Here is a 44,548-nt window from a genome sequence, read left to right as displayed (position 1 = left end):
GCGCAAATCAACTGTAGGAGCGCGCTTGCCCGCGAAGGCGGCGTGTCAGTCGACAGTCATGTCACAGACCCGCCGCTTTCGCGACCGTCGTAACCTCCGATTGCTCCTACAGGGGGACTTGCGTTCGACGCGGATTTGGATGCGGGTACGTAAAACCGGTTCGCCGCGGATTTGGAGTTGGGTACATAAAACCGTTCGCCGCGGATTTGGAGGCGGGTACGTAAAACCGGTTCGCCGCGGATTCGGAGGCGGGTACAAAAATTGTAGGAGTGAGCTTGCTCGCGAAGCGGTGTGTCAGTCACTTTTCTGTGAGCTGACAGGGCGCATTCGCCAGCAAGCCGGCTCAAATGTAAGCGCCAGCACCGTAAGGTCTTGGCAGGACCTGCCTCTGACCTGGCAGGCAAGGCACACCCCGGTTCCGTAGGAGCCGGCTTGCTGGCGAACCGGTTGTGTCAGCCGACCTATGCGTGGCTGACACACCGCGATCGCGGGCAAGGTGGGGCGCCACTCCGATCGCTCCTACCGTTTCAAGTGTCGGCTCACTCAATACGCTGCAACTAACCCGTCTTTCCTCGGATCGGTCCCGCCCACATAGCCATGGGCCGTGCGTTGGATGATCTGCGCGCCGCCGAAGGCAAACACGCCGCTGGGGTCTTCAACTTCCACGTCGTGGCCTTTGGCGCGCAGCGCTTCGATCACCTGCGGATCAAACGAGCGCTCCACCGCGACCTTCAGCCCGGACTCGATGCGCCAGCGCGGGGCGTCGGCGGCGGCCTGAGGGTTCTGCTTGTAGCGCAGAATGCGCAGCATCATCTGCAAATGCCCCTGAGCCTGCATCGGCCCGCCCATCAGGCCGAACGACATCAACGGCGTGCCGTCGGCGTTCATCACAAAGCCCGGAATGATGGTGTGAAACGGCCGCTTGCCCGGCGCAACGGTATTGACGTGATCAGGGTCCAGGGTAAAACCCGCGCCGCGATTCTGCAGGCTGATGCCCGTGCCCGGCACGACCACGCCCGAACCAAACCCCATGTAGTTCGACTGGATAAACGAGACCATCATCCCACTCTCGTCCGCCGCCGACAGGTACACCGTGCCGCCGGCCTTGGGCGCGCCGTGCAGAGGGTCTTCCGCCCGTTCGCCCACCAGCGCCGCGCGGTCGCGCAAGTACGCCGGGTCGAGCATGTGTTCAGCGGCCACGCGCATGTGGTCGTTGTCGGTGACGTGCTGATTGAGGTCGGCCAGCGCCAGCTTCATGGCTTCCAGCACTGGGTGCACGGTCTCGACGCTGTCTACCGGCTGCTCGCCCACGCCCAGCGCTTCGAGGATGCCCAAGCCAGCCAGCGTGGCGATGCCCTGACCATTCGGCGGCAGCTCGTGGACCACGGCGCCGGCGTACGGCACCGACAAGGTATCGATCCAGTCCACCCGATGGTTCGCCAGATCCTCAAGGCTCATGACGCTGCCATTGGCGTTGGCGTGCGTGATCATCGCCTGAGCCAGTTCCCCGCGATAAAACGCCTCGCCCTTGCTTTCAGCAATCAGCTCCAGGGTTTTCGCGTGATCCTTGAGCATGACCTTCTCGCCGGCCTTCGGCGCTTTGCCGCCTTGCAGGAAGCACTCGGCAAAGCCCGGCTGATCCTTCAACAGCCCGGCGCCGCGCCGCCACAGTTCGGCAATGATCGGCGTCACCTGATAACCGTCCCGGGCGTAGCCAATAGCGGGCGCGGCGAGGGTGGCGAAGGGCAGCTTGCCGTAGCGCTCGGACAACGCGACCCAGGCCGATACCGCGCCCGGCACGGTCACCGAGGCCCAGCCGCGCTGGGGCATTTCCTGCTGGCCGGCGAAGTGCTCCGGCGTCCAGGCTTTCGGCGAGCGGCCCGAGGCATTCAGGCCTTGCAGCGTCTTGCCGTCCCAGACGATGGCAAAGGCGTCGCTGCCAATGCCGCAGCCGGTGGGTTCGACCACGGTCAGCACCATGGCGGCAGCGATGGCGGCATCAACGGCGTTGCCGCCCTGACGCAGCATGTCCAGCCCGGCCTGAGCGGCCAGCGGTTGCGAGCAGGCGACCATGTTGTTGCCCATCACCGGCGAGCGGGCGGACGGGTAAGGTTGGCTGTAATCCAGATCATCGAACATGCAGTCGTTCTCTTCTTGGCAGTTGATCGGTTGTAGACGCGGGGACTCGGCGTGTAAGCGCGAGCGCCGTCAGCTTTTCGGATCGAGGGCATCACGCAGCCCGTCGCCCAGCAGGTTGAAACACAGCACGGTGATGTAGATCGCCACGCCCGGGGCGATGGACATCCACGGCGCCTGTTCCATGAAGTTCTTCGCGGTGTTGAGCATCGAGCCCCAGGACGGCGAGGGCGGTTGCTGGCCCAGGCCGAGGAACGACAGGCTCGCTTCCGCCAGAATCGCCGAAGCGATGGTCAGCGTCGCTTGCACCACCAGCGGCGAGAGCACGTTCGGCAGCACGTAGCGCAGGATGATCCAGCGGTCCGGCAGGCCAATGGCGCGGGCGCCTTCCAGGTAATCTTCGTGACGGATCGCCAGTACCTGACCGCGGGTCAGGCGCGAGAAAATCGGCATCGCCGACAGCCCGATGGCAATCATCGCGTTGCTCAGGCTCGGGCCGAGGAACGCGCCCAAGGCAATGGCCAGCACCAGAAACGGACACGACAGCAGCGCTTCCATGATGCGCGAAATCACTGCGTCGAGCTTGCCGCCGAAGTAACCGGCTAGCAGGCCCAGCGGCACGCCGATGACCATGGCAATCGCCACCGAAACGCCGCCCGCCAGCAACGAGCTGCGCGCGCCCCAGAGCAGGCGGGAAAACAGATCGCGGCCCAGCTCGTCGGTGCCCAGCCAGTAGATCAGCGAAGGCGCTTTGCGCACGGCGAGGAAGTTGGCTTTCAGCGGATCATGGGGCGCAATCCATGGCGCCAGCAGCGCGGCCAGAATGAAGATGATCAGCACCACCGCGCCGACCACCGCGCCCTTGTTGGCGAGGAATTTCTTCACGAACGGCGAGCGGGTGCGCGGCCGAAGGGGTTCTCTCAACGGCGCCTGGGACGGCGCGTTCAGCGGCGCTGAAGGATGGGTCGCAATCGAAGTCATCAGGCAGTCCTCAGACGCGGATTGATCAGGCGATAGAGCACGTCGGCCAGCAGATTCAGCAGCAGGAAGCCGATCGCGACGCACAGCACCACGCCCTGCACCACGGCGTAATCGCGGTTGAACACGGCATCGACAATCATCTTGCCGAAGCCGGGAATGCTGAAAACCTGCTCGGTCAGCACCGCACCGCCGAGCAGTTCGCCGAACAGCAACGTGGTCAGCGTGACGATGGGCATCAGCGCATTGCGCAGGGCGTGCTTCAAGATCACCGTGCGCGGGAACAGCCCCTTGGCCCGTGCCGTGCGCACGTAATCGGCGCGCAGCACTTCGAGCATCGCGCTGCGGGTGTGACGCATCAGCACCCCCGACAGCCCGGCGCCCAGCACGAAGGCCGGCAGGATCAGGGTTTTCAGGTTCTGCCCGACGTCTTCACCCAGCGGCACGAAGCCCGAAGCCGGGAGCCACTGCAGCTTCACGGCGAAGATCATGATCAACAGAATCCCCAGCCAGAAGTGCGGAATCGAGATCCCCGACAGGGCGAACACGTTGGCTGCGTAATCCACCGACGTGCCCTTGCGCACCGCCGAAATCACGCCGGTGGGAATGCCGATCACCAGCGCGATGATCAGCGCCAGCACCGCCAGTTCGATGGTCACCGGCAGCTTCGACGCCAGCAGCACGGTCACTGGTTGCTCGGTGCGCAGCGAGGTGCCGAAGTCACCCTGCAGGACATTGCCGACCCAGTGCACGTATTGCAGCGGCAGCGGGTCATTGAGCCGGTATTTCTCCCGCAGGTATTCCATTACCGCCGGGTCGCGCTCTTCACCCGCCATGGCCTGGACCGGATCACCGGGCAGCAGCTTTTGCAGGGTGAAGACGAACAGCGAAACCAGGATCAGCGTCGGAATGGCACTGAGCAGGCGTCGCAGGATGAAAGTCAGCATGACGAATCCTCGCGGCCGAAGCGGTTGCCCACGGGCGCCGCTGTCATTTAAAAGCGACGTTGTTCAGGCGAATCAAACCATCGGGATTGGGCACGAAACCGGTGAGGTTGCTGCGCATGGCGATGATTCGCGGATCGAAATACAGGTAGCTGGTCGGCACGTCTTCGGCGAGCAGGCGCAGGGCCTCGAAGTAGAGGGCCTGACGCTGGGCCTGATCGTTCACGGTGCGTGCCTTGTTCAGCAGCTCGTCGAGTTTCGGGTCACAGAAATGCCCGTCGTTCTGGCCACCCTTGCAGGTCACGAACTGGTGGATGTCGCCATCCGGATCAGGGCGGCCCGACCAAGCGCTCATGCCGATCTGGAAGTTGCCGGTCTGTTGCTCGCTGAGCAGCGTGGCGTATTCGGTGGCAATCAGATTGACCTTGAAGCCGGCTTCTTCCGCCATGGCCTGAATGATCTGACCGACCTGCTGGGCGATGGGGTTGTTGGCGACTTTCAGCTCGACGCTGAGGGGCGTCTTCACCCCGGCTTCCGCGAGCAGTTTTTTGCTGGCTTCGACGTCTCGGGTTGGCACCGGCAGGTCCTTGTCGTAATACGGACTGTTTTTCGGGAACGGCTGGGCGCTCGGTGCGTAAAGGCCTTCGAACACCACCTGATTGATCGCGTCACGGTCGATGGCCAGCTCGAAGGCCTTGCGCACGCGCTTGTCCTTGCCCATCGGGTTGTTGGCCTTGTCGCCGTTGTTGGTGTTGTACATCAGCTGCATGTAGCCCAGGCCCGGCGTGCTGAACACTTGGATGTGGCTGTCGGCCTTGGCGGTCTTCACGTCCGTCGGCGCAACGCGTTCGATGATGTCCAGATCGCCGGAGCGCAGGTTGGCCAGACGCACCGAGGTGTCCGGAATCGGCAGGAAAATCACCTTGTCGAAGTGGTACGCCTGCTTGTTCCAGTAGTTGTCGAAACGCTCCAGCACGATGCGGTCCTGCTGCACCCGCTGAACGAATTTGTACGGCCCGGAACAGACCGGCTTGGAGGCCACGTCGGTGGCCGAAGCCTTGGGTGCGAGCATCATTCCGGCGCGGTCTGACAGTTGCGAGATCAGCGTCGCGTCGGGCTGCTTGACCTTGATCGCCACGGTCTTCGCGTCGATTACCTCAACGCTTTCCACCGACGCCAGTTCGCTCTTGCGCAGGGAGTCGGGCAGGGTGCGGGCGCGGTCGAGGTTGAACTTCACGGCGGCGGCGTCGAACACCTCGCCGTCGTGGAAGGTCACGCCGTCGCGCAGGGTCATGGTCAGCGTCTTGCCGTCCTCGCTCCAGTTCCAGGCGGTGGCCAGTTGCGGCGCGTAGGTCAGGTCCGGGTTGACGTCCACCAGTTTGTCGCACAGTGCGGTGTAGACCAGGCGCCCCGAATAGGTACGCGAGCGATGCGGGTCGAGCATGTCGGGGTCATCCTGGATGCCGATGCGCAGGGTGGTTTCGGCGACAGCCGCATTCGCAGCGAGCAGCAACAACGTGGTTGTCATCAGGTGGGCGAACTTCATGGCTGACTCTCCAGAGAAAGGGCTTGATGGCTTTTGAACAGGTTCAGGCGTTGGCTGTAGGCGGCGCTGGGGGTGGGCACGATCAGCGAACCGGCGCCGGCGTTGGCGATTTCGCGCCAGTAATGGCAGGCCACCTGACGCCCCGGCTCGACGGTTTCGAAGAGCGGCTTCACTTCGCGGCACAGCGGCTTGGCGTGGGGGCAACGGGTGTGAAAGCGGCAACCCGACGGCGGCTTGCTCGGGCTCGGCATGTCACCTCCGAGCAGCGGGCGCGGGCGGCGCAGGTCCGGGTGGCTGACCGGCACGGCGGCCATCAGCGCTTGGGTATAAGGATGAAAGGGCGTTTCGAACAGCGCGTTGACTGGCGCCAGTTCGACGATCTCGCCGAGGTACATCACCGCCACGCGGTCGCTCATGTGGCGGATCACCGCGAGGCCGTGGGCAACGATCAGCAGGGTCAGGCCGAACTGGTGCTTGAGGTCTTCCAGCAGATTGACCACTTGGGCCTGCACTGAAACATCCAGCGCCGACACCGGCTCGTCGCCGAGGATCAGCCGTGGTTCCGAAGCCAGCGCCCGGGCGATACCGATGCGCTGACGCTGACCGCCGGAAAATTCGTGGGGGAAGCGGCTGCCGTGCTCCGGCGCCAGGCCCACCGTGCGCAACAGCTCGGCGACCTTGTCCTGACGTGCGCTGCGGCTGTCGTCGCGGTGCAGCCAGATAGGTTCGCCGATGATCGACTCCACGCTCATGCGCGGGTTCAGCGAGGCGAAAGGGTCCTGGAAAATGATCTGCAGATCCCGGCGTACCTGACGCAGCTTGTCGGCGGGCAGATTGCCCAGGTTGCGGCCTTCGTAAATGACATCGCCCGCCGTCGGCTTGAGCAGGTTCAGCAGCACCCGGCCCAGGGTCGATTTGCCCGAGCCGGATTCACCCACCAGCGCCAGGGTTTCGCCCCGGCGCACGGCCAGGGACACCTCATTGACCGCCTGCACGGGCGGCTTCTTGCGCTGGAACAATCCGGCTTCGCTGTGGAAGTGTTTGCTCACCGCAATGCTTTCCAGAATCGGCTTTTCCAGCGCCGATTCAGCCATCCCGGCATTCACGATGTGTTGGCCTGACAGGCTCATGCGCTGACTCCCAGATGCTGTTCAAGTGGCACGCGAATGCAGGCGGCGAAATGCCCGGCGGAGACTTCCAGCAACGGCGGACGGGCTTCCCGGCAGGCGGCGATGACGAACGGGCAACGGCTGGCAAAGCGGCAACCGCTGGGCATTTCAGCCGGCGTCGGCACGCGTCCATTAATCGTTGCCAAACGGCCCTCGCGAGGACCGACCGAGGGCATCGAACCCATCAGGCCGATGGTGTAGGGGTGCTGCGGATCATCGAACAATGTCTTCACCGAACCGCTTTCGACGACGCGGCCGGCGTACATCACGATGACCTCGTCGGCCACTTCGGCGACCACGCCGAGGTCGTGGGTGATGAGCATCATCGACGTGCCGGTTTCGGCCTGGAGGCTGGCGACCAGCGAAAGAATCTGCGCCTGAATGGTCACGTCCAGGGCGGTGGTGGGTTCGTCGGCGATGATCAGCGCAGGGTCGTTGGCCAGCGCCATGGCGATCATCGCGCGCTGACGCATGCCGCCAGACAACTCGTGGGGGTAGGCGTCGAGGCGCTGAAGGGCATCGGGCACGCGGACCTTTTCAAGCATCTCCAGCGCACGCTGGCGGGCGGCGCTGGCCGACAGACCCTGATGGCGAATCACGCTTTCGGCAATCTGATCGCCAATGGTGAACACCGGGTTCAGCGAGGTCATGGGCTCCTGAAAGATCATCGCCATGCGGTTGCCGCGTACGTCCAGCAGTCGCTCGTCGGACATCCCCAACAACGGCTCGCCCAGCAGATTCGAGGCGCTGGCCTGGACGGTGGCGGTGTCGGGCAGCAGGCCCATCAAGGCCATGGACGTCACGCTTTTGCCGCAGCCGGACTCGCCGACGATGGCCAGGGTCTTGCCCGGCTGAATGGCGAACGACACACCGTCGACGACATTGGCCGGCGCATCCTTGAAGCGCACGGTGAGGTCGCTGACGCTCAATACCGATGGGGTGTTCGCGGGTGAAGCACTCATACGCTGGCCTCGAGGTCTTGCTGGATGACGTGATCGAGCGCCTGTTGCAGCGCACGCAGATGACCGCGCATGGCGGTGGCGGCTTTGGCCGGGTCGCGACTTTCGATGGCGCCGACGATGTCGTGGTGATCGTGGCTGTAAGTGCTCAGGCGGTCGGTGTTGCGGGCGCGTTGACGCAGGTCGCGCCACGCCGGATCAAGACGGATGGCGTCGAGCATTTCGAAGATGTCCAGCATCAGTCGGTTGCCCGCCGCTTCGGCGATGCCGCGGTGCAGCGCGCTGTCCCACAGCTCGATGCCTTCGGCGTCGGGTTCGCTGGCGTGTTGCTGATGGGTGGTGCGTTCAGCGAGCCGGCGCAGGATCGCCATTTGTTCACCGCTGGCGCGCAGGGCGGCCAGTGACGCGAGTGCCGGTTCCAGATAGATGCGCGCTTCCATGACCTCGCTGAAATTGGTCCGGCTCGACAGCTTGGCAAAGCTCATGGCCGCGCTCGGCGGGGTAGGGCCGACGAAAGTGCCTTTGCCCTGACGGCGCCAGATGTGTCCCTCGGCTTCGAGCACTGCCAGCGCGCGGCGAATGGCCCGGCGACTGACGCCGAAATCCACCGCCAGGTCGCGCTCGGTGGGCAACGGTCGCTGCGGAAAGGCCGCCTGCTGCGCGACCATCTGGCGCAGCGCATCGAGGGCCATCTTTGACGAAGTGTCGTGGGTTGCGTCGGTGTCGATGCTGTCCATCTGCGTCTCTCGTCACGGGGGTGAACCGAAGGCCAGGGGCTGCATGAAGCAGGGCCTGGCTGCAGAGGAGGAGTGCAATAGCGATGCCAATGAAAATTGGTTCACCTGGGTGCGGCGATGACCGGGCAGGCGTGCAGGCGTGATCCCGCGCCTTCGGGCCAATCGGCAAAGGTTCGGAAGTCTGGTTCGCGAGGCGAGGCGGAATTGGTTCAGGCGCGAAGCGAACCAATTTCAGGAATGGGCCAGGCAGGGCGCCTGTTTATGGTTCGGGTGCGTTATTAGAGGGCGCTGGTTGGGGTGATTCTGGCCGAAGCCAGAATCAGGGCTGCATCAATCCCACTGAGGCGCAAGGCTGGCCGGGCTGGTCAGGCGATGACCGCGGTCCAGCTGGGCAATCTGCGCCATGTCATCCTCGGTCAGCGTGAGGTCGACGGCTTTCAGGTTGCTTTCCAGGTTCGCGCGCTTGGTCGACGACGGAATCACCGCGTAGCCCAACTGCATGGCCCACGCCAGGGTCACTTGGGCGGGGGTTGCGTTGTGGCGCTGGGCGATCTGTTCGATCACCGGGTCTTTCAGCACTCCGCCGTAGGCCAGGGTCATGTAGGACGTGATTTTGATCCCGTGCTGTTGAGCGAAAGCGGCCACGGTACGGTTTTGCAGGTAGGGGTGCAGTTCGATCTGGTTGGTGGCGATGTTCTCGGCACCGACCGCAGCGATGGCTTCACCCATCAGCGCCACGGTGAAGTTGGAAATGCCGATCTCGCGGGTCAGGCCTTGCTGCTTGGCTTCCAGCAGTGCGCCCATGAATTCGGCGACAGACACCTGGCCTTTAGGCGATGGCCAGTGGATCAGCGTCAGGTCGACGTGATCGGTTTTCAGCTTGGCCAGGCTTTCCTTCAGGCTCGGGATCAGCTTGTCGGCGGCGAAGTTGTCGGTCCAGATCTTGGTGGTGATGTACAGCTCGTCACGGGGCACGCCGCTCTGTTCGATGGCCTGACCGACCTCGGCTTCGTTGCCGTAGATCTGCGCGGTGTCGATCACGCGATAGCCCAGCTCCAGGCCATTGCTGACCGAATCGATAACGACCTGATCTTTCAGGCGGAAGGTGCCGAGGCCAAATGCGGGAACAGTCATGGGAAAACTCCAGAGTTCAAGGGGGAAGAAGATGGACGAATCAGATGCCCAGTATCCCGCGCCGGCTGGCAGGGAAAAACCACAGCGCGGGCACGGGACTTTTGACGGGGGATCATGAATGCCATGGAGTTTGGGGCAGCGTGTGAGTGTGATCGTTCAACGGGATGTGATTTGCGTAGAAGCTGTCCTTAGCCAGCGCGCTGCATTGTCATGCGGAAAACGGAGGAACTGTAGGAGTGAGCTTGCTCGCGAAAACGGTATTTCAGCCAAAGAAGATTTAGCGGATGCACTGGCCTCTTCGCGAGCAAGCTCACTCCTACAAGGTCCCTTGCCAGACTAAGATTTTGCCCGTGCCGCAGATCCGCTGTGGGTGCAGGGCAGATCCCGAAAACCTTCAAACATGCCCATCGCGCTTGACGAAATGCTTGTGCATGTCCGCCGTCAGCCCTTCGACGCGTTCGGTCAGCACTTTGGTCATTTCGGTGAGCCGGGTATTTTGCTCCAGCAGTTCCAGCATCTGCGCCGTGTACCGCGCTGCTATGGCCATGCGCTCTTCGTTGGCGGTCGCTAGTGCCTCTCTGTGTTCTGCGTCGGCATCGGCGCTGGCTTTGTCGCGGGCAGCCTGTCGCGTCTGGGCTAGGAGAATCAGCGGCGCGGCATACGCCGATTGCAGGCTGAACGCCAGATTGAGCAGGATGAACGGGTAGAGATCGAACGACACCAACCCGCTCACGTTGGCGCTCACCCACAGTACGACCAGCAACATCTGTGCGCCGAGAAAGGTAGGCGTACCGAAGAAGCGCGCAAACGCCTCGGCCTTGAGGGCGAAAGCGTCGTTGCCAAAGGTCGGCGCCAGGTGCGCGTGGCGTTTGTGGAAGCGCAGATGATCCGCCGGCGCAGCGGCAGCGGAGGTGCCCGGTTCGGCGGGCGACGGGGCAGGCGTGGCAGTGGGCATGAGGCTTTCCTGAAGACAGAAATACCTGCCCACTATAGGCCCACGCCCTCTGGCGTAGTACTGAACATCTGCTGAACCGTCGCGTGTCCCGGACGAGCCGCGTCAGTCCACGGGCTCGGGGTACAGCGGCTTGGAACGCTGCATGATGCTGGCGTAGTCGTAAACGTACTGGCGGCCGGCGTGACTGGTCATGCGCAGGCGGTCGATCAGTTGTCGCTCTTTCTTGTTCAGGTATCTCAACCCGTGGTGGTCACTGGACTTGAGGCGATCACGTTCATGGGCGTCAGGGAAAGTGATGACGTTCGTCATGAAATATCTCCTTGGTTAAATCCGTGTCCCCGGCTCCATGTTCCGGGGTTCACCCTTTGTGGTGCGACTGTGCACCTTACCCACAAAAAGTCGGACGCTACAACCCTGCAAATGATCAGTGGATCACAGGATTTGCGTGATCTCGAACGATTGACGGCTGCCGTTCACCACCACCTCGACCTCATCGCCATCGAGCTTGCCAAGCAGGCTCTGACCCAGTGGCGAGCGTGCGGTGATCACCGTAATCACCTGCTCGTCGACCGTGATTTTCAGCCCCGCCGCGTCAGGCCCGAGAAACAACCGCTGTTGCGCACCGTTATCCGCCTGGAGGGCGATGAGATCGCCGGTCTGAATGCCGCGCTGCTCATCGAAAGGCTTGAGCACGAGGTGGCGGCAGAGGTTCAGCGACTGGCGGATTTCTTCCACGCGCCGCGCCTGACCCGCCGCCAGATAGGACGCCTCCAGCCCGAGGGTGTCGTATTTGTTCTCGGCGATGTTCTCTTCGTGGGTCGCGGTTTCGTACGCCGTTTGCGCGGCTCGCACGGCCACATCGAGATCGACCTGCAGCTTCTCGACGATGCACTGCAGGACGGTTTGCTTGTTCACGGGCATGGAGTGGCTCGACAAAGGGGATTCAACCGCAGAACTGATAAACGCTCGCACGGCTTTTCTCGCTGGGGGCGGTCTGGTTCTGCTGCATCCAGAACTGACATTTCGGCCCGTTGAAGCTGCGTTGCCGCTCCGCCTGTTCGGCCTCCTGGCTCTGCCGCACTTCGCTGTCGCGCAGGATCTGCCGGTATTGATCGAACATCGGGTTATCACTGTCCGGCTTTGGTTTGACCGCAGGCGGGGCGGTCATCTGCGCGGCCGCATTGTTCAGTGCCTGGGTCTGCTCGGCGGGGAGCAATTTATAGATCAGCCACAGGCTCAGCAGGACAGCGAGAAACCCCAGCCAGATGCCGACGGCAATCGACAGGATCAGCTTGAGCGGGCGCAGCGTGACGGACAGTTCGCGGTGGTTGACGTACATGACAGACTCCAGGCTTGTATGCATGTGGCCAGCGGTGGCGGCGATTGTCGCACGACCGGGGCTGGTGATTCTGCGCCGCAATGAAGGACAATCGGTTTTTTTGAACATCCTCAGGGAGCCCGGATGAAAGCCTCTTGGGATATTTTCTGCAGCGTTGTCGATAATTTCGGCGACGTCGGCGTGACCTTTCGCCTGGCCCGACAACTGGTCGCGGAACACGATCTACAGGTTCGCCTCTGGATCGATGACCTGAACGCCTTCGCCCGACTGTGCCCGGGTGCCGATTCGCTGGCCGATCAACAAGTCCAGGACGGTGTCACCGTCTGTCGCTGGCCAGAGACATGGCCCAAGACGTGGCAGCCGGCCGAGCTGCCGGACGTCGTGGTGGAAGCCTTCGCCTGTCGCCTGCCGCCGGACTACATCGAGGCCATGCTCGGGCGGGAGAAGCGGCCGCTGTGGTTCAACCTCGAATACCTCAGCGCCGAGGACTGGGTGTCGGGTTGCCACGGCCTGCCGTCGATCCAGTCTACGGGGCTGCGCAAGTATTTCTTCTTCCCCGGATTCACCGCAAAGACCGGCGGGTTGTTGCGTGAAGCGGGCCTGATCGAAAAGCGCCAGGCCTTTCAGGCGAATCCTGCCGCACGCCAATCCGTCCTCCAGCGCCTGAACATCGTGCCCCACGCCGACGCGCGGCTGATGTCGCTGTTCGCCTACGAACACGCCGGGCTCGGCAGCTGGCTGGACTGCCTGGCCCAGGCTGATCGCCAGACCCATTTGCTGGTCCCGGAAGGCCGCATTCTGGGTGACGTTCAGCGTTGGTTGGGCGTGGATGAATTGAAAGCGGGCGCTGTGTGTGCCTGCGATGCCCTGACGATTCAGGTGCTCCCGTTCGTGCGTCAGGAAGACTACGACCAGTTGTTGTGGTGCTGTGATTTCAACGTCGTGCGCGGGGAGGATTCATTCGTCCGCGCGCAATGGGCGGGGCGGCCGCTGATCTGGCACATCTACGAGCAGGATGACGACGCCCACTGGGCCAAGCTCGATGCGTTTCTGGAGTTGTACCGGGTGGGGCTGTCGGAGGCGGCGCAGCAGGCGCTGGCCGAGGTCTGGCACAGCTGGAATGGCGGAAAAGACATGACCCAGGGCTGGAATGCGCTGGAGCAGCACACCGATGAACTGGCCGCCCATGCCGAGCGCTGGTGTCTGGAACAGGCCTTGCAGGAGGATCTGACGACTGCGCTGGTAAGCTTTTACCAAAGTTGGATATGATACGCGGCCTTGTATTAAGCCCTGTACGAAAAGTGGCTTTTCGTACAGGGCTTAGAAAGAACTTTCATCCAAATTCGGATACTCGTAATGAAAACTGGTAAAGAGCTTAAACCCGGTACCGTGATCAAGCTGGAAAACGATCCTTGGCTGGTTCAGAAAGCTGAATTCACCAAGTCGGGCCGTAACAGCGCGATCATGAAGACCAAGCTGAAGAACCTGTTGACCGGCTACAAGACTGAAATCGTCTACAGCGCCGACGACAAGCTGGACGACGTGATCCTGGACCGTAAAGAAGCCACGCTGTCTTTCATCAGCGGTGACACTTACACGTTCATGGACACCACTGACTACACCATGTACGAGCTGAACGCTGAAGACATCGAAGCCGTTCTGCCATTCGTTGAAGAAGGCATGACCGACGTCTGCGAAGCGATCTTCTTCGAAGAGCGCCTGGTGTCCGTAGAGCTGCCGACCACCATCGTGCGCACCGTCGACTACACCGAAGGTTCGGCTCGTGGCGATACATCGGGCAAGGTCATGAAGCCGGCCAAACTGGCCAACGGCACCGAGCTGCAGGTTGCTGACTTCATCGAAATCGGTGACAAGATCGAAATCGACACCCGCGAAGGCGGTTCCTACAAAGGCCGTGCCAAATAAGCACTGCTCTTGTAATGCCGGTGATGTAATGCCGGACACGAAAAAGCCCGACCATTGAGTCGGGCTTTTTTGTGGCTGCTGTCTCGTCAGCGTTTCCAGACAGTACTGACGCGACGCGGTTCTCTGTAGGAGCGCGCTTGCCCGCGAAGGGTCTCCCGGCCTCTGCATGAGAAACTGACAGGCCTCGATTTTGTGGGAGCCGGCTTGCTGGCGAATGCGTCAGACGGTCCAATACGGTTGCGACTGACCTATCGCTTTCGCCAGCAAGCCGGCGCCTACGGTTCGTCCCGCCTTATTTCAAATGAACCTTCAGCTCTTGGGAAGCCTGGAGCAGCGCCGAGCGCACTTCCGGTACCTGGCTGACAACGTTCAACAGCCCGTAATCGTGAATCATGCCGTTGTAACGAACCGCCGTGACCGGCACACCGGCCTGGTCCAGCTTGCGAGCGTAGGCTTCACCTTCGTCGCGCAGCACGTCTGCACCCGCCGTCTGCACCAGGGCAGGCGGCAGACCTTTCAACTGATCGGTCGTGGCCCGCAGCGGTGAGGCGTAGATCTCGGCGCGCTGTTTCGGATCGGTGGTGTAGTTGTCCCAAAACCACTTCATCATGTTGCGGGTGAGGAAGTGACCCTCGGCAAACTGCTCATAGGAACCTGTATCGAAGTTGGCGTCAGTCACCGGCCACAACAGCACCTGGTAACGGATGGCCGGCGTGCCTTTGTCTTTGGCCATCAGGCTGACGACCGCCGCCATGTTGCCGCCGACGCTGTTGCCCGCCACCGCCAGACGTTTGCCGTCGACGTTGATTTCCTTGCCATGCTCGGCGACCCATTTGGTTGCCGCATAGGCCTGGTTGATCGCCGTCGGGTAGTGCGCTTCAGGTGAAGGCGTGTAGTTGACGAACACCGCCACGGCCCCCGAACCTTCTACCAGATCCCGCACCAGACGTTCGTGGGTCGGGTAATCACCGAGCACCCAGCCGCCGCCGTGGAAGTACACGAACACGGGCAAGGAGCCTTTGACGCCCGCCGGACGAACGATCGTCAGGCTGATGTTCTGGCCGTCGACCGAAATGGTCTTCTGGCTGACATCGGCCTTGGGCAGGGTCAGCTTGACCCCGGCCTGGGCACCGGTCAGGACAGCGCGGGCATCTTTGGGCGAAAGCTGTTCGATCGGCTTGCCGCTTCCCGAATTCAGCGCGTCCAGAAACGCCTGCGTGTTGTGCTCGACGCCCGTGTCGGTCGCCGCGTAAGCGTTGCCGATCGACAGTGCGAGGAGCGAGCCAGCCACAATCTTGCCAAACGTGTTCATGTGCTTTTCCCGTTCAAACGAGGGTTGAGGACGAGGCCTTGTGACGAGCTTTTATACGGTCACGTGCAGACGAACATCGACGTTACCGCGTGTAGCGTTGGAGTAAGGGCAGACCTGGTGGGCTGCATCGACCAGCGCCTGGGCTTCGGCTTGTTCAAGACCCGGCAGGCTGATGTGCAGGTCGATGTCCAGACCGAAACCGCCAGGGATCTGGCCGATGCCGACGTGGGCCGTGATCGACGCATCAGCCGGGATGGTTTTCTTGCTCTGGCCGGCAACGAATTTCAGTGCGCCGATGAAGCAGGCCGAGTAGCCGGCAGCGAACAGTTGCTCAGGGTTAGTGGCGTCGCCGCCAGCGCCGCCCAGTTCTTTCGGGGTGGCCAGTTTTACGTCGAGGATTTTGTTGTCGGAAACAGCGCGGCCATCACGGCCACCGGTTGCGGTTGCGACTGCAGTGTAGAGAGCTTGCATGGTGATTCCTCACGTGTTGATGGGTTGAATAGGGATGACTGAATCAGTATCTGCTTGGCGCTAAAGTTTTGTGCGCTAAGCAAGTGAGAGGGAATTTACTGCGCTAATGTTTAGCGCGCAAGGTAAATTTTTGAGATTCTTCAGGCGGGTCGATCGCGGGGGGCTGATCAGAGGCTTTCGTGCAGATTTCCACGCAGGGCGAGCAGGTCTTTCTGCAGGGCTTTGAGCTGCTCAAGGTTGATGCCGCTGGCGGCCAGAATGCATTGCGGAACGCTCTGGGCCTTGGTGTGCAGCGCCTTGCCTTGCTCGGTCAGGGTCAGCAGCACGACGCGTTCATCTTCCTTGCTGCGGGTCCGGCGGATCAGGCCTTCAGCTTCCAGCCGTTTGAGCAGCGGCGTCAGCGAGCCCGGATCGGTTAGCAGGCGGGTGCTGACTTCCCCGACAGTAAGCCCGTCGCGTTCCCACAGCACCATCATCGCCAGGTATTGCGGGTAGGTCAGATTCAGTTCCTGAAGCAAGGGCTTGTACACCTTGGTCATCATCAGCGACGTCGAATACAGGGCGAAACAGAGCTGGTTATCCAGCAGCAACGCGTCGCAGCTGCCCGCGCCAGCCTTGTGGGTGGGCTCGTTGGCGTTCATGGGTGTCCCTCGCTCAGTCAGTAATGCCCGGTAATTTAGTGCCCTGATGTTTAATGCACCAGATAATTTCGGTAATCGCCGGACATGGGGTTTTCTATCGGCCGCGTCATCAGTGGATCGGTTCAACATCCCGGATGTCGTCAAAGCCGATTTCCTCGACGGCACTGACTGCGTAGCATGCGCGCTGAAATCGGATCAGAGGAACGCCCGTGATTGTCGATGTATTGATGTACCTGCTGCTGGGCGCCGCGATGGGCACGCTGGGTGGACTGTTCGGCATTGGCGGCGGGCTGGTCGCCATTCCGGCACTGGGCGTGCTGTTCGGGCTCGATCAGCAACTGGCCCAGGGCACGGCGTTGTTGATGGTGCTGCCCAACGTGCTGCTGGCGCTGTGGCGTTACAACCAGCGCAATCGGGTGTCGGTGCGCCATGCGCTGATGCTCATCGTGCCCAGTTTCACGATGTCTTGGCTAACCTCACTGTGGGCGGTGCGCATCGATCCGCAAATCATGCGCCTGGGCTTTGTCGGGTTTCTCGTCGTGCTGACGCTGTTCAACCTGATCCAGATGGTCTGGCGCAAAGACACTGCAGGCGCCGAGCTGCGCCGCCCCCAATGGTTGTGGCTGCTGGGCCTGGGCTCTGGCGTCACCGCCGGGCTCTTCGGCGTCGGCGGCGGGGTGATCGCAACGCCCATTCTGACCGGCCTGTTCGGCGCGACCCAGGTGGCGGCCCAAGGCCTGGCGCTGGCACTGGCGGCACCGAGCACCACGATCACGCTGGCGACTTATGCCCTGCACGGCCACGTTGACTGGCTGATGGGCATTCCCTTGGCGATTGGCGGGCTGGCCAGCATCAGTTGGGGCGTCGCCCTGGCGCACAGTTTGCCGGAGCGCCTGTTGCGCTCGCTGTTCTGCGGCTTTCTGGTGATCTGCGCGATCATGCTGTGCTTCAAGTTGTGAGCTGCTTGTAGCTCCCGTTATAGCCTGAACCCTTCGGCAATGTGATCGGCCAGGCATTCGGTGATCGGCGACGGGTTGTTGGGATTGCGCAAAAGCACGATGCTCGCCGACGGCAATTGCGGCAGCCCGTGCTGTTCTCCCAGCACTTCGAGGTCCGAGGTGATCAGGCTTTGCAGCTGCGCGGTCACCGCCAGCCCGGCGCTGACCACCGCCATGATCGCTGACAGGCTCGCACTGGTGTAAGCGACCCGGAACTCACGGCCAGACGCCTGCAGCGCGTTGATCGCCCACTGCCGGCAAAAGCAATCGGTGTTGAACATCGCCAGCGGCATCGGCGTTTGCTCTTGCGGGGAAAAGCCTGCGCCGACGGCCCAGACAAACCGCTCCTGGCGCAGGATCTGGCCGATTTCCTTGCCTGGCTCGCGGGTGACAATACTCAGATCAAGGTCCTGGCGTTGCAGCAACTGCGACGAAGACTCGCAATGCACTTCCACCTGCACCAGCGGATAGGCCTGGGCAAAGCGCTGCAAAATCCCTGGCAAAAAACGCATCACGTAATCGTCCGGGGTACCGATCTTCACCGTGCCGACCATGTGCGGCTCGCGTAGGGTGTTGAACACTTCGCTGTGCAGTTTCAGGATCCGTCGGGCGTAGCCCAGCAGCACCTGACCTTCCGCCGTAAAGCGGACGGTGCGACCGTCTTTGAGAAACAACGGGCGCCGCACCACATCCTCCTCCAGCCGTTTCATCTGCATGCTCACGGCCGACTGAGTGCGGTTCACCACTTCGCCGGCCTTGGTGTAACCGCCTTCATCGGCGATCGCGACAAAGGTGCGCAGCAGCTCGCTGTCGATACTCGGGTAGGTGGTCATGCATCAATCTCCCAGATGCAGTGCATAAGAAACATTCGTTGGATTGATCTTAGGCGTGGCGAGAGAATCTGCCCATCCCCACTGGAGGGCAAGACGATGAAAGGTCAAAAAGGGTACGTACTGGTCGCAAAACCTCTGTCGCGGCAATCCGCGCCGGAACGTTGGTGGAAAGGATTTGTGGCGCAGGTCGCTCGCTGGCGCAGGCTGCATCAGCAGCGTGTCGAACTGGCCACGATGAGCGAAGACGCGCTGAAGGACATGGGCCTGAGTCGGGCGGATGTCTACGAAGAAATAGAGCGTCCTTTCTGGGACGACCCGATGAAGCGCTGACAGGGCAGCGGGTGATCGGTTAGCGTTGGGCACCGCCATGGAGGTCGCAATGCCTGCCGAACCGCCGATCCACCCGCCACTGTCCCTCAAGCACGCGCGCCGGCTAGCGCTGGCCGCCCAAGGCTTCAACAGCCGCCAGCCGCCTGCGACGATCAAGGCGGCGCACGTCACACAGTTGATCGAACGGCTCGGCGTGCTGCAGATCGATTCGGTCAACGCGCTGGTGCGGTCCCACTACTTGCCGCTCTTTTCCAGGCTCGGCCCTTACCCGCGCACATTGCTGGAGCAGGCGGCGTGGAGCCAGGGTCGGCAACGCAAGCTGTTCGAGTATTGGGGCCACGAGGCGTCGTTACTGCCGGTTGAGCTGTACCCGTTGATGCGCTGGCGGATGCAGCGCGCATCCCGGGGCGAGGGCATTTATCAGCAACTGGCGAAGTTCGGCCGCGAACAGCAGGCCACCATCGCACGGGTGTTGCAGACCGTTCGTGAGCAGGGTGCGTTGGGTGCGGGCAGTATCAGCACCCGTCAGGATCGCGCCGGACCCTGGTGGGACTGGAGCGCCGAAAAGCATGCGCTGGAATGGTTGTTTGCAGCGGGTGAGGTCACGGTCCTCGGCCGTCGCGGTTTCGAGCGGCTGTACGATTTGCCCGAGCGCGTTCTGCCGTCGGCGATCGTCAATCACCCCGTGATCGGCGAAACCGATGCCCAGCGCAGCTTGCTGCTGCACGCCGTAAAGGCGCTGGGTGTCGGTACCGAAAAGGACGTGCGCGATTATTTTCGACAGGACCCGGCACCGGCGAAGCGCGGGTTGGCGGAACTGGTGGAGGAGGGCGCGGTTCAGCTCGTGCAGGTGCAGGGCTGGAAGCAGCCGGCGTACACACCTCCCGGGCTGACGGTGCCGCGCAAGGTTTCGGCCAGCGCATTGCTGTCACCCTTCGATTCCCTGATCTGGGAGCGGGCGCGGACGGAACGGCTGTTCGATTTCCACTACCGGCTGGAGATCTACACCCCGGCGCACAAGCGGGTTTACGGCTATTACGTGCTGCCGTTTCTGCACAACGAACGCATCGCCGCGCGCATCGACCTGCGTGCCGAAAGGGCGGCGGGGCGTTTGGCGGTTCATGGGGTGCACGAAGAGCAGCCCGGACTGGATGACGAATGCATGCACGCCCTCGCGTTGCACCTTCGGCAACTGGCGAACTGGCTGGAACTGCCGCACGTACTGATCAACTGCCAGCGCACCAGTGCGGCGCGCTTGCGGGAGGCGTTCGCCGCTAACGGTCTTGACCACCTGTAACGGGACGTAGGACCGGCTTTAGCCGGGAACGGGCGGGGAGCTCATGCGCGGGCGCCGTTTATTGCATCCATTATTCGCGGTTCATTGTAGGAGTGAGCTTGCTCGCGATGCGGTCATCCAGACGCTGCAAGGGTGTCTGTTAATGCCGCATCGCGAGCAAGCTCGCTCCTACAGTCAGTTCCATCACGACCTACCGACGCACCTGCTTCAACGTCTCGGCAATCAAAAACGCCAGCTCCAGCGACTGATCGGCATTCATCCGTGGATCACAGTGGGTGTGGTAACGGTCCGACAAGCCATCTTCGGTAATCGGACGCGCGCCGCCGATGCATTCGGTGACGTTCTGGCCGGTCATCTCGATGTGGATGCCGCCGGCGTAGGTGCCTTCGGCCTGATGCACCTGGAAGAACTGCTTCACTTCCGCCAGGATCTGGGCGAAGTCGCGGGTCTTGTAGCCGCTGCTGGCCTTGATCGTGTTGCCATGCATCGGGTCCGAACTCCACAGCACCTTCTTGCCCTCGCGCTCCACGGCACGGATCAGCCCCGGCAAATGGTCGCCGACCTTGTTGGCGCCCATGCGCGCAATCAGGTTCAGGCGTCCCGGATCGTTTTCCGGGTTGAGGATGTCGATCAGGCGGATCAGGTCGTCGGTGTTCATGCTCGGGCCGACTTTGACGCCGATCGGGTTCTTCACACCGCGCAGGAATTCCACATGGGCGCCGTCCAGCTGTCGCGTGCGGTCGCCGATCCACAGCATGTGCGCCGAGCAATCGTAGAAATCATTGGTCAGGCTGTCGCGGCGAACGAAGGCTTCCTCGAAATTCAGCAGCAACGCTTCGTGGGCGGTGAAGAAACTGGTTTCGCGCAACTGCGGCGAGGTGTCCATGCCGCAAGCGCGCATGAACGCCAGGGTCTCGTCGATGCGATCGGCGAGCTGGCTGTATTTGTCCGACAGCGCCGAGTTGGCGATGAAATCCAGGTTCCACTTATGTACTTGATGCAGGTCGGCGAAACCGCCCTGGGCGAATGCACGCAGCAGATTGAGGGTCGCAGTGGACTGGTGATACGCCTGCAGCAAGCGATCCGGGTCAGGCACGCGGCTTTTCTCGTCGAAGCCGATGCCGTTGACGATGTCGCCGCGATACGCCGGCAGGGTCACGCCGTCTATGGTCTCGTCGTTGGAAGAGCGCGGTTTGGCGAATTGCCCCGCCATGCGCCCCACCTTGACCACCGGGCAGCCGGCGGCAAAGGTCATGACGATTGCCATCTGCAGCAGCACTTTAAAGGTGTCGCGGATTTTCGCCGCCGAGAATTCGAAGAAGCTCTCCGCGCAATCGCCACCCTGCAGCAGGAACGCCCGGCCCTCGGTGACCTCGGCAAACTGTCGGCGCAGTTCGCGTGCTTCCCCGGCAAACACCAGCGGTGGATAGCTGGCGAGGGTCTGCTCGACACGGCGAACGTGGTCAGCGTCGGGGTAGTGAGGTTGCTGCTGGATAGGCAGGTTCCGCCAGCTGTCGGGGCTCCAGGGTTGGCTCATGTTGAACTCGAAGTCAGTGCGATCGGACAGGCATGTTAGCAGCTCGCCCCGAGAATTTGCGTGACCTGCGGGGCACGATTCGCCGACAATCCGCGCCTTTGCGGGCCGTATTCTGCGTCTTTTTGCACGCCAGGCCCGGCGCGCGGCTATCCAATCGCTACGTGCGGCAACGCTAATCGCCAGGCGCGACGATGCCAATCCCTGCGGGCGCTACCCCGAATCAATCTGACCATGGGCACGAGAACAGCAATGACCGAGGAACGCGTAGAGCACGTGTTGGCCGAAGTTCACGATGAATTCGGCAAGATCCGCGTACTTGAAGTGGCCGATTACCGCTTCCTGGAGTTCGGTGACGCCATCGAACAGAGTTGCACGTTCACGGCTGATCCGGCCTGGCTCGAATACGACTACACCCGCGCCATGTTTATTGGCGCGCTCTGCCATCCGGCCCCGGAAAGCGCGCTGTTCATGGGCCTGGGTGCGGGCACGCTGACCCAGGCGTGTCTGAAGTTTCTGCCTCTGGACGACGTCGAAGCCATCGAACTGCGCCCCGATGTGCCGCGTCTGGCCATGGAATACATGGGCCTGCAGGACGATCCACGGCTGTATGTGCGCATCGGCGATGCCCTCGACTTGCTGCCGACCGCTGAAGACGCCGACCTGATTTTCGTCGATCTCTACACCGACACCGGCCCTGCCGTGGGCCATCTGGCCTGGGGCTTTCTCGAAAAATGCCAACAGCGCCTCAACCCCGGCGGCTGGCTGATCATCAACCAGTGGGCGTCGGACGATGGCAAACCCTTGGGCGCGGCCCTGCTGCGCGGGCTTTATCACCGCCATTACTGGGAACTGCCGGTGAAGGAGGGCAATGTCATCCTCATCGTCCCCGCCGACCTGGATCAGACGCTGGACCTTGACGCTTTGACCCAGCGCGCCGAAAGCCTTGCGCCGCAACTGGGCTATTCGCTATTGCCGCTGATCAAGACGCTGCGGCCTGCGACGTGATCAGCATCCCCTGAACAGCGGCGGGCGTTTTTCCAGCAACGCCTGCAGGCCCTCCTTGGCGTCCTCGCTGTCGAGCACTCGGCGGACCAGCGCCGGCAACGCCTTGGCCGCCACGCTTTCACCCTCAAGCACCGCCTGACGCGCGGATTCAAGGGTGGTGCGAATCCCCAGTGGCGCGCGGTCGGCGATGTGCCGAGCCAGGCGCAGCGCCGAGGGCAGCAGGTCTTCCGGCGCCATCACTTCCTGCACCAGGCCCATGCGGCACGCTTCGTGAGCATCGAATTCATCGCCCGTCAGCAGCCAGCGCATGGCATTGCCCCAGCCCGCGATCTGGTGCAGCCGCAAGGTCGCGCCGCCAAACGCAAAAATGCCGCGCTGCACTTCCAGATGGGCGAAGCGGGCATTACTCGCGCACAAGTTGATGTCAGAGGCGAGCATGAGCTCGATGCCCAGCGTCAGGCACCAGCCTTGGGCCGCGACGATCACCGGCTTGCTGACCCTCGGCCCGATCGACAGCCCCCAGGGATCGAAACCGCCGGCCGGTAGGGTCCATCCCTCCCTCAGTGCCGGCCCGGCCTCGGCCAGATCGAGCCCTCCAGTGAAATGGTCGCCGTGGGCAAACACCACCGCGACCCGCGCCTGGTCGTTACGCTCGAACTCCCCGTAGGCCAGGCTCAGCTGGTTGAGCATATTCAAGTCGAAGGCGTTGCGTTTGGCAGCGCGGTCCAGGCCGATGAGCATGATTGCGCCGCGCTGTTCCCGGCTGACGTGGCCTTTGGTCGAAGAGGTCATGTCGCTGTTTCCTGCAGATGAGGAGAAAGGAAGGGTAGGGTGTCGCACTGTATGGGTGAATCGTTTAAGCTCTGCCCGCTACCGATACCGGGCACATGAAAAGTAGACACTGACGCAGCTTTGCGCAAAGCCTGTGACAGTTGGCCGCAAGGGGCTGATTCGCGAAAAAAATCCTCACTTATTTCAGCATTTCCGGTATAGTGCGCGCCGGCCTTTCATAGGGCCCTCGTCACGGTATGGGTTCGCGAAGCCATCTTCTCGAACCGGTTCGGTCACGAACCACCCATGACGATCCATTCATCAATACGTTTTCGCAAATCCCCGCCGACAAAGCAGCCAGGGTGACTCTAGGGTCTTACACGGCACGCGCAGCTTTGAAGCATGGGTCTTTGCGGATGCACTCAGAGGCAGACCCATGACCCAGGAAACCGGCGGCTTCGCCGCTCTTAACCTTCACCCGACCATTCTTGCAGCTGTCATCGCTACCGGCTACGAAGAGCCTTCGGCCATTCAGCAGCAATCGATCCCAATTATTCTCGCTGGTCACGACATGATCGGTCAGGCGCAGACAGGTACCGGTAAAACCGCCGCCTTCGCTCTGCCAATCCTGAGCCTCATCGACCCGACGAAACGCGAGCCGCAAGCGCTGATCCTCGCGCCGACTCGTGAGCTGGCCCTGCAAGTGGCCACCGCGTTCGAAACCTACGCCAAGCAAATGCCGGGCGTGACCGTTGTGGCTGTCTACGGCGGCGCGCCGATGGGCCCGCAGCTGAAAGCCATTCGTAACGGCGCTCAAATCGTCGTCGCTACCCCGGGCCGTCTGTGCGACCACCTGCGTCGTGACGAGAAAGTCCTGGCGACCGTGAATCACCTGGTTCTCGACGAAGCCGACGAAATGCTCAAGCTGGGCTTCATGGATGACCTCGAAGTCATTTTCAAGGCCATGCCTGAAACCCGTCAGACCGTGCTGTTCTCGGCGACCCTGCCGCAGTCGATCCGCGCGATTGCCGAGCGTCACCTGAAAGACCCGAAACACGTCAAGATCCAGAGCAAGACCCAGACCGTTACCGCGATCGAGCAGGCTCACCTGCTGGTTCACGCTGACCAGAAGACCTCTGCCGTTCTGAGCCTGCTGGAAGTCGAAGATTTCGACGCCCTGATCATGTTCGTACGTACCAAGCAGGCTACTCTGGATCTGGCCAGCGCTCTTGAAGCCAAAGGCTACAAGGCTGCTGCGCTGAACGGCGACATCGCCCAGAATCAGCGTGAGCGCGTTATCGACTCCCTCAAGGATGGCCGTCTGGACATCGTTGTTGCGACTGACGTTGCTGCCCGTGGTCTCGACGTTCCGCGTATCACTCACGTATTCAACGTTGATATGCCGTACGACCCGGAAGCCTACGTTCACCGTATCGGCCGTACTGGCCGTGCCGGTCGCGAAGGTCGCGCCCTGCTGCTGGTAACGCCGCGTGAGCGTCGCATGCTGCAAGTGATCGAGCGCATGACCGGTCAGAAAATCGCCGAAGTCCGCCTGCCGGACTCCCAGGCCGTTCTCGATGCCCGCATCAAGAAACTGACCAACAGCCTGTCGCCGCTGGTCGCTGATGCCGAAGCAAGCCATGGCGAATTGCTGGACCGCCTGACTGCTGACATCGGTTGCACCCCGCGTGCCCTGGCCGCTGCTCTGCTGCGCAAGGCTACCAACGGTCAGGCCCTGACCCTGGGCGCGATCGAGAAAGAACGTCCACTGGTGCCGAACAACGCACCACGTGGTGATCGTCCTGAGCGTCCAGCAGGCGACCGTCCTGATCGTGGCGACCGTGAACGTCGTGCCCCGGTGCCGTTGGCCGAAGGCCGTGCTCGTTGCCGTACCGCGCTGGGTGCCCGTGATGGCATCGCTGCGAAAAACCTGCTGGGCGCCATCCTCAACGAAGGCGGTCTGGCGCGCGAAGCCATCGGTCGCATCCAGGTGCGTGACAGCTTCAGCCTCGTCGAGCTGCCGGAAGACGGCCTCGAGCGTCTGCTGGCCAAGCTGAAAGACACCCGCGTTGCCGGCAAGCAGCTGAAGCTGCGTCGCTATCGCGAGGACTGATCTGCTCTTGAGCTGATCGCCTGAACAAAAAAATCCCCGACTGGTTCGGGGATTTTTTTGTGTGGGATTTGGGTATTTCTTGTGTTTAACGTTTCTGAGAGCGCGTAACCGAGCCTGCAGGCGTTTGATGCTGTAGGACTGGCCTCAGCCGTATTTGAAGGGGACTTATTTGAAGGGGACTTATTTGAAGGGGACTTGTATTTGAAGGGGACTGATTTATTTACAACGCTTCACCGTAAATTAATCTGTCCCCGTTTTGTCCTCTGGCGCCGATCCCATAGACGGAGGGGGGGCACCAGGCCGAGTGGGTTTTGGTTTGGTAGGACCGGCTTCAGCCGGGAAGGCGTCGGTGTGCCACACAACTGAGCGGGGACAGATTAATTTACGATGAAGCGCTGTAAATAAATCAGTCCCCTATAATTGTTTGGGGCGTATCTGGCACGCCGCCGACAGGCTTTTGATGTCAGTGGGACCGGCTTTAGCCGGGAAGGCGTCAGATGGCACACCACCTAATTGATGTCGACTGAGCTGGCCTATTTCCGGCTGAAGCCGGTCCCACATTAGTCCGCGTCGTCCGGGCTGGACCTGCCGTCTGAACTTGAACAGATAGACGCGTGGGGCGTATCTGGCACGCCGCCGACAGGCTTTTGATGTCAGTGGGACCGGCTTTAGCCGGGAAGGCGTCAGATGGCACACCACCTAATTGATGTCGACTGAGCTGGCCTATTCCCGGCTGAAGCCGGTCCCACATTAGTCCGCGTCGTCCGGGCTGGACCTGCCGTCTGAACTTGAACAGATAGACGCGTGGGGCGTATCTGGCACGCCGCCGACAGGCTTTTGATGTCAGTGGGACCGGCTTTAGCCGGGAAGGCGTCAGATGGCACACCACCTGATTGATGTCGACTGAGCTGGCCTATTCCCGGCTAAAGCCGGTCCTACGGACTGTGTGAACCCCCTCACCCAAACCGATAGATGTCCATCCCCAGCGCACCCATGGTGAAACCCTGGTGCTCGATGCTGAACTCCCCGCCCGCCGCCCGTGCGAAATACAGTGGCAGCAGGTGTTCATCCGTCGGGTGGTTGCGCGCGGCGTGGGGGGCCTGGTTTCGATAGTCGTGCAGCGCCTCCAGATCGCCCGCCGCGAGCTTTTCCACCATCCAGTCGCGGAATGCCAGCGCCCACGGGGTGATGCTTTCAGGTCCTGCCTGCCAGTCCAGCTCCCGCAAGTTATGGGTGATGCTCCCGGAACCGATCAGCAAAACGCTTTCCTCACGCAGTTGCTTCAGCGCCTGTCCGACCTTCGTCTGCAGGGCAGGGCCCCCGCGCGCGGGCAGCGAGACCTGCACGATGGGAATGTCGGCCTGCGGGTACATCAACGACAACGGCACCCAGACCCCATGGTCGAAGGGACGTTGAGTGGTCATGCGCGCAGGCAGGTCAGCCTCCGCCAGCAACTCCAGCACGCGGTGCGTCAGCTCCGGCATGCCGGGCGCCGGGTATTGCACGGCGAAAAGCTCGGGCGGGAAGCCGCCGAAATCATGCCAGGTCTCGGGGCGGGGATTGCCGTTGACCAGCAGTTCGTTGCTTTCCCAATGCGCCGAGACAATCACGATGGCCTTGGGGCGCGGCAGAGTGGCGGCCAAACGGGTGAGCGCCGGCCCGCTCTCACCCGGTTGGAGCGCAAGCATGGGCGAGCCGTGGGAAATGAACAGGCTAGGCAGCATTTGCAGTGTCCTGAGCGTATAAGGTGAGTGGCATGATCGAGCAGTACATCCATCTAAATCTAATATAAGTTTTCGTCCGTTTTGATCGGGATATCAGGAGTGTCTATGGAGCCGCGGTTTTGGCATGAGCGCTGGGCGATCAATCAGATCGGTTTCAATCAGGCGTCTGTGAATTCGCATCTGTTGCGTCTGTGGCCAGAGCTCACTGCCATGCCAGGGGAGCGCGTCCTGGTGCCGTTATGCGGCAAAAGCATCGACATGATCTGGCTGCTCAACCAGGGTTTTCATGTGGTTGGCGCGGAATTATCAGAGATAGCGGTGGCCGGATTCTTCAGCGAGAACGGCTTGCAGGCCAAGATCGAGGAGCGTGGCGCGCTCAAGGTCTACCGTGCGGAGGGCTGCGAGATCTGGTGCGGCGACTTCTTTGCCCTCAGGCCCGAAGACGTGGGCGACTGCACCGCCTTTTACGACCGTGCCGCTCTGATCGCGCTGCCGCCGGACGTGCGCTGGCGTTACGTCAAGCAGCTCAATCATCTGCTGTCCAACGATGCCTGCGGCCTGCTGGTGACGCTGGATTACGATCAGTCACTGATTGCCGGCCCGCCGTTCTCGGTGGATGAGGATGAGGTGCTGCAGCTGCTGTCGCCGGATTGGCGGGTCAAGCGCGTCGCGGATCTGGACGTGCTGGAGCAGGGCGTGAAGTTCAAGCAGGCGGGGGCGACGTCGCTTATGGAATATGCCTATCGGCTGTATCGCCGATAGCGCAGCTCGAAGAAAAGAGCAAAGAAAGGGCGACTTCACGTCGCCCTTTCTTGTTGCAGCCGTTACGCAATCAACCGCGACGACGAAGCGCCTCGATGCGCTCTTCCAGCGGCGGGTGGCTCATGAACAGCCCGGCCAGGCCGTGCTTCAAACCACCGTTGATGCCGAATGCCGTCATGCTCTCTGGCATCTGCACCGGAACGCCCTGTTCCGAACGCAGACGCTGCAGCGCGCTGATCATCGCGCCGGTGCCGGCCAGGCGGGCACCGGCGTCGTCGGCACGGTATTCACGCTTGCGCGAGAACCACATGACGATGGCGCTGGCGAGGAAGCCCAGCACGATTTCGGCGAAGATGGTCGCGATGTAGAACGCGATGCCACGGCCTTCTTCGTTCTTGAAGATCACCTTGTCGACGAAGTTGCCGATGATCCGCGCGAAGAACATGACGAAGGTGTTGACCACGCCCTGGACCAGCGCCAGGGTCACCATGTCGCCGTTGGCAACGTGACCGATCTCGTGAGCCAGCACTGCTTTCACTTCATCGGGCGAAAAACGCTCCAGCAGGCCCTGGCTGACCGCGACCAACGCGTCGTTCTTGTTCCAGCCGGTGGCAAAGGCGTTGGCCTCGTAGGCAGGGAAAATACCCACTTCCGGCATCTTGATGCCCGCATCGCGGGACAGTTGTTCTACGGTCTGCAGCAGCCATTGTTCATGACGGGTGCGGGGTTGGGTAATGATCTCGGTGCCCGTGCTCATCTTCGCCATCCATTTGGAGATGAACAGCGAGAACAGCGAACCGGCGAAACCGAACACAGCGCAGAAGATCAGCAGCTGATTGAGGTTCAGATCAACCCCGTTGGCCGCCATGAACCCGTTGAAGCCAAAAAGGCTCAGGGTGATGCTGGCAATCAGCACGACCGCAAGGTTAGTGGCCAAAAACAGCAAAATGCGCATCATGGTTAAGAGTTTCTCCTCGGGAAGAATATGTAACGTACTGCGGGGGTATATAAGGTGATGTCGGGGTGTATTCAACCGGGCGATCATTTCAAACTGTGTCGTCTGGCGCCGGCACGGCACTTACGTGGCAATCACGAGGGCGCACGACAAGGCGGCCAAGCCGGATAATCATTGCAGACGGCAATTTGTAGGAGCGCGCTTGCCCGCGAAAGCGGCGTGTCAGTCGCTGAGTACGTTGACTGATACACCGCCATCGCGGGCAAGCGCGCTCCTACAAAGGTGTAGTCACTGGCGGTAGGTCTTCAGGAAATTGCCGATCCGGCCAATGGCTTGTTCCAGATCATCCACACGCGGCAGCGTCACCACGCGGAAGTGGTCCGGCCACGGCCAGTTGAACGCGGTGCCCTGAACGATCAATAGCTTTTCCGACAGCAGCAGGTCCAGCGCGAACTTCTCGTCGTTGTGGATGGGGCAGACTTTCGGATCGATGCGCGGGAAGGCATACAACGCGCCCATCGGCTTCACGCAGCTGACGCCCGGAATATCGTTGAGCAATTCCCAGGTCCGGTTGCGCTGCTCCAGCAGACGGCCCGGCGGCAGGATCAGGTCATTGATGCTCTGATAGCCGCCCAGCGCAGTCTGGATCGCGTGCTGGCTCGGCACGTTGGCACACAGGCGCATGTTCGCCAGGATGTCGATGCCTTCGATATAGCTGACTGCGTTGTGCTTGGGCCCGGAAATCGCGATCCAGCCTGAACGGAAACCGGCCACGCGGTAAGACTTCGACAGCCCGTTGAAGGTCAGGCACAGCAGGTCCGGTGCCAGCGAGGCGGTGCAGATGTGCACGGCGTCGTCGTAGAGAATCTTGTCGTAGATCTCGTCGGAGAACACCACGAGATTGTGCTGACGGGCAATCTCCAGCATCCCCAGCAACACTTCACGGGAATACACGGCGCCGGTCGGGTTGTTCGGGTTGATGATCACCATCGCCTTGGTGTTCGGCGTGATCTTGGCCTTCATGTCTTCAAGATCAGGCCACCAGTTGGCCTGCTCGTCGCACAGATAATGCACCGGGTTGCCGCCGGACAACGCAACGGCGGCGGTCCACAACGGGTAGTCCGGCGCCGGCACCAGCACTTCATCGCCGTTGTTGAGCAGGGCCTGCATCGACATCACGATCAGTTCCGAGACACCATTGCCCAGATAGATGTCTTCGATGCCAACGCCTTCGACCTGCTTCTGCTGGTAGTACTGCATCACCGCCTTGCGCGCGCTGAACAGGCCTTTCGAATCGCTGTAGCCCTGGGCCATCGGCAGGTTGCGGATGACGTCCTGCAGGATTTCGTCCGGCGCTTCGAAACCAAACGGCGCCGGGTTGCCGATGTTCAGCTTGAGGATGCGGTGGCCTTCCTCTTCCAGGCGTTTGGCGTGCTTGAGCACCGGCCCGCGAATGTCGTAGCAGACGTTGGCGAGCTTGTTCGATTTGCTGAACTGCATGGTGATTGGTCCCGAAAAGAGACGGCCCGCTGTGTGAAGAAGCGCAGACCGCTGAGCATGACGCCATCAAAATGGGTTTGTACGCGAGAAACGCGGGTGACAGACTGGCGTCCAACGAAGGCGCAATCATACGTGCCACCCGATCCGTGGAAAAGACACAGATCGGGCTTTTTCATTTACGGAGGTCTACCCGTGGCTAAGCTGGATAAAACCCTTGAAGAATGGAAAGCGATGCTCGATCCAGAGCAGTACAACGTCTGCCGGCTGAAGGGCACGGAGCGTCCCTTCAGCGGCAAATACAACGAAACCAAGACCGACGGCGTTTACCACTGCATCTGCTGCAACGAGCCCTTGTTCGATTCGACCACCAAGTTCGATTCGGGTTGCGGTTGGCCGAGCTTCTACGCGCCGCTGGAAGGCAGCGCAGTGGTCGAAGTGCGCGACGTCAGTCACGGCATGATCCGCACCGAAGTGGTCTGCAGCCAATGCGATGCTCACCTTGGTCACGTGTTCCCGGACGGCCCGCCGCCCACCGGCCTGCGCTACTGCATCAACTCGGTGTGCCTGGATCTGGTGCCACGCAACGCCTGATGCAGGCCTATCACCGGTAACAATGGAATAGCGCGCCAGACATTGGCGCGCTAGCGTTGCGGTTTACTAAATCGAGGCATCGCCATGAGCGACGAACTGCTGAACATTCCGGTGCAAACGATCAAGGGCGAGCAAAAGACCCTGGCTGATTTCGGCGGCAAGGCGGTACTGGTGGTGAACACCGCCAGCAAGTGCGGTTTCACGCCGCAATACAAGGGCCTTGAGGAATTGTGGCAGGGCTATAAGGATCGCGGCCTGGTAGTGCTGGGCTTTCCGTGCAACCAGTTCGGCAAGCAGGAGCCCGGCAACGAAGGCGCGATTTCCGATTTTTGCGAGCTGAACTATGGGGTGAGCTTTCCGCTGTTCAAGAAGATCGACGTCAACGGCAGCCAGGCTCATCCGCTGTTCGTGCAGCTCAAGAAGCGCGCACCGGGGTTGCTCGGTTCCGAAGGCATCAAGTGGAACTTCACCAAGTTCCTGGTGGGCCGCGACGGCAAGCTGGTCAAGCGTTATGCGCCATTGACCAAGCCGGAAGACATCAAGGCCGACATCGAAGCGTTGTTGAAAGAACAAGCGGCCGGTTGATCGAAGCATCCCTTTAAGCAGCCTTTAATGCGGCTGCCCTACGGGGATCCACTGATCCAGCAACGCCATCAACTCCTCGCGCCGAAACGGCTTGGCCAGGTAGTCGCTCATGCCCGCAGCCCTGCAGTGTTCACGCTCTTCCGGCATCGCGTTGGCCGTGAGCGCGATGATCGGCAGATCCGACCAGCGAGCGTTCTCGCGGATTCGCCGGGTAGCGTCATAGCCGTTCATCACTGGCATGTTGCAGTCCATCAGCACCAGATCGAAGTGATCCTGCTCAAGCTGCTGCAGCGCCTCGGCGCCATTGCTGCTGACGACCACATCGCAACCGAGCTTGCTGAGCATGCCTTTCGCCACCAGCTGATTAACCGGGTTGTCTTCCACGAGCAGAATACGCGCCCGATGGGTGGGTGAAGGGCCGCCCTGTTCCTGGCTGACACCTGCCTGACCGTCGGCGTCCAGAATGCGCGCCAGGCTCTGATACAACACATTGCGCGGGAGTGGCCGCGCCTGTTGCTGCAGCGGCGCCAGGGCCGCAACCTGCTCGCCGGGCATGAAGTTCCCGTACGCCGTCACCAGTAACACGGGCACCGTGCACGCCTCGCGGATGGCCACCAGGCACTGCGGGCAATCGGTGATCAAAAGGTCCGCGTCGGCATCGGGCGGCGCACCTTCTGCCAGCAGCTGACAGGTAACGCCCCATTCCGGGAGCAGTCGATTGAGCATTTCCAGCAACCCGCTGTTCCCGTCGCTGCCCACCAGCACTTTGCCTTTGAGCAACGGCCATTTCAACGCTGGCGTGTGGGCTGGCAGCGGCAGGTCCACGCGGAAGCGGCTGCCGACCCCTAAGGCGGACTCGATACTCAACTGTCCGTTCATGGCATCGGTCAGGTTATGGGTCAGGGTCAGGCCCAGACCGGTCCCTCCGTACTGCCGGGTGATCGCGGCTTCGGCCTGGGTGAACGGCTGAAAGATCTTGGCCTGGGCGTCCTGCGCGATGCCGATGCCGGTGTCGCACACTTCGATGCGCACGTGGTCGCCATGCTGACCCAGGCGCACATCCACGCGCCCGGCGCGGGTGAACTTGAGCGCGTTCGAGAGCAGGTTACTGACGATCTGCCGCACCCGCGTCGGGTCACCCAGCACGGACGCCGGAAAGCACGGATCGATCAGGCAGGTCAGCTCGACATTCGGCGCCGCGTTTTGCGACAGCAGGCTGGCGGTGTCTTCGATCAAGGCCGCCAGATCGAACGGGATGCGCTCAAGCTCCACCTGGCCGGCGTCGAATTTCGACAGGTCGAGAATGTCATTCAGCAGTTCCACCAGCACCTTGCCCGAGTCGTGGGCGATGGACAGCTGCTGGCGCTGTTCTGCACTGAGCGGGCCATCGAGGGACAACGCGAGCATGCCCAGCAAGCCGTTGAGCGGTGTCCGGATTTCATGGCTCATGTGGGCCAGAAACGCCGAGCGCGCATGGGCCATGTCCAGCGCCGTGCTGCGCGCGACCTGCAGTTCTTCGTTGGACTGGCTGAGCCGGGCGTTGCTGGACTCAAGCTGATTGGTGCGTGCGGAAACGATGTCTTCAAGCTCGTTGAGGTGGTCGGTGAGCCGGTTTTCCGCCTCCCGGCGTCGTGCAAACTCACTGGCAACGCTCTTGAACTGCCGATTGGTGACCGCCACCAACACGCCGATTTCGTCATCTTCGTGACCGGGCGGGCAGGGCACCGGGGGTTGAACGGGGCTGCGCGGATCACGTTCCGACAGCGCACGGATCATGCCTGTCAGGGGTTTGGTGAGCGTGAAGTAGAACAGCGCCAGCAGCAGACCGGCCAGCACCAGGCTGCGCACGAAGCCGTTGACGAGGGTGATCCCGGCGCGCTGCAGAAAATGGTTGCCGAAGGCAAATGTATCGACATCCAGCTGCAAGGTGCCAATGGACTCGTCAGGGATGTGGTCCAGGTGCAGCACGTCTTCGAACTGCCGACTTCCGCCGAACAGAAAATCACTGACCATTCGGTAGGTGCTCTTCGTCAACGGGCGTGATACGGCCGCGAGCTGGACGTGGTTGTTATCGGTCAGCCGCGCGCCGACCACGGCGGGGGAGTGCAGCAGGCCGAGGGTCAGTTCTTGCGCGAGTTCTGCGTCCAGGTTGTAGGCAATGCGCGAAGCGGGGTTGTGACTGATTTGCAGCAAGGAGCGAATTTCACGATCGATGGACGCGTCTTCGCTGGCATAATCGAGCGCAATTTGAAAAAAACTGAGCAGCGTGCCCAATACAAAGCCGATCAGCACAGTCAAACGGGCCTGTTTGAATGACAGCCGGTGGGTGATCGCTATATCCATAGAGGCACTGTCACTTCTTGTGTCCGTCGCGTGGCAAGCATAGCTGATCGCGGCCGGGCGTTAACCCGTTAAATCAAGGAGAAACCGTGGATTCTCGATTGAACGCATTTCTGGAGCGCGCCGAGTCGGTACTGGCGCGTCTCGAACCTCTGTTGCCTGCCGTGCGGCAGCCCGTGGACTGGGAAACGACGCTGGCTGCGCGTTGGGTGCACGAAGGCCGCGGCGGTTACCTGATGCCGCTGGAGGTCACCCTGGACATGCGCCTGTCGGACCTCATCGGTGTCGACAGCCAGCGTGAGCAACTGGGCCGCAATACCCGGCAGTTCATCGACGGCCTGCCCGCCAACCATGCGCTGCTCTGGGGTTCCCGTGGCACGGGCAAGTCGTCGCTGGTCCGCGCATTGCTGGCCGAGCACGCCAAAGCCGGCCTGCGCCTGATCGAGATCGAACGGGATCACCTGGGCGATCTGCCGCGCGTGGTCGAGCAACTGCAGAAGTTGCCCCAGCGCTTTGTGTTGTTCTGCGATGACCTGTCGTTCGAATCCGGCGAAGGGGACTACCGCGTGCTCAAGAGCGTGCTCGACGGCTCGCTGGAACAGGCGCCGGACAACGTTCTGCTGTACGCCACGTCCAATCGCCGCCATCTGGTGCCCGAGAAGGAGAGCGACAACGCTCACTGGCAGCGCGGTGACGACGGTGAAATCCACCCGAGCGAAGCCGTCGAGGACAAGATCGCGTTGTCGGATCGCTTCGGCCTCTGGCTGTCGTTCTATCCCTTCACCCAAGAGCATTTTCTGGATGTGGTCGAGCACTGGATCGGCGAGTTGGCGACCAGAGCCGGGCTGCAATGGCAGCGCGATGAAGCGCTTGAAATTCACGCCGTGCGCTGGGCAACCGGCCGTGGCAACCGCAACGGTCGTTGCGCCTATCAGTTCGCCCGTTACTGGGTTGGTTTGAAGATGCTGGAGCAAGACGCATGATCGATTTGAATTCCGCAGGGGAGGGCCTTGATGGCTACCGCCTGCTGGCTGCACAACTGGAATCCCTACTGGCGGACGAGCGCGACTTTATCGCCAACGCTGCGCAGTTTTCGGCATTCCTTTATACCCAGCTCGACGACCTGAACTGGGCAGGCTTCTACCTCAATCGCAATGAAGAGCTGGTGCTGGGTCCGTTCCAGGGCCAGATCGCCTGCGTGCGCATTCCGTTCGGCAAGGGCGTGTGCGGCACGGCGGCACAGAGCCGCGAAACCCAGCGTGTGGTCGATGTCCATGAGTTCCCCGGACACATCGCATGCGACAGTGCCTCCAACAGCGAGGTAGTGGTGCCCCTGATAAAGGACGGAAAGCTGATTGGCGTTCTGGATCTGGACAGCCCTAGTGTCGGGCGCTTTAGCGAGGAGGATCAGGAGGGGATTGAGCGGCTGGCGGCGATCTTCTTGAAATCAACCGATTGCTGAAGTAAAGCCCTGACGCACCGTGCAGTGCAGTGCGTCAGGTGTGAGCCATCAGTCGTAGATGGCTTTCTTTTTCCACTCGGCCTCGGCGTCCACGACTCTCAAACCTTCGGTCAGCTCGTTGTTGTCGTCTTCGGTCGGTGCGATGGTGTCCAGTACCATGGAGTTGGCTTTGGCCAGTTGCCGTTCCATGGCCTGCAGGTGGCCTTTCCACGGCGCGGGCTCAGGTTGGTTCTTCAGGTATTGGACGCCACGCTCGAAGGCCAGACGGGCCTGGCCAGGCTGTTCCTGACTCATGGCGTGCTGGCCCAGGTTATTGAAGAACTCGATGTGCAGCAGCACCAGCAAGTTGCGGATCTCGCGAATCCAGTGCTTGGCTTCAGCCGTTTGCAGGAAACCGTCGTGGGCCGCTCGTGTCACCTGGCCGTGCATGGCTTCCAATAAAAAGCGCACGTCCTTGGCCTTGGCCTCGGTCTGGATCGGGCTGGCCGGGTTGCTGATCGTGATCGCATCACCTTGAGCCACCAGCGCTTCGAGTTCGGTCTGGCGTTCCTGAAGGTTGGCGTTGTTCGATTTTTCGAGCGCCATCAGACGCTTCACCACGTTCAGCTCCAGCCGGACCAGCAGCAGCTTGAGGGCAGGCGTCATCAGCTGACCAGGAAAGGTTTCCGACAGCTCGCTGCAGCGACGCAGACGGTCTTTAAGCTCGACCAGGCTTCGCGCGCGCTCGACCTTTTTGCCTTCTGCCACATGGTTCAGGTAGCCGAAGGCTATGAGGAGCACGATGCCCGCTATGACGAACAGGGTGATAATGAATGGTGTCACCGCACTAGCCTCAATCAAGTAATTTGCGCGAGTGTAGTGGCTATCCACTATCGCGGGAAGGTGGTCCTGTCGCTCCGCCTGATATTCCGTACGGCGGCTGACATGTGTGTATCGGCCGTGAGTTGCCTAAATAGAGGGGGAAGTCATTGATTTGAATATATTTTCACTGAGGGGTTGACGACCCTTATATCCATCCATAGAATGCGCGCCACTTGCAGCGTAAAGCACACAGCAGAGCGTAGCAGGGAGTGAATGTTGTAGCGTGTCCCCTTCGTCTAGTGGCCTAGGACACCGCCCTTTCACGGCGGTAACAGGGGTTCGAGTCCCCTAGGGGACGCCATTGCGGGAATAGCTCAGTTGGTAGAGCACGACCTTGCCAAGGTCGGGGTCGCGAGTTCGAGTCTCGTTTCCCGCTCCATTTTTAAGCAGCTTTGCTTTCGGGCGAAGTTGAGTGAAACCAGAAAGCGTCTTCGGATGTGTTTCTGGAACTGGAACACAACACCATGGTGTTTCCAGGCTGTGTCCCCTTCGTCTAGTGGCCTAGGACACCGCCCTTTCACGGCGGTAACAGGGGTTCGAGTCCCCTAGGGGACGCCATTTGCGGGAATAGCTCAGTTGGTAGAGCACGACCTTGCCAAGGTCGGGGTCGCGAGTTCGAGTCTCGTTTCCCGCTCCAAATTCTCAAAAACGCCGCTCAACAGAGCGGCGTTTTTGTGTGTGCGGCATTTACCGCACATGCCCGCCTCAAATCGATCTTCTCCTGCGCATTCCGCAAATTTCCAGATTAATTCGCTCCTTCAGCGCGCAGCTTGGGGATCGTTCTGATTGGCAGGTTGCGCCGCCGACTGCTCGGCAGCGAGGCGTATGGCATTGAAATCCGGGTCGAAACCGTGGGACACGTCGACGTGCTTGTTGAGGATGCCTTCGCGCTGATAGATGTCCGCCGTGTTTTGCAGGCCCTTGATAACGCCGTCATCAATACTCACGCGCTCCATTGTCGTGTCCTGATTGACCGCCAGGTGCACGGTCAATGGCAGACCGGTGACCTTGGTCTGGGCAGCGGCGTATTCGGCAGGATGGGCGTTGGCCCAGCGGTAGGCGCGGTCGAGGCGCACCACGAAGTCGTCCAGTTGCACGCGCTTGTCAGCGATGGCCTTGCTGGTGGCGGCGAGGTAGGAATGATTGGTCAATAGGTCCGGCCCATTGGGCAGGATGCGCGCGCCGTTCTGCGTGGCGACGGTGGTGTAGGGCGCCCAGGTGGCCCAAGCATCGGCGTCGCCGTTGTCGAGGATCAGCCGGGACTCGCTGGGCAACAGGTAAACGAAATTCACGTCGCTGGTCTTCAGGCCCACTTCGTTCAACGCACGTATTGCCAGGTAATGGCCGATGGAGCCGCGCCCGGTGACGATGCGCTTGCCCTTGAGGTCGGCAACCGACTTGATCGACGAGTCGTTGCGCACAATCAGCGCAGTCGTGTAGCGGCCACTGACGTGAGTAATGCTGATGACTTTCAGCGTCGCACCAGCGCCAAGCGCAAATACATAAGGCGCGTCGCCCAATGCGCCGACGTCCACGGCCCCTGCGTTCAGAGCTTCGCCTAATGGCGACGCCGAGGGGAATTCGGAAAACCTGATCTCGTAGGGCACGTCCTTTAACTCGCCGGACACCTCCAGCAGCACCTTCAGCGCGGACTTCTGATTGGCGACGAGGAGTGGCTGAAGCGGCTCGGCAGCCTGTGTGGCTTGGCTGAATGACAACGCGAGCAGTGCGCCGACGATCACGTGTCGGACACGGAGCAGGGGAGTGAAGGGAATGAACATGGTGCGTGTCTCCAGGCATGGAAATGAATTCTCGGCCTCCGCCTGGAGAAGGGGTCGGCAAGGGGATTGACCTTATTCCTATAATAAACGGAATAGAAGTATCTTTTGGTTATAAGATGATTATGGATTTGTGTGATTATGTCGCGTTAAGATATTAAATTAATGCATACATATTTCCGCCACGATGCATTTTCTGTAGGAGCGCGCTTGCCCGCGAACTGCGACCTGTCTGTGTCATAGCTGGCAGCTGACACACCGCCATCGCGGGCAAGCGCGCTCCTACACGAATGGGCGCGGCTTAAATCACATAAAACCCATGGGTCCCGTCGCGGCCGAGTTGCTCGACCAACCCATACTCCCAATCCAGATACGCCTGCATCGCCTCGCGCGGCGCATCGGTGCCTTCATAGGGCCGGCGATAGCGGTCAATGCGCGGCGAGGCCAGATGGCTTTCGCCGTGCTCAAGCTCGAACCCCGCCGCCACCCAGCTGGCTGTGCCGTCCTTCAGCACAAACACCGGCTTGCCGGTCAGGGCTTCGACCTCCGACACGGCAAGGCGCGCGAGTTTGCTGCTGCCGCAGGTCAGCACGTAACGCTCGGCAACCGGGATGTTGTTCTGCAGTGCCTTGGCAAGGTCGGCACGCAGCATCCACCACGCGCCCGGAATATGCTGCTTGACGTAGTGGGCGCTGGCAGTGAAATCCAGCACCGCCACGCCGCCCTGCTGGCGCCACTCGCGCAGCGTTTCGGCGCTGATCTCTTCGACCTTCGGCGCGGGTGGAATGGGCGCGTTCCAGCCACCCTTTTCGCTGAAATCCTCAGGACGCAAGTCGTCCACCACAAACACCTCCCAGCCTAGCTGCGCCAGCCACGAAGCAGACATGTTGGCGCGCACGCCATCGTCGTCGAGCAAAACAATTCGTGCGCCGCGCACGCTGGCGTAATGATCAGTCTCCTGGACCAGCTGGCCGCCCGGCGTCGAACGGGCACCCGGCATATGGCCGGCTTCGAATTCCTCCGGCGTGCGCACATCAAACAGGTATGTCGTGCGCGTCGTTTCTGCCTGCCAGACCGTCAAGTCCGCACGGCTGCCGCGTTTCACTCGCGCCTTATCCGCCACGTTGCGCGCATCCGCCCGAGCGACTTCCCGGGTCGCTTCACTGACCTGCGGGAAGCGCCGGGATTGCCCGTGATCCAGCGTCTGCCCGGCCAACAGCCAGCCGATCGTGCCATTGCGCAGGGCGGAAATCGCGTTGGGCAGGCCGGCATTCACCAGCGACTGAGTGCCAATGATGCTGCGGGTACGGCCGGCGCAGTTGACGATGATCCGGGTGTCGGGATCGGGCGCCAACTCCCGCGCCCGCAGCACCAGTTCGGCCCCGGGCACGCTGACGCCAGTGGGAATGCTCATGGTCTGGTATTCATCGAACCGCCGCGCATCCAGCACCACCACGTCAGCCTTGGCGTCGAGCAATTGCTTGACCTCTTCGGCGGCCAACGACGGCGTGTGGCGATGGTGCTCCACCAGTTCGCCGAACGCCTTGCTCGGCACATTGACGTCGATGAACAGCTCGCCGCCAGCGTCGCGCCAGCCCTGCAATCGGCCTTCAAGCAGTTTGACGTCGCTGTAACCCAGGTCCTGAAAACGCTCCAAAGCGCGTTCGGCCAGGCCCTCGCCGTTGTCATAAACCGTCACGGCGGCGTCGCGACGGGGGATGCGCGCGAGCACTTCCAGCTCCAGCTTCGACAACGGAATGTTGGCGGCGAACAGTGGATGAGCTTCGGCGAACGGGGCTTCTTCGCGGACATCGACCAACGCGACTTCTTCATGGGCGAGCAGGGCGCGGCGGATGTCGGCGTAGGAACGGGTGGGATTGCTCATTGGGCTTGGTTCTCTTTGGACAGATCCCAGATGTTCGGGAGAAAGGCGTTGGAATAGCCGGAGATGAACAGCTTTTCACTGCCATCAGGCTGATAAACGGCGCGCTTCACGGCGCCGATGTTGGCGCCGTAGACGTGAATACTGATCGACACCTGGTCGTCGAACGCATTGCTGACCTGATGAATGTCGTTGCTGCACGGCGACAAGGCCTCGACATGACCGGGCTCCAGGCGGATCGCCGGGCCTTCCTGCTCCAGTCGGCCATCGGCGCTGCGGGCGAACCCCTGGGAATACTCGGCGCCGCGCAGCATGCCGATCAAGCCCCAGACGCGGTGGTCATGAATCGGCGTGCTCTGGCCAGGCCCCCACACAAAGCTGACGACCGAAAACCGCTGCCGTGAGTCGGCGTGCAACAGAAACTGTTGATAGCGCGTCGGATCGGGAACGGCGAACTCATCCGGCAGCCAGTCGTCATCACTGACCAGTTGCCCCAGTAGCTTGCCACCCCGGGAAAGCAGGTCCCCTTCCGCCGGGTTGCTGTCGATCAGCTCGGCCAGCGCGCCGATAAAGGCCCTGAAGCGTTCAGGGTGACGGATGTGGGTCATGTGGGCTCCGGGCAAGGAAGGATGCCCAATATAAGCATAATGCAGCCGGCTAATATGCTATTTATTGATGATTAGGTTATAACCAAACTGTAGCTGATAACCGCTTCACAGGGTGCCGTCCGTTGTTGCGCTATCCAGAGCCTACGATAGCCATTATGATTTTTGCCTATCTTGTTTCCTTTATTCCATGTGCGATCCGAATGAAAATTGATGACATCGATGCGTTCGTAGCAGTCATTCGCTGCCAGTCGATCAGCCATGCCGCTGAGTCCCTTGACCTGACACAGCCGGCCATCACGCGGCGGGTTCAGAATTTCGAGCAGGCGCTGGGCGTTGAATTGTTCGACCGTAATACCAAGCCGCTCAAGCCGACCCCCATGGGCACGCAGGTCTATCAGAAGTGTCTGGCGATCCTGCGGGAAATGGACTCACTGCGCGAACTCGTCGCCAGCGACACGCCACCCAGCGGATTGCTCAGGCTGGGCGTGCCGCAAACCATCGGTGATGTCGTGTTGCTGGATGCGCTGAAACACCTGCGCGGGCAATTTCCCGACCTGCGCGCGCAAGTGATCACCGGCTGGGGCAGCCAGCTGATCGGCAAAATCGAGAACGGCGAACTGGACGCGGCTGCGGCGCTGTTCCCGGCGGGCAAGATCTTCCCTGAAGGCATCGTCGGTGAGTCCATCGGCAAAATGGAGTTGGTGGTGGTGTGCGCCAAGAGCGCGCTGCCGAAAAAGCCGGTGAAACTGGCGGACTGTTACGGGCTGGGCTGGGTGCTCAACCCTGACGGCTGCGGTTTCCGCGCCGGGCTGCAACGCACCTTCGCTGATCAGGGGCTGAGCCTGAAGGTCAATCTGGAAACCTTCGGCACCGAACTGCAGTTGGGGCTGGTCGCCGATGGCTTGGGCCTGGGTCTGGTGCCGCGTCCGCTGCTGGAGCGCAGCGTCCACCGCGACTCACTGGAGGCTATGCCCATCAAGGATTTCAAACCAGTGATGGACCTGTGGCTGATCTACCCGCGCTTCCTCGGCAATTTGCAGGCGCCGGTGGCGTCCTTCGGCAGCGTGGTGGCGGAATCGCTGAAGCAGGATCGGGATGCGGCTTGAGGCTTGAGGGCTTTCACGTGGCGGTCAACGGGCTGGCCGATACACCGTCTCAGAGCCAAGGGAAGTTCACGCCATAGCCAAGGGTTATCCGCCCACGGCCGGATTCAGCGCCGCGCGGACAGCTGTTGCGGCGCCAGAAATGCATCGTGGAAATAGTTACGAAACGCCTGCATCGCCGGGCTGAATTTGCGCTCCCGGTGCCATGCCAATCCCACACTCATCGGCGTCACCTTGTCGGTGACTGTCAGTGTTTCGATGCGTTTTCCTTCCAGTGACCAGGGGCGGTGCACCAGATCCGAGAGGATTGCCACGCCGCTGCCATTGGCGACCATGCTGCGCACCGCTTCGACTGAACTGGTACGCACCCGCACATTTGGCTGCTGATGCGCATGTTCCCAGTAACGCATGGCGCTTTGTTCGGCTTCGTCGACGGTCAGCAGAATATAGGGTTCTTTTGCGACGTCGGCGAGGCTGACCGCCGAGCGCTCGCACAACGGATGGTGGCTGGGTAGCCATAACCGCCGCTCGGAGTTGAAGAGGGTCTCTGAAACGATGTCCGGGTGAGTGAGGTTGGCGGTGAGCACCACGGCCATATCAAAACGACCTTCCAACAAGCCTTGTTCAATCGCCTGCCGTTCTTGTTCATGGACTTCAATGGCCACGTCCGGATGCCAGTGTTCCAGGCGCTGCAAATGGTGCGGCAGGAAATAACCGATCACCGTGTAGCTCGCCCCCAGGCGCAACACGCCACTGGCGCGGATATTCGGCAATGGGCTGTTCAATGCGTCATCGACGCTGCGCAAAATCACGTAGGCCCGATTTAAAAAGTGCCGCCCCGCGTCGGTCAGATTCATGCCCTGCGCCGAGCGCTGGAACAACAGCGTGCCGAGGATGCCTTCCAGTTCCTTGATCGCCGTGGTCACCGCCGACTGGGAAATATTCAGATGAATCGCGGCTTGAGAGATTTGCCCGATTTCGGCGGTAGCGACGAAATAGCGGACTTGGCGCAGGGTCAGGGACATGAGCACTCCGGGCGGGGAGGTATCTGTTTTTCGGAAGATAGCCTATCTGATAATAGATCTTCCCAAGGGGTTGGGGGAAATCTAACGTGGCCTGCATGAAGTCACAAGGTCGGGAGCAAGCGTCATGCAGGCAGTAGATTTCAATTCGGACATGGGCGAAGGCTTTGGCCCCTGGACCATCGGCGATGGCGTCGACAATGAGTTGATGGGCTTTATCAGCTCGGCCAACATCGCCACCGGTTTTCATGCGGGTGACCCGGGCACCATGCGCCGCACCGTCGAGCAAGCCAAGGGCCGGGGCGTGGCCATCGGCGCGCACCCGGGGTTTCGCGACCTGGTTGGTTTCGGCCGTCGGCACATCAATGCGCCTGCCCAGGAACTGGTCGACGACATGCTCTATCAGTTGGGCGCCCTGCGGGAACTCGCCCGGGTGCAGGGCGTGGCCCTGCAACACATCAAACCCCACGGCGCGCTCTACATGCACCTGGCCCGAGACGAAGAGGCCGCCCGTTTGCTGGTGGAAAACCTCCAGCGCCTGGAGCCGGAGTTGCTCTTGTATTGCATGCCCGATTCGGTGATCTGCCGGGTTGCCACGGAACTCGACCAACCGGTTATCCGCGAGTTCTATGCCGACCGCGAATACGACCTTAGCGGCTCGATCGTCTTCACCCGCAACGTGCGGGCTTACGACCCGGCACAGGTCGCCGCCCGTGTGCTGCGTGCCTGCCAGGAAGGGGTGGTGCGCACCGTCGAGGGCGAAGACCTGGCCATTGAATTCGATTCCATCTGTTTGCACAGCGACACGCCGGGTGCCCTGGCGTTGGTCGAGGCCACGCGTCATGCACTTGATAGCGCGCGCATAAAGGTCCGGGCACCGCGCTGAGACCAAACGAAAACACCTGGCACACAGACGCCAGGGTTGGTCCTCCGATTCACTTTACGCCTGCCTTTCTACAACTATTCCAAGAGGAACAGACATGGCTGAATACACTGTAATCACCCCGTTGCCGGGGACCTTCTACCGCAAAGCAACGCCGGAATCGGCAAACTTCGTGGAGGTCGGCGCGCAAGTCAGCGCCAACACGGTAATCGGCCTGATCGAGGTCATGAAGCAGTTCTCCGAATTGACCGCCGGGACGGCCGGTCGCCTCAGTGCCTTTTTGGTGGAAGACGGTGATCCTGTGGAACCGGGTCAAGTCGTCGCAACCCTCGACGACGCGTGAGGGACGATCATGACCCAAGCCATTCATAAACTGCTGGTCGCCAACCGCGGCGAAATCGCCGTGCGCATCATCCGCGCCGCCAAAGAACTGGGCATTCCCACCGTTGCTGCGTGCAGCGAGGCGGACGTCGATTCCCAAGCCGCGCGGATGGCCGATGAGGTTCACATTCTTGGTCCGGCCCGGGCCGACAAAAGCTATCTGAACGTCGATGCCTTGCTCGGGGCCTTGAAAGCTACTGGCGCCAACGCGGTGCATCCCGGTTACGGCTTTCTGTCGGAGAAAGCCGATTTCGCCGAAGCGGTGGTCTCTGCCGGTGCCATTTTCGTCGGGCCAGGCGCGGAGACGATCCGCCGCATGGGCGATAAAGCCGAGGCACGGCGTACTGCACAAGCCGCTGGCGTGCCGGTGGTGCCGGGTTCGCCGGGTGAACTGTTCGACGTCGGGTCGGCGCTCAAGGCTGCTGAATCCGTTGGCTTCCCGTTGCTGATTAAAGCGTCGGCCGGTGGCGGCGGGCGTGGTATCCGGCTGGCGGAAAACGCCGAGCAGCTGCGCGAAGAATTTCCCCGTTCCCAGCGCGAAGCCCAAGCGGCGTTTGGCAATGGCGCGGTGTATCTGGAGCGGTTTATCAGCCGTGCCCGGCATATTGAAGTGCAGGTGTTGGGCGACGGTCAGCACGCGGTGCATTTGTTTGAGCGCGAGTGTTCGCTGCAACGGCGCCGGCAGAAAATCTTCGAAGAAGCGCCGTCGCCGGTCCTCAGCCAACAGCAACGGGAAATCCTCTGCGAAAGCGCGGTGCGCCTGACCGAGTCTTTGGGCTACAAGGGCGCCGGCACCCTGGAATATCTGTATGACGACGTCACTGGCGAGTTCTTCTTTATCGAGATGAATACGCGGATTCAGGTGGAGCACCCGGTCAGCGAACTGATCACCGGCATCGACCTGGTCCAGGCCATGTTGCGCATCGCTGGCGGCGAACCGCTGGGCTTGAAGCAAAGTGACATCCGACTCAACGGCGCCG

43 protein-coding genes and 4 tRNA genes (1 of these 47 running past the window's edge) are annotated in these 44,548 nt (G+C 61.4%); 20 read left to right on the top strand and 27 right to left on the bottom strand.

Features of this window, described 5'->3' with window-relative positions; genetic code table 11:
- Nucleotides 1–543: 543 nt before the first annotated feature.
- From BMY98_RS10380 to BMY98_RS10325, 12 genes are all read right to left on the bottom strand, one after another.
- The gene (locus BMY98_RS10380; protein ID WP_074888300.1) at nt 544–2,139 is read right to left on the bottom strand and encodes a gamma-glutamyltransferase family protein; all 1,596 of its coding nucleotides are present in this window, start codon (nt 2,137–2,139) and stop codon (nt 544–546) included.
- A 69-nt stretch (nt 2,140–2,208) separates the two neighbouring features.
- On the bottom strand, nt 2,209–3,117 hold the full coding sequence (locus tag BMY98_RS10375; RefSeq protein WP_243842309.1) for an ABC transporter permease: 909 nt from the start codon (nt 3,115–3,117) through the stop codon (nt 2,209–2,211).
- The gene (locus tag BMY98_RS10370) at nt 3,117–4,061 is read right to left on the bottom strand and encodes an ABC transporter permease (protein WP_037011865.1); all 945 of its coding nucleotides are present in this window, start codon (nt 4,059–4,061) and stop codon (nt 3,117–3,119) included. Before BMY98_RS10370 ends, BMY98_RS10375 begins: the two co-directional genes overlap by 1 nt.
- Nucleotides 4,062–4,104: 43 nt before the next feature.
- On the bottom strand, nt 4,105–5,604 hold the full coding sequence (locus tag BMY98_RS10365; protein WP_074888297.1) for an ABC transporter substrate-binding protein: 1,500 nt from the start codon (nt 5,602–5,604) through the stop codon (nt 4,105–4,107).
- Complete coding sequence (locus BMY98_RS10360) at nt 5,601–6,734, bottom strand: ABC transporter ATP-binding protein (RefSeq protein ID WP_074888294.1); 1,134 nt, start codon at nt 6,732–6,734, stop codon at nt 5,601–5,603. Before BMY98_RS10360 ends, BMY98_RS10365 begins: the two co-directional genes overlap by 4 nt.
- Nucleotides 6,731–7,735, bottom strand: coding sequence for an ABC transporter ATP-binding protein (locus BMY98_RS10355; protein ID WP_074888291.1), 1,005 nt, complete (start codon nt 7,733–7,735; stop codon nt 6,731–6,733). The genes BMY98_RS10360 and BMY98_RS10355 overlap by 4 nt, the downstream gene beginning before the upstream one ends.
- Nucleotides 7,732–8,469, bottom strand: a complete 738-nt coding sequence (locus BMY98_RS10350; protein WP_074888288.1) for a FadR/GntR family transcriptional regulator — start codon at nt 8,467–8,469, stop codon at nt 7,732–7,734. The genes BMY98_RS10355 and BMY98_RS10350 overlap by 4 nt, the downstream gene beginning before the upstream one ends.
- A 330-nt stretch (nt 8,470–8,799) precedes the next feature.
- The gene (gene dkgB / locus BMY98_RS10345; protein ID WP_074888285.1) at nt 8,800–9,603 is read right to left on the bottom strand and encodes a 2,5-didehydrogluconate reductase DkgB; all 804 of its coding nucleotides are present in this window, start codon (nt 9,601–9,603) and stop codon (nt 8,800–8,802) included.
- A 394-nt stretch (nt 9,604–9,997) separates the two neighbouring features.
- Complete coding sequence (locus BMY98_RS10340) at nt 9,998–10,558, bottom strand: DUF1003 domain-containing protein (protein WP_074888282.1); 561 nt, start codon at nt 10,556–10,558, stop codon at nt 9,998–10,000.
- Nucleotides 10,559–10,660: 102 nt separating this feature from the next.
- The gene (locus tag BMY98_RS10335) at nt 10,661–10,867 is read right to left on the bottom strand and encodes a hypothetical protein (protein WP_065993044.1); all 207 of its coding nucleotides are present in this window, start codon (nt 10,865–10,867) and stop codon (nt 10,661–10,663) included.
- A gap of 123 nt (nt 10,868–10,990) precedes the next feature.
- Nucleotides 10,991–11,473: a GreA/GreB family elongation factor gene (locus tag BMY98_RS10330; protein ID WP_074888331.1), complete on the bottom strand. Its 483-nt coding sequence runs from the start codon at nt 11,471–11,473 to the stop codon at nt 10,991–10,993.
- Nucleotides 11,474–11,501: 28 nt separating this feature from the next.
- A complete protein-coding gene (locus tag BMY98_RS10325) occupies nt 11,502–11,897 on the bottom strand; it encodes a hypothetical protein (protein WP_074888279.1) in 396 nt (131 codons plus the stop codon).
- 123 nt (nt 11,898–12,020) lie between these two features.
- Here BMY98_RS10325 and earP point away from each other — a divergent pair, with 123 nt between their 5' ends.
- Both earP and BMY98_RS10315 read left to right on the top strand, forming a co-directional pair.
- Nucleotides 12,021–13,166, top strand: coding sequence for an elongation factor P maturation arginine rhamnosyltransferase EarP (earP, locus tag BMY98_RS10320; RefSeq protein ID WP_074888276.1), 1,146 nt, complete (start codon nt 12,021–12,023; stop codon nt 13,164–13,166).
- A gap of 87 nt (nt 13,167–13,253) precedes the next feature.
- Nucleotides 13,254–13,823, top strand: coding sequence for an elongation factor P (locus BMY98_RS10315; protein ID WP_065993048.1), 570 nt, complete (start codon nt 13,254–13,256; stop codon nt 13,821–13,823).
- Between the two features lie 292 nt (nt 13,824–14,115).
- On the opposite strand, the gene BMY98_RS10310 is transcribed toward BMY98_RS10315, so the two are convergent.
- The 3 genes from BMY98_RS10310 to BMY98_RS10300 all read right to left on the bottom strand — a co-directional run bounded on the left by BMY98_RS10310 (nt 14,116) and on the right by BMY98_RS10300 (nt 16,247).
- Nucleotides 14,116–15,135, bottom strand: coding sequence for an alpha/beta hydrolase (locus BMY98_RS10310; protein WP_083398761.1), 1,020 nt, complete (start codon nt 15,133–15,135; stop codon nt 14,116–14,118).
- A 51-nt stretch (nt 15,136–15,186) separates the two neighbouring features.
- On the bottom strand, nt 15,187–15,606 hold the full coding sequence (locus BMY98_RS10305; RefSeq protein ID WP_074888271.1) for an organic hydroperoxide resistance protein: 420 nt from the start codon (nt 15,604–15,606) through the stop codon (nt 15,187–15,189).
- 167 nt (nt 15,607–15,773) lie between these two features.
- Nucleotides 15,774–16,247, bottom strand: coding sequence for a MarR family winged helix-turn-helix transcriptional regulator (locus tag BMY98_RS10300; protein WP_074888268.1), 474 nt, complete (start codon nt 16,245–16,247; stop codon nt 15,774–15,776).
- 212 nt (nt 16,248–16,459) lie between these two features.
- Here BMY98_RS10300 and BMY98_RS10295 point away from each other — a divergent pair, with 212 nt between their 5' ends.
- Nucleotides 16,460–17,206, top strand: coding sequence for a sulfite exporter TauE/SafE family protein (locus BMY98_RS10295; RefSeq protein ID WP_074888324.1), 747 nt, complete (start codon nt 16,460–16,462; stop codon nt 17,204–17,206).
- A gap of 17 nt (nt 17,207–17,223) precedes the next feature.
- On the opposite strand, the gene BMY98_RS10290 is transcribed toward BMY98_RS10295, so the two are convergent.
- On the bottom strand, nt 17,224–18,078 hold the full coding sequence (locus tag BMY98_RS10290) for a LysR substrate-binding domain-containing protein (protein ID WP_074888265.1): 855 nt from the start codon (nt 18,076–18,078) through the stop codon (nt 17,224–17,226).
- Between the two features lie 96 nt (nt 18,079–18,174).
- Between BMY98_RS10290 and BMY98_RS10285 the strand changes: the two genes are divergently transcribed.
- Nucleotides 18,175–18,408 carry a DUF1127 domain-containing protein gene (locus tag BMY98_RS10285; protein WP_245760044.1) on the top strand — a complete coding sequence of 78 codons (234 nt, stop codon included), beginning with the start codon at nt 18,175–18,177 and terminating at the stop codon, nt 18,406–18,408.
- A 49-nt stretch (nt 18,409–18,457) separates the two neighbouring features.
- On the top strand, nt 18,458–19,705 hold the full coding sequence (locus BMY98_RS10280; protein WP_074888259.1) for a winged helix-turn-helix domain-containing protein: 1,248 nt from the start codon (nt 18,458–18,460) through the stop codon (nt 19,703–19,705).
- 190 nt (nt 19,706–19,895) lie between these two features.
- Here the strand turns inward: BMY98_RS10280 and BMY98_RS10275 are convergent, their stop codons facing one another.
- Nucleotides 19,896–21,242, bottom strand: coding sequence for a class II 3-deoxy-7-phosphoheptulonate synthase (locus BMY98_RS10275; protein WP_074888256.1), 1,347 nt, complete (start codon nt 21,240–21,242; stop codon nt 19,896–19,898).
- 249 nt (nt 21,243–21,491) lie between these two features.
- On the opposite strand from BMY98_RS10275, the gene BMY98_RS10270 reads away from it, so the two are divergent.
- Complete coding sequence (locus BMY98_RS10270; protein ID WP_074888253.1) at nt 21,492–22,247, top strand: spermidine synthase; 756 nt, start codon at nt 21,492–21,494, stop codon at nt 22,245–22,247.
- Here BMY98_RS10270 and BMY98_RS10265 read toward each other — a convergent pair whose 3' ends face one another.
- Complete coding sequence (locus BMY98_RS10265) at nt 22,248–23,039, bottom strand: crotonase/enoyl-CoA hydratase family protein (protein WP_074888250.1); 792 nt, start codon at nt 23,037–23,039, stop codon at nt 22,248–22,250.
- A 415-nt stretch (nt 23,040–23,454) separates the two neighbouring features.
- Here BMY98_RS10265 and BMY98_RS10255 point away from each other — a divergent pair, with 415 nt between their 5' ends.
- A complete protein-coding gene (locus tag BMY98_RS10255; RefSeq protein ID WP_074888246.1) occupies nt 23,455–25,131 on the top strand; it encodes a DEAD/DEAH box helicase in 1,677 nt (558 codons plus the stop codon).
- Nucleotides 25,132–26,087: 956 nt separating this feature from the next.
- On the opposite strand, the gene BMY98_RS10250 is transcribed toward BMY98_RS10255, so the two are convergent.
- Nucleotides 26,088–26,855, bottom strand: a complete 768-nt coding sequence (locus BMY98_RS10250; RefSeq protein WP_074888241.1) for a DODA-type extradiol aromatic ring-opening family dioxygenase — start codon at nt 26,853–26,855, stop codon at nt 26,088–26,090.
- Between the two features lie 105 nt (nt 26,856–26,960).
- Between BMY98_RS10250 and BMY98_RS10245 the strand changes: the two genes are divergently transcribed.
- Entirely contained in the window at nt 26,961–27,617 is a 657-nt protein-coding gene (locus BMY98_RS10245; protein ID WP_074888238.1) for a thiopurine S-methyltransferase, read from the top strand.
- Nucleotides 27,618–27,687: 70 nt separating this feature from the next.
- On the opposite strand, the gene htpX is transcribed toward BMY98_RS10245, so the two are convergent.
- Complete coding sequence (gene htpX / locus BMY98_RS10240) at nt 27,688–28,575, bottom strand: protease HtpX (protein ID WP_037011815.1); 888 nt, start codon at nt 28,573–28,575, stop codon at nt 27,688–27,690.
- Nucleotides 28,576–28,860: 285 nt separating this feature from the next.
- Complete coding sequence (locus BMY98_RS10235; RefSeq protein WP_074888235.1) at nt 28,861–30,072, bottom strand: pyridoxal phosphate-dependent aminotransferase; 1,212 nt, start codon at nt 30,070–30,072, stop codon at nt 28,861–28,863.
- A gap of 192 nt (nt 30,073–30,264) precedes the next feature.
- On the opposite strand from BMY98_RS10235, the gene msrB reads away from it, so the two are divergent.
- Entirely contained in the window at nt 30,265–30,663 is a 399-nt protein-coding gene (gene msrB / locus BMY98_RS10230; RefSeq protein WP_074888232.1) for a peptide-methionine (R)-S-oxide reductase MsrB, read from the top strand.
- 84 nt (nt 30,664–30,747) lie between these two features.
- Complete coding sequence (locus tag BMY98_RS10225) at nt 30,748–31,248, top strand: glutathione peroxidase (protein ID WP_074888229.1); 501 nt, start codon at nt 30,748–30,750, stop codon at nt 31,246–31,248.
- Nucleotides 31,249–31,272: 24 nt separating this feature from the next.
- Here the strand turns inward: BMY98_RS10225 and BMY98_RS10220 are convergent, their stop codons facing one another.
- Nucleotides 31,273–33,591, bottom strand: a complete 2,319-nt coding sequence (locus tag BMY98_RS10220) for a hybrid sensor histidine kinase/response regulator (protein WP_074888226.1) — start codon at nt 33,589–33,591, stop codon at nt 31,273–31,275.
- An 86-nt stretch (nt 33,592–33,677) separates the two neighbouring features.
- Here BMY98_RS10220 and BMY98_RS10215 point away from each other — a divergent pair, with 86 nt between their 5' ends.
- A complete protein-coding gene (locus BMY98_RS10215) occupies nt 33,678–34,571 on the top strand; it encodes an ATP-binding protein (protein WP_074888223.1) in 894 nt (297 codons plus the stop codon).
- Complete coding sequence (locus tag BMY98_RS10210; RefSeq protein WP_074888220.1) at nt 34,568–35,050, top strand: GAF domain-containing protein; 483 nt, start codon at nt 34,568–34,570, stop codon at nt 35,048–35,050. Before BMY98_RS10215 ends, BMY98_RS10210 begins: the two co-directional genes overlap by 4 nt.
- Before the next feature lie 48 nt (nt 35,051–35,098).
- On the opposite strand, the gene BMY98_RS10205 is transcribed toward BMY98_RS10210, so the two are convergent.
- Complete coding sequence (locus BMY98_RS10205; RefSeq protein ID WP_074888218.1) at nt 35,099–35,872, bottom strand: hypothetical protein; 774 nt, start codon at nt 35,870–35,872, stop codon at nt 35,099–35,101.
- A gap of 264 nt (nt 35,873–36,136) precedes the next feature.
- Between BMY98_RS10205 and BMY98_RS10200 the strand changes: the two genes are divergently transcribed.
- The 4 genes from BMY98_RS10200 to BMY98_RS10185 all read left to right on the top strand — a co-directional run bounded on the left by BMY98_RS10200 (nt 36,137) and on the right by BMY98_RS10185 (nt 36,548).
- A tRNA-Glu gene (locus BMY98_RS10200) sits at nt 36,137–36,212 on the top strand.
- A gap of 2 nt (nt 36,213–36,214) precedes the next feature.
- Nucleotides 36,215–36,290, top strand: a tRNA-Gly gene (locus BMY98_RS10195).
- Nucleotides 36,291–36,393: 103 nt separating this feature from the next.
- Nucleotides 36,394–36,469 (top strand) — tRNA-Glu (locus BMY98_RS10190).
- A 3-nt stretch (nt 36,470–36,472) separates the two neighbouring features.
- Nucleotides 36,473–36,548: transfer RNA gene (locus BMY98_RS10185), tRNA-Gly, on the top strand.
- 121 nt (nt 36,549–36,669) lie between these two features.
- Here the strand turns inward: BMY98_RS10185 and BMY98_RS10180 are convergent.
- From BMY98_RS10180 to BMY98_RS10170, 3 genes are all read right to left on the bottom strand, one after another.
- On the bottom strand, nt 36,670–37,692 hold the full coding sequence (locus BMY98_RS10180; RefSeq protein ID WP_074888215.1) for an ABC transporter substrate-binding protein: 1,023 nt from the start codon (nt 37,690–37,692) through the stop codon (nt 36,670–36,672).
- A gap of 298 nt (nt 37,693–37,990) precedes the next feature.
- Nucleotides 37,991–39,574 carry a rhodanese-related sulfurtransferase gene (locus BMY98_RS10175; protein ID WP_074888212.1) on the bottom strand — a complete coding sequence of 528 codons (1,584 nt, stop codon included), beginning with the start codon at nt 39,572–39,574 and terminating at the stop codon, nt 37,991–37,993.
- Nucleotides 39,571–40,179, bottom strand: coding sequence for a cysteine dioxygenase family protein (locus BMY98_RS10170; RefSeq protein WP_074888209.1), 609 nt, complete (start codon nt 40,177–40,179; stop codon nt 39,571–39,573). Before BMY98_RS10170 ends, BMY98_RS10175 begins: the two co-directional genes overlap by 4 nt.
- A gap of 200 nt (nt 40,180–40,379) precedes the next feature.
- Here BMY98_RS10170 and BMY98_RS10165 point away from each other — a divergent pair, with 200 nt between their 5' ends.
- Nucleotides 40,380–41,285 (top strand): LysR family transcriptional regulator, encoded by a 906-nt coding sequence (locus BMY98_RS10165; RefSeq protein WP_074888206.1) that lies wholly within the window; start codon nt 40,380–40,382, stop codon nt 41,283–41,285.
- Between the two features lie 104 nt (nt 41,286–41,389).
- On the opposite strand, the gene BMY98_RS10160 is transcribed toward BMY98_RS10165, so the two are convergent.
- A complete protein-coding gene (locus BMY98_RS10160) occupies nt 41,390–42,307 on the bottom strand; it encodes a LysR family transcriptional regulator (RefSeq protein ID WP_074888204.1) in 918 nt (305 codons plus the stop codon).
- 124 nt (nt 42,308–42,431) lie between these two features.
- Here BMY98_RS10160 and BMY98_RS10155 point away from each other — a divergent pair, with 124 nt between their 5' ends.
- The 3 genes from BMY98_RS10155 to BMY98_RS10145 all read left to right on the top strand — a co-directional run.
- Nucleotides 42,432–43,190, top strand: coding sequence for a 5-oxoprolinase subunit PxpA (locus BMY98_RS10155; RefSeq protein ID WP_074888202.1), 759 nt, complete (start codon nt 42,432–42,434; stop codon nt 43,188–43,190).
- Between the two features lie 94 nt (nt 43,191–43,284).
- Nucleotides 43,285–43,530 carry an acetyl-CoA carboxylase gene (locus BMY98_RS10150; RefSeq protein ID WP_074888199.1) on the top strand — a complete coding sequence of 82 codons (246 nt, stop codon included), beginning with the start codon at nt 43,285–43,287 and terminating at the stop codon, nt 43,528–43,530.
- 9 nt (nt 43,531–43,539) lie between these two features.
- Nucleotides 43,540–44,548: the 5' portion of an acetyl-CoA carboxylase biotin carboxylase subunit gene (locus BMY98_RS10145; RefSeq protein ID WP_074888196.1), read on the top strand. 365 nt of this gene lie beyond the right edge of the window; the window shows 1,009 of its 1,374 coding nt (coding positions 1–1,009); the start codon lies at nt 43,540–43,542; the stop codon falls past the right edge of the window.

The sequence above is a fragment of the Pseudomonas graminis genome (assembly GCF_900111735.1).
GTDB classification, from domain to species: Bacteria; Pseudomonadota; Gammaproteobacteria; order Pseudomonadales; family Pseudomonadaceae; genus Aquipseudomonas; species Aquipseudomonas graminis.
The sequence above is the reverse complement of the archived record's forward strand: the minus strand, read 5'-3'. Positions and strand labels throughout refer to the sequence as shown.

Bases quoted from the DNA above. Each gene is read 5' to 3' on its own strand.
- BMY98_RS10380 (WP_074888300.1), bottom strand. From the start codon at position 2,139: ATGTTCGATGATCTGGATTACAGCCAACCTTACCCGTCCGCCCGCTCG.
- BMY98_RS10375 (WP_243842309.1), bottom strand. From the start codon at position 3,117: ATGACTTCGATTGCGACCCATCCTTCAGCGCCGCTGAACGCGCCGTCC.
- BMY98_RS10370 (WP_037011865.1), bottom strand. From the start codon at position 4,061: ATGCTGACTTTCATCCTGCGACGCCTGCTCAGTGCCATTCCGACGCTG.
- BMY98_RS10365 (WP_074888297.1), bottom strand. From the start codon at position 5,604: ATGAAGTTCGCCCACCTGATGACAACCACGTTGTTGCTGCTCGCTGCG.
- BMY98_RS10360 (WP_074888294.1), bottom strand. From the start codon at position 6,734: ATGAGCCTGTCAGGCCAACACATCGTGAATGCCGGGATGGCTGAATCG.
- BMY98_RS10355 (WP_074888291.1), bottom strand. From the start codon at position 7,735: ATGAGTGCTTCACCCGCGAACACCCCATCGGTATTGAGCGTCAGCGAC.
- BMY98_RS10350 (WP_074888288.1), bottom strand. From the start codon at position 8,469: ATGGACAGCATCGACACCGACGCAACCCACGACACTTCGTCAAAGATG.
- dkgB (WP_074888285.1), bottom strand. From the start codon at position 9,603: ATGACTGTTCCCGCATTTGGCCTCGGCACCTTCCGCCTGAAAGATCAG.
- BMY98_RS10340 (WP_074888282.1), bottom strand. From the start codon at position 10,558: ATGCCCACTGCCACGCCTGCCCCGTCGCCCGCCGAACCGGGCACCTCC.
- BMY98_RS10335 (WP_065993044.1), bottom strand. From the start codon at position 10,867: ATGACGAACGTCATCACTTTCCCTGACGCCCATGAACGTGATCGCCTC.
- BMY98_RS10325 (WP_074888279.1), bottom strand. From the start codon at position 11,897: ATGTACGTCAACCACCGCGAACTGTCCGTCACGCTGCGCCCGCTCAAG.
- earP (WP_074888276.1), top strand. From the start codon at position 12,021: ATGAAAGCCTCTTGGGATATTTTCTGCAGCGTTGTCGATAATTTCGGC.
- BMY98_RS10315 (WP_065993048.1), top strand. From the start codon at position 13,254: ATGAAAACTGGTAAAGAGCTTAAACCCGGTACCGTGATCAAGCTGGAA.
- BMY98_RS10310 (WP_083398761.1), bottom strand. From the start codon at position 15,135: ATGAACACGTTTGGCAAGATTGTGGCTGGCTCGCTCCTCGCACTGTCG.
- BMY98_RS10305 (WP_074888271.1), bottom strand. From the start codon at position 15,606: ATGCAAGCTCTCTACACTGCAGTCGCAACCGCAACCGGTGGCCGTGAT.
- BMY98_RS10300 (WP_074888268.1), bottom strand. From the start codon at position 16,247: ATGAACGCCAACGAGCCCACCCACAAGGCTGGCGCGGGCAGCTGCGAC.
- BMY98_RS10290 (WP_074888265.1), bottom strand. From the start codon at position 18,078: ATGACCACCTACCCGAGTATCGACAGCGAGCTGCTGCGCACCTTTGTC.
- BMY98_RS10285 (WP_245760044.1), top strand. From the start codon at position 18,175: ATGAAAGGTCAAAAAGGGTACGTACTGGTCGCAAAACCTCTGTCGCGG.
- BMY98_RS10280 (WP_074888259.1), top strand. From the start codon at position 18,458: ATGCCTGCCGAACCGCCGATCCACCCGCCACTGTCCCTCAAGCACGCG.
- BMY98_RS10275 (WP_074888256.1), bottom strand. From the start codon at position 21,242: ATGAGCCAACCCTGGAGCCCCGACAGCTGGCGGAACCTGCCTATCCAG.
- BMY98_RS10270 (WP_074888253.1), top strand. From the start codon at position 21,492: ATGACCGAGGAACGCGTAGAGCACGTGTTGGCCGAAGTTCACGATGAA.
- BMY98_RS10265 (WP_074888250.1), bottom strand. From the start codon at position 23,039: ATGACCTCTTCGACCAAAGGCCACGTCAGCCGGGAACAGCGCGGCGCA.
- BMY98_RS10255 (WP_074888246.1), top strand. From the start codon at position 23,455: ATGACCCAGGAAACCGGCGGCTTCGCCGCTCTTAACCTTCACCCGACC.
- BMY98_RS10250 (WP_074888241.1), bottom strand. From the start codon at position 26,855: ATGCTGCCTAGCCTGTTCATTTCCCACGGCTCGCCCATGCTTGCGCTC.
- BMY98_RS10245 (WP_074888238.1), top strand. From the start codon at position 26,961: ATGGAGCCGCGGTTTTGGCATGAGCGCTGGGCGATCAATCAGATCGGT.
- htpX (WP_037011815.1), bottom strand. From the start codon at position 28,575: ATGATGCGCATTTTGCTGTTTTTGGCCACTAACCTTGCGGTCGTGCTG.
- BMY98_RS10235 (WP_074888235.1), bottom strand. From the start codon at position 30,072: ATGCAGTTCAGCAAATCGAACAAGCTCGCCAACGTCTGCTACGACATT.
- BMY98_RS10225 (WP_074888229.1), top strand. From the start codon at position 30,748: ATGAGCGACGAACTGCTGAACATTCCGGTGCAAACGATCAAGGGCGAG.
- BMY98_RS10220 (WP_074888226.1), bottom strand. From the start codon at position 33,591: ATGGATATAGCGATCACCCACCGGCTGTCATTCAAACAGGCCCGTTTG.
- BMY98_RS10210 (WP_074888220.1), top strand. From the start codon at position 34,568: ATGATCGATTTGAATTCCGCAGGGGAGGGCCTTGATGGCTACCGCCTG.
- BMY98_RS10180 (WP_074888215.1), bottom strand. From the start codon at position 37,692: ATGTTCATTCCCTTCACTCCCCTGCTCCGTGTCCGACACGTGATCGTC.
- BMY98_RS10175 (WP_074888212.1), bottom strand. From the start codon at position 39,574: ATGAGCAATCCCACCCGTTCCTACGCCGACATCCGCCGCGCCCTGCTC.
- BMY98_RS10170 (WP_074888209.1), bottom strand. From the start codon at position 40,179: ATGACCCACATCCGTCACCCTGAACGCTTCAGGGCCTTTATCGGCGCG.
- BMY98_RS10165 (WP_074888206.1), top strand. From the start codon at position 40,380: ATGAAAATTGATGACATCGATGCGTTCGTAGCAGTCATTCGCTGCCAG.
- BMY98_RS10160 (WP_074888204.1), bottom strand. From the start codon at position 42,307: ATGTCCCTGACCCTGCGCCAAGTCCGCTATTTCGTCGCTACCGCCGAA.
- BMY98_RS10155 (WP_074888202.1), top strand. From the start codon at position 42,432: ATGCAGGCAGTAGATTTCAATTCGGACATGGGCGAAGGCTTTGGCCCC.
- BMY98_RS10150 (WP_074888199.1), top strand. From the start codon at position 43,285: ATGGCTGAATACACTGTAATCACCCCGTTGCCGGGGACCTTCTACCGC.